This is a genomic window from Achromobacter sp. 413638, assembly GCF_043119405.1.
In the GTDB taxonomy this organism is placed as follows: domain Bacteria; phylum Pseudomonadota; class Gammaproteobacteria; order Burkholderiales; family Burkholderiaceae_B; genus Achromobacter.
Genome location: NZ_JBICCO010000003.1, coordinates 1 through 55741, shown reverse-complemented (window position 1 = coordinate 55741; position 55741 = coordinate 1). Strand labels below are relative to the sequence as shown.

Below are 55741 nucleotides of genomic sequence, written 5' to 3'. Positions count from 1 at the left end.
TATGCCGCCGTCGACGCCGACCTGCCCGCTTTGCTAGACCTGCTGTTCGCCCGCAGCGCCGGCGAAGACTGGCACAAGGCCGGCACCTTCAAACACCATCTGTTGGGCGTCTACCGCACGCTGGCGCTGTGGAACCAGCCGCGCGAAGTGCGGCTGCTGGGCCTGTTCCACAGCGTGTACGGCAATGAGTACGTGGACCTCACCCTGTTCGACCGCGAACGCGAGCGCAACACGCTGCGCGCGGCGCTGGGCGAGGAAGCCGAGGAATGGGTCAGTCTGTTCTGCGCCATGCCGCGCACGAAATTCGTGCAGGCCGTGCTGCAGGGCCAGGGCGCCGGTCCCGAGGGACTGGCGCTGGAAGGCGCCGACGGCCAGGTCCACACGCTGACGCCGCGCCAGGTGGCCGCCTTCATCGTGGTATCGGCCGCCGACATCGGCGAGCAATGGCACAGCTGGCAGGACGAGATCTTCGCCGGCTATCCGCAGCAGCAGCGCCGCGACCTGAAGACGCATTGGGCCGCCTCGCTCTGGCCCGGTCCGCTCAAGCCGCCGTCGAACATCCTGTCCATGCTGTCGCACCTGCTGGCGCCGCTGTCGCGGCTGGCGGACGGCACCGGCATCCCGGTGCCGCCGGCCTTCGACCATTGCCGCGCCACGCTGACGCCGCGCGACGAGGCCGCGGCCAGCGCGCTGTACTGGCAGGTGGTGACCCGCATGCAGCCGCTGACCGAGATGGACAGCGCCCGCCACATGCTGGAAGCGGCCGTCGAGCACAATCCCTGGGTCGGCGAGCCGCGCCTGATGCTGGCGCAGCTGGCGCTGACGGCGGGCGATTTCGAGGCGGCCGAACGCCACGCCGCGGCCGGACTGGCGGCGCTGCAGGCCTGGGGCACGGCCTGGGACAAGCGCATCGAATGGGCCGGCTGGATGGCCTGGGCCCGCATCGAACTGCAGAACGCACGCGCGCGCCGCTGGCCGGAGAACCTGGCCGCGCTCAACGGGCTGGGACTGGTGGAATGACCCTACATGCCCGCCCAATGCGGGCCGGGCACGTTGATATCGAACATTTCCAGCACGCGGGCCACGGTGTGGTCCACCATTTCCTCGATGCTGGCCGGCCGGTGATAGAACGCCGGCAAGGGCGGGAACACGATGCCGCCCATCTCGGTGACGGCGGTCATGTTGCGCAGGTGCGCCAGGTTGAACGGCGTCTCGCGCACCATCATCACCAGGCGCCGACGCTCCTTGAGCGTGACGTCGGCGGCGCGCGTGATGAGATTGTCGGACAGGCCGTGGGCCACGGCCGCCAGCGTGCGCATCGAGCAGGGCACGATCACCATGCCGGCGGTCTGGAACGCGCCGCTGGCCAGCGTGGCGCCCACGTCGCGGATGCTGTGTACATGGTCTGCCAGCGCATAGACGTCGTGGCGGCCCACGTCCAGCTCATGCTTGATGTTGAGCACGCCGGACGCCGAGATCACCAGGTGCGACTCGACATCCTCCACGCCGCGCAGCGCCTGCAGCATGCGCACCGCGTACAGGGCGCCCGTGGCGCCCGTGATGCCGACGACGAGACGACGCACGGGATCAGGCCGTGGCGCCGGATTGCTCAAGCAGGGTCTTGAGCTCGCCGGACTCGTTCATCTCGGCCATGATGTCCGAGCCGCCGACGAATTCGCCGGACACGTACAGCTGCGGGATGGTCGGCCAGTTCGAGTATTCCTTGATGCCCTGGCGGACTTCGTCGTCCTCCAGCACGTTGACCGTCACCAGCTTCTTGACGCCACAGCCCTTGAGGATCTGGATGGCCTTGCCAGAGAAGCCGCACTGGGGAAACTGGGCGGTGCCCTTCATGAACAGCACGACGGGATGCTGGGTAACGGTTTCGCGGATGAATTCTTGGACGTCGCTCATGGTGATCTCGCAGACAGGCGCCGCGCGGGCGCCGACAAGGGAATTGCACAATTATAGGTACTGCCGGGAAAACCGGCCGGAACCCCCTGCGCGCCGTCGGGGCTTAGGCGGGCGCCGGCCCATCCCCGCACCGCCGGCCGGGCCGGCGCCCAGTCTCGGATCGGTCCGTTCCCGCCAGTCCGGCCCCTCAAGTCGCCTAAACTTGGCGCTCGATCAGGGGAGATCCCATCCCGCCCCCTGATGCCGCGAAGCAAGATGAGGCCGCCAGATGCGATACCAGACGACCCGGCCGGAACCCCGGCCCACCAAGTCCCCCCGGACCAAGCCGGCCGAAGTCCGCCTGGACGAGCTGATGGCCGCCGCCGAGAAGCTGTTCCTGGCCAAGGGCGTGGAAGCCACGACAATCAGCGAGATCGTCGAGGAGGCGCAGGTCGCCAAGGGCACGTTCTACCACTACTTCGCGTCCAAGAACGAGATGCTGACCGCCCTGGGCAACCGCTACACCGCCCGGTTCCTGGAGCGCTTGCGGAACGCCGTGGACGGCTGCCCCGCCGGCGACTGGCGGGCGCGGCTGCAAACCTGGATCCGCGTCAACGTCGAAGCCTACGTCGAGACCTTTCGCACGCACGACATCGTCTACGCCAACCATCACCACCACGATCGTTCCAACCAGGACAAGAACGCGATTCTTGAGCAGTTGCAGGACATCATCGAGCGCGGCATGGCAGCCGGCGCCTGGACGACCGACCAGCCCAGGATCGTGGCCCTGCTGATCTACGCCGGCGTGCATGGCGCCACCGACGAACTCATCGCGGCTCAGCCCGCCGACTGCGCGGCCTTCGCGCGGGCGGTCGCCGACAGCTGCATGCGCATGCTCGACGCGCCCAGGCCGCGCGGCCAGACCCGCTAGCGCCGGCCCGGCCAGCGGCCGCCGGAAATGCGCTCGATGCCGGCCAGGTCGCGGCGGCTTGCCACGTCCTCGAAGCCGGCCGCCTGGAGCAGGCCGCGCACCGCCTCGGCCTGGTCCCAGCCGTGCTCCATCCACAACGCGCCGCCCGGCTTGAGCCGCGCGCCGGCGCCCTGCGCGATGCGGGCCAGGTCGCCCAGTCCGTCGGCGCCGTCGGTCAGCGCGCCGCGCGGCTCGAAGCGCACGTCGCCCTGTCGCAGGTGCGGATCGTCGCTGGCCACGTAGGGCGGGTTGGAGACGATCAGCTCGAAGCCCTCGCCGGCGGGCACGGCGTCGAACCAGCTGCCTTCGACAAAGCGCACCGAGGCCGCCAGTTCCCAGGCGTTGCCGGCGGCCACGGCCAGCGCGGCCGGACTCAGGTCGCTGGCCATCACGCGCGCGTCGCGCCGGGCCAGCGCGATCGAGATCGCGATCGCGCCGCTGCCGGTGCCCAGGTCCAGCACCGCCGGCGCGGACTGGCCTTCCAGGCATTGCAGCGCGGTTTCGACCAGCACCTCGGTATCCGGACGCGGAATCAGCACGTCGGGCGTGACGCGGAAAAGATGGCCCATGAATTCGCGGCGGCCGACCAGATAGGCCATCGGCTCGCCCGCCAGCCGGCGCCGGGCCAGGTCCTCATAAGCCTGCTGCGCGGCGGCCGGCAGCGGATCGGTGTCATGCGCCAGCAGCCAGGCGCGCGGCTTCTGCAACACGTGCTCCAACAGCATGCGCACTTCCAGGCGCGGCAGCCGGGCATCTGCGAGCAAGGTCTTGACCTGGGTCATCGCGCGCCTCCGTGGCTCAGACGTCGTCGCCCAGCGCCGCCAGCTGCTCGGCCTGGTGTTCGGCGATCAGCGCGCCGGTCAGTTCTTCCAGGTCGCCTTCCATGATCTGCTGCAGCTTGTACAGCGTCAGGTTGATGCGATGGTCGGTCACGCGGCCCTGCGGGAAGTTGTAGGTGCGGATGCGCTCGGAGCGGTCGCCCGAGCCGATCAGGCTCTTGCGCTCGGCCGCTTCCTTGCTCTGGCGCTCGCGGGTTTCCTTGTCCTTCAGGCGCGCGGCCAGCACCTGCATGGCCTTGTCCTTGTTGCGGTGCTGCGAGCGGTCGTCCTGGCATTCCACCACCAGCCCGGTCGGCAGGTGGGTAATGCGCACGGCCGAATCGGTCTTGTTGATGTGCTGCCCGCCGGCGCCGCTGGCGCGGAAGGTGTCGATGCGCAGGTCGCTGGGGTTGATGACGATCTCGGACACCTCGTCGGCCTCGGCCATGATGGCCACCGTGCAGGCCGAGGTGTGGATGCGGCCCTGCGCCTCGGTGGCGGGCACGCGTTGCACGCGGTGCGCGCCGGACTCGAACTTGAGCCGGCCGTAGGCGCCGTCGCCGTCGATGCGCGCGATCACTTCCTTGTAGCCCCCCAGCTCGGACGGGCTTTCCGACATCAGCTCGACGCGCCAGCCGCGCTGCTCGGCATAGCGCGTGTACATGCGCAGCAGGTCGCCCGAGAACAGCGCGCTCTCGTCGCCGCCGGTGCCGGCGCGGATTTCCAGGAACAGGCTGCGGCCGTCATTGGGATCGCGCGGCAACAGCAGCAGCTGCAGCGCGCCTTCCAGTTCCTCGATCTTGCCCCGGCTGGCCTTGATCTCTTCCTCGGCCATGGCCTTCATGTCGGGATCGGACAGCATCTCCTGCGCGGTGGCGAGATCTTCCTCGCTGCGCACGAAGGCATTGAAGGCCTCGACCACGGGCTCCAGCTCGGCGCGCTCGCGCGAGAGCTTGCGGAAGCGGTCCATGTCGGACGCGGTGTCCGGTTCGGCAAGCATGGCGTCGACCTCGATGAGGCGATGGCACAGATGCTCCAGCCGGCTGCGCATGGATGATTTCATGATGGGCGGTACTCGAATGGGGGAAAGCGGATGGCGGGCGTGCGGCAACGCGGACGCCCGCCGCGAGGCGGGACGCGGGCCAGCGCCGCTAACGGCGGGAGTCGCGGCCGGGGAACAGGCGCGGCATCCAGGCAAGCAGCTGCTTGCGGTCCTCGCCTTCGCTGCGGTTCAGCGCCGCCAGCGGGCCATGCAGGTATTTCTGGGTCAGGCCGTGGGCCAGCTGCTCCAGCACGGCTTCGGGCGATTCGCCGCGCGCCAGCATGCGGCGCGCGCGCTCCAGTTCGGCGGCGCGCACGTCCTCGGCGGCCTGGTGCAGGTCGCGGATGACGGGCACCACTTCGCGGGATTGCATCCAGTGCATGAAGCCCTGGACACGGGTTTCGATGATGGCCTCGGCCTGCACCACGGCGGCGCGGCGCGCGTCGGTGCCGGTCTGCACCAGGCGGCCCAGGTCGTCCACCGAATACAGGTAGACGTCGTCCAGGCGGCCGACTTCGGGTTCGATATCGCGCGGCACGGCCAGGTCGATCATGACCATCGGGCGGTGGCGGCGCAGCCGCGTGGCCCGCTCCACCATCCCCAGCCCGAGGATGGGCAGGGAGCTGGCCGTACAGGACACGATCACATCGAATTCGGACAAGCGGTCGGTCAGGTCCGACAGCTTCATGGTGCTGGCCGAGAAACGATTGGCCAGCAGCTCGGCGCGCTCGGCCGTGCGATTGGCCACGACCATGCTGCGCGGGCGTTGCGCGGCGAAGTGCGTGGCGCAGAGTTCGATCATCTCGCCGGCGCCGATGAACAGCGTGCGGGCCTGGCCCAGGTCGCCGAACACGCGCTCGGCCAGGCGCACGGCGGCCGCGGCCATGGACACGGACTGCGCGCCGATGGCGGTCTGCGACCGCACTTCCTTGGCCACCGAGAAGGTGCGCTGGAACATCTGGTGCAGCAGCGTGCCGAGCGAACCGGCCTCGCCGGCCGCGCGCACGGCGTCCTTCATCTGGCCCACGATCTGGGTCTCGCCCAACACCATGGAATCCAGGCCGCTGGCCACGCGGAAGGCGTGACGCACGGCGTCGTCCTGGTGATGGCGGTAGAGGTGCGGGCGCAGGGTGCCGGCGTCGAGCCGGTTGTAGTCGGCCAGCCAGGCCGGCAGTTGCTCGGCCACATGGCCGTCGGCCGCGCAATAGATCTCGGTGCGGTTACAGGTCGAGAGGATGGCGGCTTCGCGGACCGAGCCGCCGAAGGCCGAGCGCAATCCGTCCAGCGCGGGCCTGACCAGATCGACGGGCATGGACACGCGTTCGCGAACCGAGACCGGCGCGGACGTGTGATTCAGACCGAAGGCAAGGACAGCTACCGACATGTGGGAAGGATGGGCGGGCCGCCCTGTACTTGTGAATATGTAACAGCAGACCGTTAAAGATTATACCTCCGCGGCTTATCCACGGACCACGGCGACGGCCAGGCGCGACGCTGGGTCGCACCTGGAGCGCACACGGGTCGCACGCGGGCCTGCCCTGCTTCCAACAAGCGCGACGTCGGCCGAGGAGATACCGGCGTCGGCACTGCACATCGACATGCAAGCCGGCATCGGCATGCGCCGGGCCGGGTCCGCCAACTTTTTCAAACTTTTTTCGCGCTGACTGGCACAAGTCCAAAAAATTGTGTATAGTTGCGGACTTCGTTGGCCTGGTAGCTCAGTTGGTAGAGCAGCGGATTGAAAATCCGCGTGTCGGTGGTTCGATTCCGCCCCAGGCCACCAAAGAATTCAAGAAGAAGGCCAGCTCCGATGAGCTGGCCTTCTTGCATTGCCGCGCTGATACGCACTCGATACGAGCGCTGCGGCCCGAGCCGCGACCCAACCCGCGACCCAACCCGCGACCCGACAGGCAACCCGATCTCGATCCCGTGGTCTCTGGCCCAGGGCGGGATCGGAGCCGGATCGAACTCAGATCAAAACCGGATGCCAAGACTGGCCTTGACGCCATGATCTCGCGCCGATGATCCGATCATCCCCGAATACGCCAGGCCCAGCGCGGTCCCCCGGCCCAGCGTCACATCCATGCCGGCCTCGATCAACGCAGCATTCCTCGCGATCGGCACGCCGGCCGCCGTGAACGCGTCTCCCCCCGCAAATCGCTGCGCCGATGCCGGCGTCGTATCTCCCAGCGCATGGCGCCAGCCCACCGACGCGCGCGCGGTCGCGGCCGCGCGGCCCAGCGTGAACGCGCCCGATGCGCGCAGGCCCAGGGTGGTGTAGCCCACGCCGGTATCCTGTCCTCGCGCGCGCAGCGCCGCCGCGCCGCCCCGCTCGTCGATCCTTCCGGTTCGCAGATTCACATAGGCCGCGCTGACGAAAGGCTCGACGGCCGCCACCGCCGTGTCGATGCGATAGCCCAGGTCCCCGAAGACCTGGGTCGTGCCCGCGCGGTAGTCCGCCTTCAGCGCATCCGCGTACCCGGCGAACGCCACCGGACGCGACACGCGCAGCGCATGCCAGGTGTGAGCCGCGCCCAGGCGCAGGCCCAGCCGGCCCCATTGCGCGCCGCCATACAGCCCCAGATGGAAGTTGTCGCTGGATCCCGAGGCATTGCCGACATCGAAGCGGGTCCGGCTGTAGCCGGCCAGCGCGCCGGCGCGCCAGTGCTGCGACAGGCGCGCATCGGTCCCGAGCAGGAAGCCGCCGGTCGAATGATTGAGCCTGGCGGCGTTGCCATCGCTGCCTGTCCTGCCCCAGGCGCCGAAGCCGCGACTCCAGACCGCCTTGCCGTCCGGCCCCACCTGCGCCGCCTCTGCCTGCCGCCCGTGCAGGGTCATCGATTCGGTCGACACCCCCGCGCCGCCCCAGGCAGCGCGCAGCCGGTCCGTGACGGCCTCGCGGACATGGCGGCTGTCCTCGATCAGCGCGGTCCTGGCGCTGGCCAGGATCTCGCCGGACAGCTGGTCGAAGGCGCCGCGCGCGGCGACGGCGGTCGGCAGCTGGACCACTGCGTCATAGACAGGATTGGCCGCATTGACCCCGATACGCTCAATGGCACGCGCCACGGCGGCCTGGTTGCGCGTGCGGGCCGCGTCGACAAAGGAAACGTCGTTGCGCGCCAGGTTCAGATAGGCGTTGTTCGCGTCGTAGCTCAGCGTCGGATCCAGGAAGGCGTAGCGCGACGCGACGCCCTCGAACGCGCCCGACAGGCCCTGGTCCGCCGTCAGGATCGTGTAGGTCGAACGCAGCGCATAACTGCCGCCGTTGCCGACCAGCGCCACCGAGCCGCCGTTGAGCGTGGCCTTGCCGGTGACGCGCGTGAGATCCGATGCCTTGCCCGCCGGATCGACCTCGACCTCATAGCGGGCCCCCCGGGCGACGACAAGCTCGCCATTGACCGTGAACGTGCCGATCGAATTGCCGGGCGCAAGCGTGCCGCCCGGCTCGACCGTTACGACCGAACCGGCGCCTGAACCGACCGTGCCATGTCCGCCCAGTCGCGCCCCGTCCTGCACCGACACCGAACCGCCCAGCACGGCAGCGGCGCGCGCCGCGTCCGCGCCCACGATCAACGATCCAGCCGATACCACGGTGCTGCCCGTGAAGGCCACGCTGTTGCCCGCCTGGATCAGCGCGCCCGCGCCGCGCTTGATCAGGCTGCCCCCGCCCGACAGCGCGCCGCCATAGGTGGCATCCACGGTCTGGTCCAGGATGAGCGTCGCGCCCGGGCTGATGGCGGCGTTGCCGCTGAACCGCTCGGCCGCGCTGGACAGCGCGCCGGCCTGCACCGACCAGTCGAGCGCGGACGCGCCGGTCAGCGTCAGCGTGCCACCACCCTGCTTGACCATCCGTCCATTGACGCCACCCAGGCCGCCGATCGCACCGGCGTAACCGCCATCGGCCGCCTGGTTGAACACCACCGTGGCGGCATTGCCGATATCGCCCGAGAGCGAAGCCGTGTTGCCGATCAGCGTGCCGGCCAAGACCCGCGTATTGCCATAGGCGTTGCCGGCGCGGTCGAGCCGCAATGCGCCGGCGCCGGACTTGATCAGGTCGCCCGTCCCGGCCATCGCGCCGATCAGACCAAGCTCGGTGTTGGCCGCCACATCGAACTGCCCGGCGCCCGCCAGCGTTACGGTCCGGCCCGAATCGAAACTGGCCGTCGTCGCCAGCGTGCCGCCGTTCAAGGTCAGGCCGCCGCTGGCCGCGCCAAGATTGGCATCGCGCGACACCTGCAGGATCCCGCCCGTGACCGTGGTGCCGCCGCGATAGGTGTTCGCGCCGCTCAGCCGCAAGGTGCCCGCGCCCGTCTTGACCAGGCCCAGCGCGCCCGCGCCGCCGTCCTGGATGAGTCCCGAGAAGGACGAGTTGGCCAGCAGCGAGGAATCGACCGTCAGCACGCTGTCGGCCGCGCCGTCATTGGTGATGATTCCCGCCCCGGCCGCCTCGCTGTTGATTCGGCCGACCACCGTGCTGTGACCGTTCAGGCGGAGTATGCCGCCGGGCGCGGGTCCGCCGAACAGATCGAAACGCACGTCCACCCGGTTCGTCAGCGCGTTGTCGCTCTGCACATCCAGCACGCTGCTGTTGGAGAAGTACTTCACGCCCGCGCCGACCGCGCCGGCGACCGAGGCATTGAGACGGCTGCTGCCGAAGAAATCCTGGGTGCCGCCGCTGATGGCGCCGGCAACCTGGGCATTGAGCTGGCTCGTGCCGTAAAAGGTCTGGAAGCCTCCGCTGACGGCCCCGGATACGGTGGCATTGAGCACGCTGCTGCCGTTGAAGAACTGCTCCCCTCCGTTCAGGGCCCTGCCCGCCGATGCATTGAGAATGCTATCCGCAGCGAAGTCCTGAGTACCGCCGCTGACCGCGCTGGTGGCTGTCGCGTTCAGCGTGGCGCTGCCATAGAAGTACTGATTTCCCCGACTGATGGCATCGCCCGCCGAGGCATTCAGCATGCTGGTATCGCTGAACGTCTGCTCGCCGCCGCCGATCGCATTGGCGGCCGTCACGTTCAGCGCGCTGCTGTCGTAGAACTCCTGCTCTCCCCCGCTGATGCCGCCGCCAACCGAGGCGTTCAGCACGCTGCTCTCTTGGAACGTCTGCCGGCCTCCGCTGACCGCGTTGGCGGTCGCCGCGTTCAACGCGCTGTTGTCGCGGAAGGACTGATTGCCGCTGGAAAAAGGCCCTCCCGTCGCGTCGTTTCCCGTATAGGTCTGCGCGCGCGCCTGCGGCTCGAAGAATGGGCTTGCCAGCATCGTGATCAGCGCCGCAGCGCTCCCAAGTGAGAATTGACTGCGCCGACGCGGGCAGGCGGCCGTGGCCGCCGAGGCAAGGTTGCGGCTGTTCATGACGCGATTCCTTTATGCCGGCCAAATGGCATGGCGAAGCGCCATGTCCCCCCAATGCGGCGGCCTCGAAAAGGCGTCCCGCCCGGCATGGATATCATGCTTGCAAGGACGGAACCGGCGCGTCAATACAGCCCCGATCCACTGAACATCCTGGACGGACGAACGAACAAGGATTTTTAATTTACACGGGGATGCGCCGCCGCCGGCTGGGTATGCTGTGGCCGTGGCGGGTCGATCCGCTCCTTGAATGGAAATCGAGAGCGGCGATCATGCGCGCTGGCAATGGCTACCGAAGCTGGCTTCCTGGAGAGACCGCGCATGCGCGCGCCGGAGAATGCCTGAGCCGCGCGGGCACGCTGTTGCCGAGCCTGTCCGCCGAGACCGCCATGACGGAACTGATCGCCCATCTGGGCCGGACACTGCGGGCCGACCGCTGCCGGATATTCGAATACGACGGCGATCTGCTCCGTTTCCGCAACAGCCATGAATGGTGCGCGCTCGGCGTCGGTTCGCATCTCGCGGATCTGCAGGACACGCCCGTCGCGATCATCGCCTGGCTGCATCGCGACCTGCTCGCCGGCAGGACAGTGATGATCGACGACGTCGCCGCGCTGCCGGCCCCCGCGCGCGCATTCAAGCGCGAACTGCTGCGCCAACAGGTCAAGAGCGTGCTCAGCGCGCCCATCTTCCAGGCCGGGCGACTGCGGGCCTGCCTGGCGCTGGACGCCGTGCAGGCGCCACGCGCGTGGCGGGACGACGAGGCGGCCCTGCTGGACTTGTGCGCGCGCCTGATCGGCGCCGCGCGCTATCAGAGCCAGGCGCCCGCCCGCGACGTCGCCGATCGCGGCGCGAAAGCGCCGTTGCTGTACCTGGACACGGGGGCGGGCAGGATCCGGGGCGTGCCGCTGCGGGCCATCGTCGCGGTCCGGTCGATGCGCAACGCGACGCGTCTCTGGATCGACGACGGCAGCGTCGAGCTCGACCGGCGTCCGCTGCATGTCTGGCGCACGCTATTGCCGCAGGCATCATTTCCCAGCATTCATCGCACGGCCATCGTCAACCTGTCTCATGTCGCCGCGCTGGACAAGCACGCCGGCGCGGGTTTTCACTGGCAGCTGCGCCTGCGCGGCGTCGCCGAGCCCTGGCCCGTGTCCCGGCCGCATCACAGGACGCTGACCGACCGACTGGGATGGTAAAGACCTACTGTGCTTCAGGCGCGGACAGGGCCTCCCGGACATGCTCGACGAACAAGGACACCACGCGCGGCACATGCGGCGTATAGGGCCTGACCGCGTACAGCCGGTCGGCGAAGTCGCCTTCCACCCGCCAATCGCCCAGCACCTCGACCAATGTCCCGTCGCGCAGCGCCGAGCCGGCGCTGAAATCGGGCAGCAGCGCGATGCCGACGGAACCCAATGCGGCCTCTCGCAATACCTCGCTGTTGTTGGCCGCGAAGCTGCCCCGGACCGGCACCTGCACGCGCTCGTCCGCCCCCGGACGCCGGAACGCCCAGGCCGCCGCGCCCGAGCGCCGCAGGTAATGGATGCAGTCGTGCCGCTCCAGATCCGCCGGCACGGCGGGCGTGCCGTGCTCGGCCAGGTACCGAGGCGTGGCGACCAGCACCGAACGTATCTCGCCGATCAGCGAAGCCACATGCGTGTCGGGCACCTCGGCCACGTGCCGGATCGCCAGGTCGAAACCCTCGGTGGCCAGCGCGGCCAGCCGGTCGCTCAGGTCCAGCTGGATCTGCACGTCCGGGTAGCGCTTGAGGAACGCCGGAATCAGCGGCGCGATGACCTGCCGCCCCAGCGCCACCGGCGCCGTCATGGCCAGCACGCCCCGGGGCCCGGCCGACAGGTCCTTCACGGCCGAGTAGCCCGCCTCGATGCGCTGGAACGCGGCGGCGGTCTGCTCGACCAGGTGCGCGCCCGCCTCTGTCAGGCTGACGCCGCGCGTGGTGCGCCGCACCAGCGGCAGCCCGACGGCCTTTTCCAGCTCGGCGATGCGCTGGCTGACCGAGGCCTTGCTGAGCTGCAGACGCAGGGCGGCCGCCGTGAAGCTGCCGGTCTCGGCCAGGATGCCCAGGCAGTGGATGTGCGACCACAGGTCTTCCAATCGTCTTGCTCGTTCCATGCGCATTCCGTTGTGCAGAATTCCAAACACTGATTCCAGCGTATCGGTCTCGACGGCCGCGACGCGTTCAGCGACATTGCGGGCTGGTCCAGCCATTCCCCAATTCCAGGAGCACAGCATGAACGCAAGCATCGTCGGCCACTACATCGGCGGCCAGACCGTGCCCGGGCAAGGCGCCCGCCAGCCGGTCTACAACCCCGCCACCGGCGCCGTCGCCCGCCACGTCGCCCTGGCCACGCCGGACGAGGTGGCCCGCGCCGTCGCCAGCGCCCAGGCCGCCTTCCCCGCCTGGGCGGACACGCCGCCGATCCGCCGCGCCCGCGTCATGTTCAAGTTCCTGGAGCTGCTGAACCGTCACCGCGACGAACTGGCCCACATGATCACCGCCGAACACGGCAAGGTCTTCACCGACGCGCAGGGCGAAGTGTCGCGCGGCATCGATATCGTCGAGTTCGCCTGCGGCATTCCCCAGCTGCTCAAGGGAGACTACACCGAACAGGTCTCCACCGGCATCGACAATTGGACCATGCGCCAGCCGCTGGGCGTGGTGGCCGGCATCACGCCCTTCAACTTCCCGGTGATGGTGCCGATGTGGATGATCCCCGTCGCCATCGCCGCCGGCAACACCTTCGTGCTCAAGCCCAGCCCCATCGACCCCAGCCCGTCGCTGCGCATCGCCGAACTGCTGAAGGAAGCCGGCCTGCCGGACGGCGTCTTCAACGTGGTGCAGGGCGACAAGACGGCCGTCGACGCGCTGCTGGAGCATCCCGACGTGAAGGCCCTGAGCTTCGTCGGCTCCACCCCGATCGCCAATTACATCTACGAAACCGGCGCCCGCCTCGGCAAGCGCGTGCAGGCCCTGGGCGGCGCCAAGAACCACATGGTGGTGATGCCCGACGCCGACATCGACCAGGCCGTGGACGCGCTGATCGGCGCCGGCTACGGCTCGGCCGGCGAGCGCTGCATGGCCATCAGCGTGGCCGTGCTGGTGGGCGACGCGGCCGAGCGCTGCCTGCCCAAGCTGATCGAGCGCACCAAGGCGCTGAAGGTGCTGGACGGCGAGAACCTGGACGCCGAGATGGGCCCCATCGTCACCCGCGCCGCCCATGAGCGCATCAGCGGCTACATCGCGCTGGGCGAGCAGGAAGGCGCCAGGCTGCTGGTGGACGGCCGCGGCTTTCGCGGCGCGCAGGCCGGCGCGGGCTGCGACGACGGCTTCTGGCTGGGCGGCACGCTGTTCGACCATGTCACGCCCGACATGCGCATCTACAAGGAAGAGATCTTCGGCCCGGTGCTGGGCTGCGTGCGGGTGCCGGACCTGAAGGCGGCCGTCGATCTCATCAACGCGCACGAATTCGGCAACGGCGTGGCCTGCTTCACCCGCGACGGCAACGTGGCGCGCGAATTCGGCCGCCGCATCCAGGTCGGCATGGTGGGCATCAACGTGCCGATCCCGGTGCCCATGGCCTGGCACGGCTTCGGCGGCTGGAAGCGCTCGCTGTTCGGCGACATGCACGCCTATGGCGAGGAAGGCGTGCGCTTCTACACCAAGCAGAAGTCCATCATGCAGCGCTGGCCCGAGAGCATCGCCAAGGGCGCGGAGTTCGCCATGCCGACGGCGAAGTAGGCCTCGTGCGCGGGCGGCGCGATGCCGCCGCCCGTGCCCCAAACCACGGACATGACGGCATGCCGGACGCGGCGACCGCGCCATGCCAGCGCCATCACGCCGGCGACATCCACCCGCGATAGATCGCCCCCGCGCCAGCCACCGCCAGCAGCAGGAAGATGAACCGCTGCAAGCGGGCCGGCGCCACCCGCGTCCTGAGGCGCGATCCGGCGTACAGCCCGGCCAGCGCCACGGGCAGCAGCAAGGCAGCGCTCTTCAGCATGGCCGGCTGCGTATACAGCCCGGCAGCGGCGAAGGCCCCGGCGCGGACGACGCCGCTGGCCAGGATGACGACCGAAATCGTGGCGCGGAACGCGTCCAGCGCGGCGATGCGGCGCGACAGGTAGATGGTGTAGATCGGCCCGCCCGTGCCGAACAGCGCGCTGAACACGCCACCGAACACGCCGAACGGCAGCGCCCAGGGCGTGGGCAGCGGTTCCTGGCTGGCGCCCCGCCCGCCCTTCAGGCCGCGCGCGCAGACCGTCAGCACGAAGCAGCCCAGCACGATCAGCGGCCAGCGCGCGCCGGCATTGCGCAGCAGCGTCACGCCCAGGAAGATGCCCAGCAGCATCCACGGAAACAGCCGCGCCAGTTCCACGCGCGACACCTGCCGCCAGTTCCGGCCGCCGACCAGCGCCGTGCAGGCCAGGTCGAACAGCACAACCAGCGGCACGGCGAAGGACAAGGGCATGAACTGCGCCAGAATGGGCACGGCGACCATGGCGGCGCCGAATCCCGTCATGCCGAATACCACATACGCGATGAAGACGACGGGCGCGGCCAGGGCGATGAGGTCGGCGGGCATGTCGCGATCTGCCTACATGAAAGTGAAAGGGCATGGCGCGCGCGCCAGCCATCAGGACGGCGCGCGGCGTTTCAGTTCGCCGTGATCTGCTTTTTCTGGACCAGCGCCTGCCAGCGAGCCGACTCCTGCACGATCTCCTCCTTGAGCGGGCCGGGCGGCTTCACCGCCGCGGACATGCCCTGCTCCTCGAAGTAACGCTTCATGCCGGGCTGCTCCACGGCCGTCTTGAGATCGGCCAGCAGCCGGTCCACGATGGGCTGGGGCGTGCCCGCCGGCGTCATCAGCGCGAACCAGCCGGTATATTCGAAGCCGGGCACGCCCGCCTCGGCCACGGTGGGCACATCCGGCAGCAGCGGCGAGCGCTCCTTGCCCGTGACGGCCAGCGCGCGCAGACGGTCGCCCTTGAGCAAGGGAGTGATGGCATTGATGTTGGCGACGGCCACTTCCACCACGCCCGCCATCAGGTCCGAATAGGCCGGCCCTTCGCCCTTGTAGGGTACGTGCACCAGCTTGACGCCCGCCGCGTCGCTGAAGGCCTCGCCCGCCATGTGCGTCTGGCTGCCCACGCCGGCGGAAGAGAAGTTGAGCTTGCCCGGCCGCGCCTGGGCATAGGCGATCAGCTCCCGGATGTTCTTCACCGGCAGGCCGGCGTTCACCGTCACGACCATGGGCCCGCTGGCCACCTTGCCGACCAGGCTGAAGTTGTCCAGCGAATACGGCAGTTTGCCGTAGATAAACTGGTTGACGGTGAACATGCTGCCCGATGCCAGCAGCAGGGTATAGCCGTCGGCGGGCGACAGGGCCACCGCCTGCGCACCCACGCTGCCGCCGGCGCCGGCGCGGTTCTCGACGATCACGTTCTGCTTCAGGCGCTTGCCCAGCTCGGACGCCAGCGCCCGCCCCAGGAAGTCCGTCGCGCCGCCGGCCGCGAAGGGCACGACGATGCGGACGACCCGGTCGTCGGGCCATTGCGCGCGCGCCGGCGTCGCGAGCAGCGGCGTCAGCATCAAGGCACAGGCGAGCGTCCTGGCGAAACGCCTGCGGTGTTGGGGGTGAACCATGTGCGGCATGTCAGTCTCCTTGGATTCCCGGACCCGGGAGCCCTCCGGTGCGTGCCGGCGGGCGTTTTTGCAGGCAACAGCGTTTCTTGAGGCGACAGCTCTCCCTCGGGCCGATCGGCCCGACGTATACCGGAGGAAGCTACGTGGAATGCGACGGTTGCCTAGCGCGAGCCGGCCCGTTCTTTTTCTTGGCTGTCGGCGCAAACCGACTTCAGCGCCTCGAGCAGCAGGCGCGAAAGATGAGACCTCGGGTTCTCCTTGGGAACCAGGATGCCCAGCCGTCGGGTCACCGTCGGCGAGCCAAAGGGAATCACGCGGATGGTGGCGGGGAACTCGTTCTTCACGCCCCGGGCCGGCACCACCGAGGCGCCCAGGCCATTGGCGACCATGGCCACCACGCCTTCCAGGTTGTCGATCTCCATGGTCGAGCGCACCACGATCTGGCGCCGCAGGATCTCCTCCTGCACCAGGTGGCCGACGCGCGCCAGGCGATTGAAGCGCACGTAGGGCGTCTGCTCCAGCACCTCCTGGTCGCTCGCGCCCTTGACCGAGCGGTGGGCGATGACGACCAGCTGCTCATCGACGAAGGGCAGGAAATCCAGGTCCGATCGCGGCACCTCGGGCTCGGTCACGATGGCCACGTCCAGCTGCCGGTGGTGCACCGCGCGTTCCAGGTCGTGCGTGAGACCCGTGGTGACGTGAACCTCCAGGCCATGGCCCTGCTTCTGCAGATGGCGCAGCGCCAGCGGCAGTACGCCGGAGGCGCAGGTATGCACGCTGCCCAGCTTGAGCAGGCCCGCGCCGGTGCCCTTCTTCAGCGCCGCGCTCATGCTTTCCCAGTGCGCGATCAGGTCGCGCGCGCGGTGCACCAGCGCCAGCCCGGCGTCGGTCAGGACCGGCGGACGGCGGCTGCGGTCGAAGATCGCGATCTCCAGTTCCTCTTCCAGCGCCCGCACCTGCATGCTGACGGCCGACAACGACAGGCCGATGCGATTGCCGGCCTCGGCGAAGCTGCCGCAGTCGGCGATCGCGATCAGGGTGTAGAGCGTCCGGATATCCATCATGCGGGCCTTGGTTCAGGGCGGGGTGGGCGACACGGGGTGGGCGACAGTCTATGGGTTCCGCGCCGGGATGCCCAGCAGCCTGCACGCATTGCCGCCCATTATCTTCCTCAGGTTCTCTTCCCTGATCGGCAGGCTTTCGAACCACGACTTGTATTCCCGCACCGGACAGAACGGGAAGGAACTGGCATAGAGCATCCGGTCCGACAGGAAGCCATCGGCCGCCTTCACGTATTCCTCCCAGCCCGGCATGCGCGAGAAGTACATATCGGGCGACAGCCACAGGTTCTGGCGTCGGAAGCCCAGGTGCAGGATCTCGTTGACCCAGGGCCAGCCGCCATGCGCGACCACCACGTTCAGGGTCGGGAAATCGGCCAGCACCCGGTCGGTGCGGATCGGGTCCGAATAGCTCAGGTCGGGCCCGGCCGTGCCGCCGACCATCATGATGACGGGCACGCCCACGTCCTCGCAGTGGCCATAGATCGGATACAGCCGCCGGTCGTCGGCGTGCATCGGCACGGGGTAGGAACCCGGCTCGATATTGATCAGCCTGAAGCCGTCCGCCAGCGCCTGGTCGATGGTCCGGCAGGCCCGCCGGCGGTCGGTCGGGTCGATCGAGGCCGCGCCGATGAAGCGGCCCGGATGCGCGGCCACGATCTGGCGCACGTCCTCGTTCGGCACGCTGCCCAGCACGCCGGCCAATCGGCCCACGACCACGCCGGCGTCGACGCCGGCGGCCTCCATTTCCCCCAGCAGCAGGTCCATGGACTGCTGCTGCGCGGCCGGCGAGGGCGTGAAGCCCACGGTGCGCGTGAAGCCGTCGCGCCGCGCGCCGGCCGAGTACATCAGCGTGTCGAGGAAACCGCCGACGGGCGGCCTCAGGCGGAAATCGATGATCATTGCCGTGTCTTCCCTATCCATGTGTTGACGGCCTGGCGCCAGCCGGCGGCCGCTACATCACTTCGTCCTTGCGGTCGTCGGTTTCGCCGTAGCGATGCAGCGCGGGCGGCTTCAGCCCGGCGTAGAGCCGTTCGATGCCCGCGTTGATCGTCTCGGCGTGCTGCGCGAACAGGGAGTTCCCTGCCAGATCGCTTTCCACGATGAAGGGGCCGAAGTTCTCGACATCGAACAGCCACATCGCCTGCGCGATGCCCAGCTCGTCCAGCCAGTGCACCTCGCGCACGCGCTTGATGCCGCGCCCCAGCAGCGCGCCGGTGCCGTAGCCCACCGTCGTCAGGTAGATCGCGCCGCCGGGCGCCAGCACCCGCTTGTAGTCGTCCGCCGGCATGCCGCCCTTGCCGATCAGGATGCGGCAGCCGGTTTCCTCCAGCCAGCGCGGAATCCATTTGGAAAAGCGGAACGAGGCCGTGGCCGTGACGGCGCCGACCCGGTAGCCGCCCTGCCCGTCCGGCGCGGCGGCCGGCGAGCAGTGGAAGTTCACGTTGCTGAGCGCGCGCAGGTCCACCGGCGGCGCCAGCCCTTCGTCCAGCACCTTCTTGTAGACGCCCTCGCGCGCCGTGTAGACCAGGCCGTTCAGGTACACGGCCGAGCCCAGCTCCAGCCGGGCGATGTCCTCGGTCCGGGCCGGCAGGTCCAGGTGGAAGACCTTGATGTCATCGTCCTTGCTTACCATTCGACCGTCTCCCGGCGCAGATAGGGGGTGAACCATTGCGGATCGGTTCGATATTCGATGCGACCGTCGGCGTGGATGCGCGCGGTGGCGCGGCGCGACGACAGGCAGAACGTATGCAGGCTGATCGGCATGCCGCCGGTATGCGTGTAGCCGCATTCGATATGGCAATCGACCACCATGCCCGAGCCGACGAAACCCATCGCGCCCATGCCGATGGCGTTGCCCAGCTTCATCAATTCCAGTTCCAGCTCGGCGACCCTGGGATCCGGATTACGGTCGCCCACGGTGCGCAGGCAGGCGGCCTGCTTGCCCAGCTGCATGCAGGTGTCCTTGGAGCCGCCCAGGCCGATGCCGACGATGGCCGGCTGACAGGCCAGGCCGCGCTTGCCGAAGGCGATCAGCGTATCCAGCACGAAGCGCTTGATGCCGTCGATGCCGTCGCCCGGAAACAGCATGCGGTAGTCGGTGCCGAACAGTCCGCCCTTGTGCACGGTGGTGATGTCGATCCAGTCGGCGTCGGGTTCGAAGGACCATTCCACCTCCGGCGCGTTCAGGCCCACGTTGTTGTTGTGATCGGTGCGCCAGAGCGGATGGACGCGGTTGGGCCGCAGCGGGATCGACACCGTGCCTTCGGCGGTGGCGTGGCGCAGCGCGCGCTCGAGGGCGACGAAACCCGACTCGACCGAGGCATGGTTGCCGACCTTCACGTAGTAGCGCGGCAGGCCCGTGTCCGCGCACATGGGGCGGCGGTCCTGGTCCGCCGCCTCCCAGTTCTCGACCATGGCGTGAATCACGAAGCGCGGCAGCTTGCCGGTCTCGGTCTTGCGCAGCTCCAGGATGCCCTGTTTGTAATCAGCCGGGATCTCGATCGCCGCGCGGCGCATGATCTCCAGCGCGGCCTCCTCGATCTTGTTTATCGGTATCTGCATGGTGCGCGCCTTATGCCTGGGGAGTGCCGGCTTCGCCGTCGATCAGCGACTGGCCGGGTTGAACGATGTCGAAGGAAACCGGAACCATGTCCAGCCGCAGATCGCCGTCCGGCGCGCTGACGCGCGTGTAGCGGCTGGCGTGCAGATCGCCCGGTTCCGGGAAGTCCTCGCGGAAGTGCGCGCCGCGGCTGTTCTCGCGCGCCAGCGCCGACACGGTGATGACCCTGGAGATATCGACCAGGCTTTCCAGGTTGAGCCAGTCGTGCCAGGTCAGGTTATAGCGGCGGTCGCCATCGGCCACGCCGATGCCGCGCAGCGCGGCACGGTGGGCCTCCACGGCGTCCAGGCCGCGCTCCATCGCGGCGCGCTGGCGCAGCACGCCGACGTCGTCCCACATGGTCCGCGCCAGCTGGTCGCGCAATTCATGGATGCGGCCGGCCGGCTTCGAAAAAGGGTATTCCGCGCGCTCGAAGCCGCGCGCGATGGCGCGCGGATCCGGATCGCGCCAGCGGCCGTTCGCGGCCACGTGCGCGGCCATCGAATCGCCGGCGATGCCGCCGAACACGGTGGAGTTCGCCACGCCATTGCCGCCGAGCCGGTTGGCGCCATGCACGCCGCCGCAGTCCTCGCCCGCCGCGTACAGCCCCGGCGACGCGGTCGAGCCGTCGACGTTGAACTCCACGCCACCCATCAGATAGTGCGCGGTCGGCACCACCTCGACCTTGCCGCCCGCCAGGTCGAAGCCGCAGTCCTTGCAGCGGTTGACCATGCCGGGGAAGGTCCTGGCGACTTTCTCCGGACCCAGGTGGCTCATCTGGATGTACACGCCGCCCATGGGACCGGTGCGTCCGGCGCGCATTTCCGCGTAGATGCCCCGGCTGACCACGTCGCGCGTGGCGCGTTCGCCGCGCTTGTCGTAGTTGGCCATGAAGCGCTCGCCGTCGCCATTGAGCAGATAGCCGCCGGCGCCGCGCAGTCCTTCTTCCAGCACCGTGCCCGTCATGCGGGTGTCGGGGCCGCCCAGCAGGCCCGTCGGATGGAACTGCACCATCTCCATGTCGCGCAGCGACAGGCCGTAGCGCAGCGCCATGGCCAGGCCGTCGCAGGTCTTGTCGCCGGACGGCGTGTGATAGCGATACATCGTCGGCCCGGCGCCGGTGGCCAGCAGCACGGCCTTGGCCTGGATCAGCCGGTAGCCGCCCGTGCGCATGTCGATGAACAGCACGCCGGCGATGCCCGAGCCATCGGCGGCGGGAATCAGCTCGATGGCTCGGTGCTCCTCCAGCTCTTCGACGTCCACCGCACGCACCTGCTCCATCAGCCGGTTGATGATCTCGATGCCGGTCAGGTCGGCCTTGTGCACGGTGCGGTCGAAGCTCTGGCCGGCGAAGGCCTTGGAATGCAGCGAGCCGTCGGGATTGCGATCGAAGAAGCAGCCGATCTCGTTTTCCAGCTCGCGCACGCGTTCGACCGCGCCCTCGACCAGGCGCCAGGCCAGGTCCTGCCGTGGCAGCCACTTGCCGCCTTCGATGGTGTCCATGAAATGCCGCTCCACCGAATCGCCGGCGGACAGCGCGACGTTGTAGCCGCCCTGCACCATGCGGGTACAGCCGCACTTGCCCAGCAGCCCCTTCACCGTCACGGTCACGCGCAGGTCCGGGTTCGCCTTCTTCGCGTGCAGCGCCGCGAACAGGCCGGCGCCGCCGGTGCCCAGTATCAGGATGTCGGTCTTGTGTTGTTCGATCTGCATCTCAGATGACTCCAGCGATGAACACCAGGCCGATCGCCATCGACACGGCGAAGCCCCAGCCTATCCAGCCGTTGCGGGCATTGCGCGTCGAACGCCAGGGCAACAGTTCCAGCGCCAGCAGGCGCAGGCCGAAACACAGGTGCAACGCCAGCAGCAGGACCAGCCCCCATTCGCCGACCTTCATCGCCGGCATGTCGGACAGCTTCAGGAAGCGGTCGAAACGGGCCTCGTCCAGCGCCATGCCCAGCACGTAGAAATGCACCGGCAGGAACAGCGCCAGCGCCAGGCCGGACAGGCGATGGCCCAGGAAGGCCCAGTACGCCTGATGATTGCGGGCGGACTTCATTGCAGCAGCCCTCCCACGGCGGCCACCGCGCGCATGCCCAGGAACAGGATCGTCACGCCGAAGGCCAGCCCGATACAGGAGGCCGCGCGCCGGCCCAGCCGCAGCCATTCGACCAGGATGTTGCGCAGGCCGATGGGCACGTGGATGGCGACGCAGGCCACGAACAGCCCGTAGAACAGGATCCAGGCCCAGCTGCCCTGCGTGCGCGACAGCACGGCACCGGCGCTCAGGCCGCTGCGCACGGCGTAGATGATGAGTCCCAGGTGCACGAGAACGAAAGGCGCCATGGCCATCGCCGTCAGGCGCTGGAGCGCGAACAGGCGGGCCTCCATGTCAGCCCCCCTTGAGCAGGTTGATCAGCGAGCTGCGCTTCAGGCCGGCGATGCTGCCGGTTGGGCTGAGGTCGACCGGACAGTGCTTCATGCAGCTGCCCTGCGTGTGACAGGAATTGCAGCCGCTGCCCGAGGTCGCCTGGCGCAGCACGTCCTTGGGATCGGCATGGCGTTCGTCGTTGAACAGCGTCCAGGCGCGGTTCAGCGCCGCCGGACCGAGATACTCCGGGTCCCAGGACACCACGTCGCAGGCCGCGTAGCACACGCCGCAGTTGATGCATTCGATGGCGGCGTCGGCCTGCTTGCGCTTCTTGCTCTGCGGCGACACCATCGCCGGCGGATCGTTGCGCGTGGCCGTGCCGATGAAGGTATTGCCGGCGCGCTTCCATTTCTGGAAGAACTCACGCATGTCGACCACCAGGTCCTTGATGCGCGGCATGTTGCGCAGCGGCTCGATGACGATCACGCCGTCTTCCTCGACCCGGCTCACGTGCGTGCGACAGGTCCAGCGCGGCTTGCCATTGACGGTCATCGCACAGGAACCGCACACGCCCACGCGACAGGCGTAGCGATAGGAAAGGCTCGGCTCCTGCGTGCGCTGGACTTCGGTGACCACGTCCAGCACGGTCTGGTTGTCGCGCCACGGCACCGAATAGACCGTGAATTCGCCGTCACCGGTGCCGCGTGAAATGCGGACGGTTAGCTGTCGCGGCGTCGTGTTTTTTTCGCTGTCCATGTCTGCCCCAAGGCGGCGGTGAGCCATGGAAAGATTCTAGGAATCGCGAATTGATGAATCAATATTAATTAGGTTGATATTTTTTGAATATAAAGCGCGCCCGCCAGAGACGGGAACGCCGGGCGGCCGCCCCCTATCGCGGCGAATCGCTCAAGCAAGTGCAGTCGAAAACACCCACGTCCGCCATCGCGCGCCGCCTGTCCGGGCGCGCGGCGCCTCAGATATCCATCGGCACCGCCAGGCCGTGCTTGACGCGGTTCATCACCACCAGCGTCGAGAAGCGCTTCACATTAGGATCGCCCCAGAAGTGCTTCTGCGCGAAGGACTCATACTCCAGCATGTCGCGCATGGTCAGCGTCAGCACGAAGTCCACCTCGCCCGTGACCGACATGCACTGCATGACTTCCGGCGCCTCGGTCATGGCGCGCTTGAACTTGCCAAGCTTGTCGGCGCGCTCGCTCTCCAGCGACACCAGCACCACCATCATGATGCCGCGCCCCACGGCGGCCGGATCGACCACCGACACGTCGGCGGCGACCACGCCGGCGTCGCGCAGCCGCTTCATGCGGCGCAGGCAGGACACGGGCGACAGGTTCACGCGTTCGGCCACTTCCTGGCTGGTGCGCTGGTTGTCTTCCTGCATGCTTTGCAGGATGAGGCGGTCGAAATCGTCGAGTTCCATGGCGGCGTGAGGCGGAGCGTATGCGGTCGCGGATGCAGGCCGGCGGGCCCGTGCGACGATTCTAAACGCGCCCAGCGCCTCTGCTGCGTCCAGCACCCCTGCTTTCGACGGAAAACTCCATTTCTGCCCCGTGTAGCGCAGAAAAAAATCAGCCGCCTTGCTTACACTGTGATTCTTGCCGCCCGCGCGCCGCGGGCCTGCCGCGCCAGAATCCCATGCCTTCGCTCCAGTTGTTCCTGTTGTTCCTCGCCGCCGACGCGGCGCTCAAGCTCACGCCCGGGCCCGACATGGCGCTGACCCTGTCCCGTGGCATGACCCAGGGCTTTCGCCCGGCCTTTCTCAGCGTGCTGGGCAACGTGGCGGCCGGTTTCGTTCAAGTACCGGCAGTGGTGTTGGGCCTGGCCTCGGTGCTGCAAGCCTCGCCCCGGCTGTTCCTGGGCGTGAAGGCGGCTGGCGGCCTGTACCTGGCCTACCTGGGCATCAAGGCCATCCTGCGCTGCGCGCGCGACGCCGAGGTCTCGCTCGCGGCCCGGCCCGGCGATGCGCGTGACGCCTTCTGGCAGGGCTTCGTGACCAACCTGCTCAATCCCAAGGTGCTGCTGTTCATGATCGCCTTCCTGCCGCAGTTCACCTCGCCCGAGCAGGGGCCGGTCTGGTCGCAGATGCTGGTGCTGGGCGTCACCATGAAGATCCTGAGCCTGCCCTACGGCAGCTGCTTCGCCTACGGCGCCTCGCGCATCCGCGGCTGGGTGGGGCGCAACGCCTGGTTCCTGCGCGCGCAGCAGGGACTGCTGGGCGCCATCATGCTGGGCCTGGCGGCATATGTGCTTTACTCCACGACCGCGCCCTGAGTCCTTGATTCCCTGTCTTCCGCGCCCGGCCCCTACCTGCTACACGCAACCATGAGCACCGCTACCCTGAACACCGGAGGCGATACCTCCTCCTCCACGCTGGTTCCCGTCCTGTCGCTGATGGCGGCGATGGCGTCCCTGTGCATCGGCACCTCGTTCGCCAAATCGCTGTTCCCGATGGTGGGCGCGCAGGGCACTACCGCCTATCGCATCGTGATCGGCGCGCTGATCCTGCTGGCCATCTGGCGTCCGTGGCGCTTTCCGCTGAGCCGCGCCAACGCGCTGAAGATCGCGCTGTACGGCGTCACGCTGGCCTGCCTGAACCTTATGTTTTACATGGCGCTGCGCACGCTGCCGCTGGGGATCGCCATCGCCATCGAGTTCACCGGGCCGCTGGCGCTGGCGGTGTTCTCGTCGCGCCGCGCCATCGACTTCCTCTGGATCGCCTGCGCGGCGGCCGGGCTGCTGTTGCTGATCCCGACCGGCCAATCGGTGCACGACCTGGATCCCGTCGGACTGGCCTATGCGCTGGGCGCGGCGGTGCTGTGGGCGCTGTACATCATCTTCGGCAAGCGCGCCGGCCATATCCACGGCGGTCAGGCGACCTCGCTGGGCCTGACCGCGGCGGCCCTGGTGGCGCTGCCGGTGGGCGCCGCCCATGCCGGCACGGCGTTGCTGGATCCGTCGCTGATCCTGGCCGGCATCGCGGTGGGCGTGCTGTCCAGCGCGCTGCCGTATTCGCTGGAGATGGTGGCGCTCAAGCGCCTGCCGAACAAGACCTTCGGCGTGCTGCTCAGCATGGAGCCGGCCATGGGCGCGCTGGCCGGCGTGGTGGTGCTGAACGAGCAGCTGTCGGGCAACCAGTGGCTGGCCATCGGCGGCATCGTGATCGCGTCGGCGGGCTGCGCCGCCACCGCCAGACGCCGCGCGCCGCCCGCCCCCGCGCCGGACTGAGACGCGGACGGCGCAGGCGTATCAATCGGCGGTGATGCCCTTGCTCCGGATCACCGCGCCCCAGCGCTCGTGCTCCTGCCGCGCATAGGCGCTGAACGCTTCCGGCGTGCTGCCGGTCGGTTCCATGCCTTGCAGCTTCAGCTGCTTGACCACCTCGGGCGCGCGCAGCGCCTGTTCGATCGCCTGGCTCAGCTTCCTGATCACCGGCTCGGGCGTGCCGGCCGGCGCCACCACGCCCTGCCAGGCGGCGGCCTCGAAAGCCGGACCGCCGGCCTGCGCGAAGGTCGGCACGTCAGGCAACTGGTCCGAGCGCCGCGCCGCCGGCACGGCGATGGGGCGCAGCTTGCCGCCCTGGATCAGCGGCCGCGCGGCGGCCAGATCGGCCATCATCAGGGGCACCACGCCCGAGGCCACGTCCTGCAAGGCCGGCGGCGTGCCCTTGTAGGGGATGGCGGTGGCCTTGCCCTTCACCGTTTCCAGGAACAGCTCCATCGCCAGATGGTGCGGGCTGCCCACGCCCAGCGAGGCGTAGCTGGGCGCCTTGTCGCTCTTCAGGTAAGCGATGACGTCGGCCAGCGTATGCAGGTTCGAGTCCGGCGACACCACCAGCACGATGGGCAGGTCCACCAGCGTGGACACCGGCGCCAGATTCTTCTGCGGGTCGTATGGCAGCTTGCGGTAGAGCCAGGGATTCAGGGCCAGCGTGCTCATGCCGGCCGTCATCAGCGTGTAGCCGTCGGGCGCGGCGCGCGCGGTTTCCTGGGCGGCGACGATGGTGGCCGCGCCGGGACGGTTCTCGACCACCACCGGCTGGCCCAGCGCGTCGGCCACGTGCCGGGCCACGATGCGCGTGGCGATGTCGCTGCCGCCGCCGGCGCTGAAGGGCACCAGCCAGCGGATCGGATGATCGGGGAATTCGGCCGCCGACGCGGGCCGGACGGCGGCCACGGATGCCGCCAGGGCAGCGGCCAGCAAGGCCGCGCGCGGCAGGCGGCGGAAAATGCCTGTGAACATGGGGACTGTCTCCTTATCCCGTTTTACGGCCTGCTTGGACCGCATTTAATTAACATATTAATTATGTTGGCACGCCAGGGCCGGGCAACGCAAGCGTGCGCCAACCGTCTCGCGATCACGCACGGGTTCGAATGTCCGTGGTTCCGATCCGGCGCGCTCACGCGCGGGCGGCGGCCAGCCAGCCCAGGCCATCCGACGTGGCGCCGGCCGGCCGGTATTCGCAGCCGATCCAGCCGCGATAGTCCAGCTCGCGCAGCAGCGCATAGATCCAGGAATAGTTCAGTTCGCCCTGGTCGGGCTCGTGCCGCAGCGGCACGCCGGCGATCTGCAGATGCCCGACGCGGCCGGTGGGCAGGTAGCGCCGCAGCTTGGCGCTGACGTCGCCCTCGACGATCTGGCAGTGGTACAGATCCATCTGCACCTTGAGGTTGGGCGCGTTGACCGACTCGACCACGGCATGGGCCTCGTCCTGACGGTTGAGGATGTAGCCGGGAATGTCACGGGTATTGATGGGCTCGATCAGCAGCGTGACATTACACGCACGCGCCTGCGACGCGGCCCAGGCCAGGTTCTCGCGGTAGCAGTCCAGCAGCGCGGCGCGCGGCGCGCCGTCGGGCGCCAGCCCGGCCATCACATGCACCTGCGGGCAGGCCAGCGCGTCGGCATAGGCCAGCGCCTGCTCCAGGCCAGCGCGAAACTCGTCTTGCCGGCCGGGCAGCGCGGCCAGGCCTCGATCGCAGCGCGCCGCGGCGCCGACCGGCGTGTTGATCAGCACCTGGCGCAGCCCCGCCGCGTCCAGGCGCTCGCGCACGAAGGCCGCCGGCGCTTCATACGGCGACATGCATTCCACGCCAGCAAAACCATCGGCGGCGGCCGCCGCATAGCGGTCCAGGAACGCATGTTCCGTGTACATCATGGACAGGTTGGCGGCGAACTTCAGCATGGCGGGCTCCTGCGCTGCGTGGCGCCGCCCGGTGGCGGCACCCCGCGAACATAGCACAGGGCCGCCGCCCCGCCCTCCTGCCGCGACTAGTACGTCAGGCGCATGCCCAGCAGCACGCTGCGGCCAGGCAGCGGCGCCACCGAGGAGATGAACGAGGCATGGTTGTAGGCCAGCCTGTTCAGCAGGTTGGTGCCGCGCAGGTAGACCTCGTAGCCGGTCGAGCCGTAATTGCCGCGATAGGCCACGACGGCGTTGACCAGGTTGTAGCCGGGCGTGCTGTTCTCGTAGGCGGCGATGTCCTTCTGCGAGAACACGCGCGCGTACTCGACGCCGGCCGACCACTGCTGCCACTTGAAGTTGCCGCGCAGGCCGGCGCGCGCCGCCGGGATGCGCGGCAGGTTGCCGTCGCCGCCGGTCAGCTTGCCGCGCACGTAGTCGCCGAAGACGGCGGCCGAGAACACGGGCGTGAACTGATGCCGCAGCTCGCCTTCCACGCCGGTGAACTCGGCGTCGCGCTGGGTGTACTCGATCAGGCGGAAGTCCTCGTAGCGGTCCAGCGTGTTGGCGTAGATGTAGTTCTTCACGCGGTTGTGGAACACGCTGGCGCTGAAAGTGGTTGCGCCCGAGTGCTTGCGCAGCGTCAGGTCGATGTTGTGCGAGGTCTCCCGGCCCAGGCCGGCGTTGCCGATCTCATAGGTGTTGGTGGCCAGGTGCACGCCCTTGGCGTAAAGCTCCTGCGCGGTCGGCAGGCGCTGCGAGCGCGACAGCGACAATGCCGCCGAATACTCCGGCGCGAAGTTCCAGATGGCTGCCGCCGACAGCGAGGTGCCCGACAGGCTGCTGCGCGGCGCGCCGCCCTGGGGCGAGACCGTCTGCCAGTCCTGGCGCGCGCCCAGCTCGAAGCGCCAGTCGGCCAGCTTGTATTCCTCCAGCAGGAAGATGCCGTTGGCGCGCGTCTTGCTGCGCGGCAGGAAGGCTTCCTCGCCGTCCGCGCGGAAATCGCTGTAGGACGTCTGCATGCCCACCACGCCGCGCCAGCCGGCGACGGGCTTGTGCTGCGCCTCCAGGCGCAGGTCGTAGCCACGGTTCTTGAAGGTGGTGCCGACCTCGCCGCCCTCGATCTCCTGGTGCTGGTAGTCGGTCAAGCCGCCGCGCAGGCGGATCTTCTCGATGCCGGCGAAGGGATCCAGGTATTCGGCTCGCAGGTCCGTGCGATTGCTGCGCAGCTTCACGTAGGGCACGCCGCCGCCCTCGGCGCCGTGGTCATGGTCGTGGCCGTCCTCGTCGCCATGATCGTGGCCGCCGCAATGCAGATGCGTGCCATGCGGATGGCAGCCTTCGTATTCATGATTGTGCCCAGGCAGGCCGTACTTGCTTTCCAGGTGCGTGAAGGCCAGGCCGATGTAGCCGCGCGGCGTGATCCAGGACATGCCCACCGTGCCTTGCGTGGATTCGCTGTACGAGCCGTCCAGCTTGCTGCTGGACCAGTCTGGCACGCGATAGTCGCCGCTGCGGCGCTTCATGCCTTCCACGCGCACGGCGAAATTGCCTTCGCCGGCGGTGATGCCGATGGCGCCCGCGCGTTCCTTGGTGCCGGTCGCGCCACGGATCTCGGCCTCGGCGGCGATGCCTTTCTCGGGGACTTCGGTGGGGATTTTCTTGTCGATCACATTGACCACCCCGCCGATGGCGCCGCCGCCGTACAGCAGCGCCGCCGGGCCGCGCAACACCTCGATGCGCTCGGCCAGCAGCGGCTCGGTGGTCACGGCATGGTCGGGCGAGATGGCCGAGGCGTCCATCAGCTCGGAGCCGTCGGACAGCGCCTTCACGCGCGGCGCGGTCTGGCCGCGGATCACCGGACGGCTGGCGCCGCCGCCGAAGGTATCGCTATGCACGCCCGGCAGGCCATCGAGCGTGTCGCCCAACGTGCCGCCGCGCTTCTCGACCAGTGCATCGCCTTCCAGCACGGAGGCCGGCTGCGTGGTGCTGTTCAGGTCCAGCCCCAGCGGATTGGCCGAGACCGTGACCGGCGCCAGCGTGGCGGCGGCGTCCGCCTGGCCGGCCGCTTGCTGGGCCTGCGCGGTGGCGCCGGAGGCGGCGAGCAACGCCCACGCCAGCGGCCGCAATCCCTTCCCGGCCGCGCCGGCGCGGCGGGCGAAGCGCCGCGATCCCTCTTTCTTTCCCTGCATCTCGATTCCTATGGATGTTATATCATTACGAACAAAAGTTAGATGATATAACATTACATAAACAACAAGCGGCAAGGCAAAAAAAAATGCGCGGCCCCGTCGCCGGCGCCGCGCCCTTCCGGATCCGATGCGGACTCTCAGTCGTCTTGCAGGCCGCACAACGCCTGCAGCACCGCCACCCGGCTCTGTCCCAGCACCATGCCGTGCCAATCGGCGTCGCCGCAATAGAAGGCATCCAACGTGGCCTTCAGAATGGCCCGGCGCGCGTCCTCGCTGGCTTCCGGATGCGCGCGCAGCCAGTTGCGGCCCCGCAGCGCCTGCACCACGTCGGCAAAGGGCTGGGTGCCGAATTCCAGCGCCATCAGCGTCGGCGTGGACGTCGGGCAGGCATCGTAGATGACGCTGGCCAGCTGGCCCGTGATGTCCACCGAGGCCGAGCTGCCCTGGTACGGCACCGCGATGTCCGCGCCGTACCAGTGCCGCGCCCGCGCCACTTCGGCCTCGTCGCGCCGGCCGGCGTAGATCTTCTCGCCGTGGCCGCGCGGCCCCAGCCCCGTATGCACGTCGATCCAGCCGATGCTGGAAAAACCGGCGGCATGTTCCTTCAGGATGCGCCGCATGTTCAACAGCGAGGCCGCCGGGCGATCGCCGCCATAGAACAGGCCGTCGGCATGCGTGTACTGCCCGCGCGAGACGGCCTGGGCGTAGGCGGCCAGGCCATGCTCGGCGATGTAGCGCTCCTGCTCGCGCCGGTTGGCTTCGGTCGGCGGCCAGGACTCGGGCAGCAGCAACGGATGCAGCGCGCCGTAGCCGGGGTTCTCGGGCAAGGGACGGCCATCGAAGGGCTGGGCATTGCGGTTCAGGTCGACGTTGCCCTCGTCGGTGCGCGCAATCCACGAAAAGCCATAAGGATTGACCGCGTGCACCAGCAGCAGGGCCACGCCGGAATCGCGCGCGCGCGCCAGCATCGGCGCATCGTCCAGCAGGGCCAGCTGGCAGCCGGAGCCACAGAAGCCTTCGGCGCCGTGCGTGGCGGACGTCATGATCAGCAGCCGTTCGGCCTTGGCGTCGCCGATCAGCGCCACGTCGGTGGACAGAGCCTCGTCCCGGGCGCCGCGCGCCTCGATCGGATACGAGGCCATGCGCGCGGCCACGGCCTTGGCGGCGTCAAGAAAGCGCTCGCGCGCCTGGGCGTAGCTGTCGGAAAAATAGCGGGACTGCATCATGCCTCCTGATTGTCGATGTCATGCCCGGTGCGGTCCTGGATCCAGAACAGCACCACGGTGGAAAGCGTCACGGTGACCATCAAGTACCAGGCCGGCGCCATCGGATTGCGGGTGACGTGCAGCAGCCAGGTGACGAAGAACTGCGCGAAACCGCCGAACACCGAGATGCCCAGCCCGTACACCACCGACATGCCGGTGGTGCGCACCGCCTTGGGAAAGAGTTCGGGCAGCATGGTGATGACCGGCGCGGTCTGCAGCGCCAACAATATCGCAAGCAAGGCGATCACGGTCATCAGCCGCGCGCTGCTCGGCGCCGACACCAGCCATTGGAAGCACGGCAACAGCGCGGCCACGGTGGCGGCGCGCGACCAGAAAATCACGCGCTTGCGTCCCACGCGGTCGGCCAGCAGGCCGACGAAGGGCGCGGCCACGAAACCGATGGCGCCCAGCACCACGCTGGCCGACAGCGTGGACGTGGCCGGCAGGCCCAGTTCCTTGTTGGCGTAGGCCGGCATATAGAAGCCAATGATCTGGGCGCAGACCATGCCGCCGATGACCAGCAGGATGCCCTTGGCCACCGCGCCCTTGTGCCCGGCCAGCACCCGCCGCAGCGGCTGGTGATCGGAGCGGGCGCGCGCCGCGCCGGGCGCGGGCTGGGGCTCCAGCGTCTCTTCCAGGTTGCGGCGGATATAAGCGCCCACCGGCACGGTCAGGATGCCGATCACGAAGGGCACGCGCCAGCCCCAGTCCTTCATCTGCTCGGGCGTGAGCGCGGCGGTCAGCAGCGCCACCACCAGCGCGCCCAGCATCACGCCCAGCGACTGGCTGCCGAATTGCCAGCTGGAATAGAAGCCGCGCCGCGACGGCGGCGCGTGCTCGACCAGCAGCGTGGTGGACGCTCCGACCTCGCCGCCGGCCGCAAAGCCCTGGATCAGGCGCGCAAGCACCATGATCACCGGCCCGGCGATGCCCATCTGCGCATAGGTGGGCGCCAGCGCGATCAGGCCACAGCCCAGGCCCATCAGCCACAGCGTCAGCGTCATGGCGGCGCGCCGGCCGTGACGGTCGGCATAGGAACCGATCAGCATGCCGCCGACCGGCCGCATCAGGAAGCCCACGCCGAAGGTGGCCGTGGTGAGCAGCAACTGCCCGTAGCCCGAGGCGGCAGGGAAGAACAGCGGCCCGATCACCAGCATCAGGAAGGTGAAGACGGTGAAGTCGAAGAACTCCAGCGCGTTGCCGATGGTGGTGCCGGCAATGACGCGCCGGCGCATGGAAGGCGTGTACAGCCCCGACTGGCCGGAAACGGCCGCGACGGCGATAGACATGATTTCCCCTTGATGTCCGTTAGGCTCGCGGCGCCCGGCCGGTGATCCCGGTTCCGTATCCGCTGCGATGGCCATGAATATACGGATGGCTGACGATAAGGAAAAGATAGTATTTTCGTTCCAGTGAAAGCTTTTCCTGATACCCCGCGCCTTCCGGAAGTCCGCCCATGAACCTGCGCCAGCTGCGCACCTTCGTCCTCATCGCCGAACACGGCAGCATCCGCGCCGCCGCCCGCGCCCTGCACCTGACCCAGCCGGCGGCCACGCGCAACCTGCGCGAGCTGGAGCAAAGCCTGGACGCCGAGCTGGTGCGCCGCAGCCCCAAGGGCGTGGAGCTGACCGCCTACGGCCAGGCGCTGTACAAGCGCGCCGTGCTGATCCTGCAGGAAACGCGCCGCGCCCAGGAAGAGATCGGCCAGATGAAGGACGGCGCCGGCGGTTCGCTGCACCTGGCGGTCAGCTCGTCGGCGCTGACCGTGCTGCCGGGCGCGCTCAGGGACTTCCGCCAGCGCATGCCGCGCGTGTCCGTTTCCTTCAACGAAGTCGCGCCGCCGCACAGCCACGAACTGCTCGAATCCGGCCATTACGACCTGCTGGTCCAGACCGAATACGGCGGCCAGATCGACGACGGTTTCACCCGCGCCACGCTCTACGACCTGCCGCTGGCGGTAGGCGCGCGCGTCGGCCATCCGCTGCGCCGCGCGCGCAGCCTGGCCGAGCTGCACGAGGCGCTCTGGCTGGTGCCGGGCAATATCGAGTCGCCGTCCAACCTGCTGCGCCTGGCCTATGCCGCCCACGGCCTGCCGCCGCCCCGCGATGTGATCCCCTGCCAGTCCATCGCCGTGGGCCTGGCCCTGATCGCCGAAAGCGACGCGCTGGGCATCTTCGTGCGCGACCTGTTCGAGCATCAACTGCTGCCGCGCCCCTTGCGCATGGTGCCGCTGGACCACGCGCTGCCCGCCGCGCGCGTATGCATCGTGACGCGCGCCGATTCACCGCCCACGCCGGCGGCCCAGTGCTTCATGGACTGCCTGCATGCGGCGCGGCGCGACATGAAAATGTCCACCATCGCGCCTGTCGTCAACGCCTCTTCATCCACAATACCGGCGAAGCCACCCGAAGCCACCAGGAGTAAACGCCTTCGATGAAGAATCCGGTCACATTGCCCACTTGGGGAGGGCAGCGCACGGAGCCGGAAGTTCGAGCGTCTACACCGAATGGCCACGGCTCGATACAAAGCAAGGGGCGTAGCCCGCGAGGCCGACCGCGAGCGACCACCACACGGCTAGCCATCTGGCAAATATTCGCTGCGCAGCGAATATAGTAGTTATACCGAATATTCGATATATTGCTGTTGTTCGCTGAACAAAAAAACACGGCCCTCATGACCGGATCAACTTTCGTGGCACACGCGCTAATCGACCAGCTCTTGGCTTCGCTCCGGGAGTTGCCGGACGTGCACGTCGAGTTAGCCCAGGCGGAGCCTGCCGCTCAAGCCGTCGGTCGCGCCGACGCGACGATTGAGCTGCAGGTCGCCGGTAAATCGATTGCCTTGCTGGTCGAGGCAAAGAAATCCGTCTATCCCCGAGATGTGCGACAGGCGCTGTGGCAATTGAAGTCGCCACAGCACGATCACTACACCAATGGGCAACGCCTGCTGATCGCCGAATCGATCTCACCAGGAGCGAAGGAGCTGCTCAGAGCCGAGCGCATCGGCTACTTCGATAGCGGCGGCAGCTTGTTTCTGCCGGCGGCGGGTGCCTACGTTTACATCGACAAGCCGGCTCCAAAGGCCTTGGAAAAATCGGTGCGCTCACTCTTCTCCGGAAGACGCACCCAAGTTTTGCATGCGCTCCTGGTCAATCACGAGCAATGGTTTGGCGTTACCGACGTGGCAGAACGGGCGCAAGTGGCTCCATCCACGGCCTCGGACGTACTACATGAGCTGGAACGGTTCGACTGGTTGACATCGCGAGGCCAGGGACCAAGCAAGGAACGGCATCTGCGCGAGCCCGGCGCGTTGCTCGATGCCTGGGCACAACAGCTCGCCACGCAACGCGCGCCATTGCTGCGCCGGTATTTCGTGCCCGGCTTGAAGTCCGATGCACTGATCGAACGGCTTGGTCAACTGTTCGCTACGCATGAGATCACTTACGCAGTGAGCCAGGAAGCCGCTGCGCAACGCTATGCCCCTTTCCTGTCCAGCATTTCACAGACGAGAGTTCGACTGCTGCCCAGCCCCCGCGCCGATGCCGCAATGGCCGAGCTGGGTGCACGCGTCGTCAATGAAGGGGCGAACTTCGCGATCATCGAAACCAAGTCAACGGGAGAACTGCTGTTTCGGCGACAGGTCGGCGGCATTTGGTTGGCAAGCCCGATCCAGGTCTATCTCGACCTCTTGCACGGCGAGGGCCGCGCCAGGGAATCGGCCGAGCATTTGCGCAAGGAAAGGATCGGATTCTGACGGTGAAACCGGCAACGTTCGATGGCTACAGCGACCCGTACACGGAGGACTGCGAACGCGTTCTCGTAACACTGCTGCGCGGACTCGGACCATGGAAAGAGTCGGTCTACCTGATCGGGGGACTTACGCCCCGGTATCTCGTCACCGCCCGGCCTCCAGAAGTGCCAGCGCACGCAGGCACTCTGGATGTGGACATCGTGATCGACCTGCAAATCCTGGCTGATACCGCGGCGTATCACACGCTCGAAGAGAACCTCAGGAAAATGGGGTTTGAGCGGGCCGAGAACAGCGCCGGCATGAAGCTCTCTTGGCGCTGGCAGACCCGCACCGAACAGGGTGCGTTGATGGTGCTGGAACTGCTGGCGGATGCACCGGACATCGCCGGCGGCAAGGTACAGCCATTGCCGACCGTAGGCACGATCTCCGCGCTGAACATCCCTTATTCGTCCATCGTTTTTGACCTGCACCAAGTCGCCGAGATTCAGGCTGAGATCCTCGGCGGCAACGGCATCGCAACGGAACGGATCCGGCATGCCAACGTGGTCAGCTTTACCTGCCTGAAGTCCTTTGCATACGATCAGCGTTTCGAACGCAAAGACGCGCACGATCTGATCTACTGCCTTGAACATGCAGCCGAAGGGCTGGACGCCGTGGCCATGGCGTTTCAAAGGGAGCGCAGCGGCAAGCACGGCGCCGTCGTCAAGGCCTCTCTGGCGATTCTGCGCAGTCGCTTCGCAAGCGACGACAAGACAGAGGGTTATCGCAAGGACGGTCCGGTGTCGGTCGCCAGGTTCGAACTGGGTGAAGGCGATGAGCCTGAGCAGCGGGAGGCAAGGATATTGCGGCAACGACAGGCCTGCGACGTGATTGAACAACTCCTCGCTAGAATCGGCATGGTGAATTGAAAAAAACCGGCGGCGCTCGCGCGCCGCCGGCCTGAAAAACCGAAGGCTGTCCGGCAACAGCCCCGGCACTGCAATCGTCCGATGCCGGAGCCCCGCCCTGTTCAGCCGGCGCGGCCGGCGATCTCGCCCACCACCCGCACCCGCGCCCGGACAGCGTTGCCCGGCAGGTAGGCCAGCGGAATGTCCTCCTGCTCGATCACGGTGACGGTATCCGCGTCGGCGCCAGCGGCCACCGCGCGGCCCACGGCGATCTTGCGCGCCTGTTCCAGCAGCTCCTCGCGGCCGAGGTTGGTGAAGATCTGGTCGACCTCGCCCGACACCTGCGCAATGGCCGCGCCCACGGCGTTAGCCACCGCGTGATTGGCCACCCGCGCGACTTCCGAGAAGCCCGCCACGCGATCGGGAATCAGCACCGAGCCGCCGCCGACCGCGATCAGCGGCACGTCGCGCGCATCGCTCTTCATGCGGTCGCTGGCCTCGGCGATAGCTTCATGGATGCGCGCCAGCGCGCCTTGCACCGTGGCCGCGCTCAGGTGCGCCACGCGCGAGCGGTCGCCGATGTCGGCCAGGCCCGCCGCCACCGCGATGTCGGTGCAGGTCAGCTGATTGCCGCCGAACACCAGCGCCTCCTGCAGCAGCCGGTGGCCCACGCTGACCGGCCCGATCTGCAGGGTATCCGGGTTCACCAGCGTACCGCCGCCCACGCCGATGGACAGCAGATCCGGCATGCGGAAGGCCGTGCGCACGCCGCCCACCTCGACCATGTTGTTGGCCTGCCGGGGGAAGCCGTTCTGCACGCAGCCCACGTCGGCGGTGGTGCCGCCCACGTCGCAGACCACCGCGTCATTGATCTTGGCCAGGAACACCGCGCCGCGCATGGAGTTGGTCGGCCCCGACGCGAAGGAATGCACCGGGAAGTCGCGCGCGTTCTCGGCCAGCGTCACGGTGCCGTCGTTCTGCGTCAGGAACAGCGGCGCGTCGATGCCGCTGTCGGCCAGCGCCTGCACGAAGGCGTCGGTGGTCTTGTGCGCCAGGTCGATCAGCGTGGCGTTCAGCAGCGCGACGTTCTCGCGGCCCAGAAGGCCAATGCGGCCAAGCTGGTGCGAATAGGTGATGCGGCAGTCCGGATGCTCCTGCTTCAGGATCTCGCCGGCACGCAACTCGGCGTCGCCGATCAGCGGCGAGAACACGCCGCTGATCGCCACGGTGGAAACGCCCGAGGCGCGGATGGCGCGGGCGGCGTCGCGCACCGCGCGTTCGTCCAGCGGCATCAGCTCGCGGCCGTCGAACTCATGGCCGCCCTGCACCAGATAGGTGCCGCCGTTGACCTTCTGCGCCAGGTCCTCGGGCCAGTCGCAGAACGGCAGCAGCGAGGCCGCGGCCGGCAGGCACACGCGCAGCGCGGCGGCGGGCTCCAGGTCGCGCCGCTGCACCACCGCGTTGGTGAAATGGGTGGTGCCGATCATCACCGCCTCGGGCGCCGCGGCCTGCGGGCAGGCCTGGATCAGCGCCGCCAGCGCGCGCCGCACGCCGGTGGTCACGTCGGAAGTGGTGGGCGACTTGACCGCCCCGAGGACCTGGTTGTCCTGCACGAATACGGCGTCCGTGTTGGTGCCGCCTACGTCGATGCCAATGTGTTTCATAGCGATTGCTTCACGCGAAGACGGTGCGATAGTCGATGTCGAATCCAAACGCGCGCGGGCCGACCAGTTCGAGGCCGCGTTCGCTGGTGAATACCTGGGGCGCGGGCAAGGCCAGCACGCTGACACGCTGGCCGAAGCGCAGCACGTCGGTGCCGATGCCGTCGCCGCTGACCGAGTCCAGCACGCAGATCAGGTCCGGCGTCATGACCTCGGGCACGCCGTCGCGCTCGCCCACCGAGAACTCGTTCTGGAAATGCAGCGTGTAGCGCGAACCGCGATCCTCGCCCAACCCTTCGAGCACGGCGCGGCCGCGCAGGAAGCCCGCCGTGGTGCGGCGTTCCACGTCCACGACCTTGCCGCTGAACATGCGCTTGCCGCCGGACTCCTGCAGCACCGCGTCGATCACGTCGTCGTGCTGGCGCCGCGCGCGCAGCACCACCTCGCCCAGCCGGATGGCCTTGCTGACGGTGTAGAGGATGCCGTGTTCCTTGACCTCGGCGCCGCTGCGCGGGGTCTTGCAGGTGGCGGCGGTGGAGCCCATCTCGACCACCACCTTGCGGCTCAGGCGCTCGACCCAGGTGGCCGACGCGGCGCGCGTGACGATGACCTCGTTGTCGCGGATGTCGGCCACGGCCAGCGGATACATGGGCAGGCCGCGCACGGCGAAGCTGGTCATCTGGGCCTCGGGATAGGCGCGGCCCATGCTGTCGGCGTCCACCACCGGCAGGCCCATCAGCGCGGCCACCATGAAGGGTTGCAGGCCGTTGCCGCCGCCGATTTCCAGCGCCATGATGGCGCGGAAGCGCTGGCCGCAGTATTCCTCCATCATGCGCACCGGCTTGACCGCGAAATGCGGATCGGCCAGCCGTTCCTGGCCGACCAGCGGCGCGCCCATGCCCGAGACCACCGCCACGCGGTCGTCCTCGTTCAGGTACATGGGATCCAGCAGCGAGGCGCGATAGCCCTTCTTGTAGAGCTGGCGCATGTTGAGCAGTTTCTGGTACGGATCGCCGCCGCCGCCGGTGCCCAGTATCCAGGCGCCCACGGCCAGGGCTTCCATCTCTTCGGCGGACACGACGCGCGTTCCGGTTTGCGTGCTTGCGGCTACAGATAGCATGGTTCGATGAAGTCTCTGGTGAACCGGGAAGGTGGCCAAACATTACTGCGCGCTTCCAAGCCCGGGCAAATTGAATCTGTGCATGCCTCGCATAAACCCAAATCATGCGGCGGCATGCGCTGCGCCTATGCGCCGCATTCTTCGTATTTATTTGCCGCCGCCGGGTCCATCTGCAAATATCGGCGTACAGACTCCGGCAGCGTCCGGCACGCGACATACAAGGGGAAACACCAATGCGGCATCGTCTGAGCAACTTCCTGCTGGCGGCGGCCATCGCCTGCGCGCCGCTCTCCTCGCATGCGTTCGAGACCGCCAACGGCAAGCGCATCCTGGTCATCGGCGGCCAGCAGGCCGTGTCGGTGATGGACCCTGCGCAGAAGTACGACTTCTCGATCCGCACCATCCAGCAGGCCACCTACGACGCGCTGCTCAAGTACGAGGGCGACCCCGTCGAGCTCAAGCCCTGGCTGGCCACGTCCTGGACCGTCAACGACGACGCCACCGTCTGGACCTTCAAGCTGGACCCGCGCGCGAAATTCCAGAACGGCGATCCGGTGGACGCCGCCGCGATCAAGGCCTCGTTCGAGCGCACGCTCAAGCTGAACAAGGGCCCGGCCTGGATGTACACCGATTTCCTCAAGCCCGAGAACATCAGCGTCGAAGACCCGCAGACGCTGCGCTTCACGCTCAGCCGTCCCTACGCGGCCTTCCTCAGCCTGCTGCCCTGGTGGTACGTGGTCAACGTCAAGCAGGCCATGGCCAACGAGCACAATGGCGACTATGGTCAGCAATGGCTGACCGATCACACCGCCGGCTCCGGCCCTTACCGCGTCAAGCGCGTCGAACCCAATTCCCTGTACGAGCTGGAAGCCTGGGACGGCTACTGGAAGGGCTGGCCGCAGCCCGAGAAGGCGCGCCTGGGCGGCATCATCTACCGCGTCATCACCGAGAACTCCAGCCGCCGCGCGGCGCTGGCGCGCGGCGAGATCGACATCGCCGGCAGCCTGTCGCCCGAGGACCTGGACCAGCTCGAATCGGTCAAGGGCGTGAAGATCGGCCGCAAGGCCGGCACCGGCATGGGCGGATTCGGTCTGAAATTCAATACACAGGGCAAGTACATGTCAGACCTGAACCTGCGCCGCGCCCTGGCCTACGCCTTCGATTACGACTCCTTGCTGAAGATCTACAACGGCCGCGCGCGGCTGATGGACAGTCCCTTCCCGCCATCGGTCAAGGGCCATGTGGCCGTGCCCGACATGCCGCGCCGCGACATGGACAAGGCCCGCGCCTACCTGGCCAAGTCCAAGTGGCCGCAAGGCGGCATCGAGCTGGAATACGTCTACGTGCAGGGGCTGGAGGAAGAGCGCCAGATGGGCCTGTTGCTGATCGACAATCTCAAGCCGCTGAACATCACGATCCGCATGGTGCCGCTGACCTGGCCCAACATGGTGGCGCGCGGCGCCAAGGCCGAGACCTCGCCCGACATATTCGCGTCCTTCAGCACCACCATGTCGATCGATCCGGACCCGGTGGCCTACATGTATCACAAGGGTTCCTGGGGCCAGTACTACGCCACGCATTTCCTGGACGACCCGGAACTGTTCTCGCTGATCGACCGCGCACGCACGCTGCCGGCCTGGTCCGACCGCCAGCCGCTGTATGAAGAGATCCAGCGCCGCATCGTGGCGGACCAGCCCGAGATCTTCGGCATGATCCGCGACCGCAACACGGCCACGCGCGACTACGTGCAGGGCTTGGTGGACTCGCCCATCCGCATGGCCAGCGAGTTCGACCTGTACCCGCTGTACATCGGCCGCTAGGACCGTCACGCCCCATGCTGCGCTTCATCGTCAAACGCTCGGCCTTCATGCTGCTGATGGTGGCGGGCCTGCTGGCCATCACCTTCACCATCTCGCACGTGGCGCCGGGCGATCCGGCCCGGCTGGCCGCCGGCCCGAACGCCACCGAGGCCATGGTCCAGACGTTGCGCGCCGAGTACGGCATGGACAAGCCGGTGGTGGCGCAGTTCGGCGGCTATCTCGCCGGCGTCGTGCAGGGCGACCTGGGACGCTCCATCACCACCACCCGGCCGGTGTTCCAGGACCTGCTGCGCTATTTCCCCGCGACGCTGGAGCTGGTGTGCTTCGCCATCCTGCTTTCCATCGTCGGCGGCGTGGCGCTGGGCACGCTGGCCGCCGCCACGCAGAACCGCTGGCCCGATCACCTGATCCGCCTGCTGTCCACGTCCGGCGTGGCCTTCCCGATGTTCTCGCTGGGCCTGCTGCTGAAATACGCCTTCGCCCAGCACCTGGAATGGCTGCCGCTGGGCGGCCGGCTCGACATGCTGGCCTTTCCGCCGGACACCATCACCGGCTTCTACACCATCGACAGCCTGCTGCACGGCGACGTCGACACCTTCCTGTCGGCGCTGTCCTACATGCTGCTGCCGGCGCTGGCGCTGTCGTTTCCGGCGCTGGCCTCCATCATCCGCGTCAACCGCGCCGAGATGCTGGAAGTGCTGCGCCAGGACTACATCGTCGCGGCGCGCGCGCACGGCGTGGCGCCCTGGCGCGTGATCGCCAAGTACGCGCTGCGCAACGCCATGCTGCCCACGCTGGCCATGATCGGCCTGCGCTTCGGCTGGATGCTGGGCGGCACGGTGCTGATCGAATCGGTGTTCGACTGGCCCGGCATCGGCCTGTACGCGGTGCAGGCCACCATGAATTCCGACTTCCAGCCCATCATGGGCGTGACGCTGGTGCTGGGCGTGAGCTTCATGCTCATCAACTTCGTCATCGACATCATCTACGGCCTGCTGGACCCGCGCGTCCGGCAGCAGGGTTGAGCACCATGTCCACCACCGCCCTACCCACCTCCCAGGATGCGCGGCACGGCCTGGGCCGCCAGCTGCGGCTGTATGCCAGCACCTTCGCGCGCAACAAGTCCGCCATGCTGGGCCTGGTCATCGTCGTCGGCTTCCTGCTGGTGGCGCTGTTCGCGCCCTGGCTGGCGCCCTATCCCGAAGACGCCGCCGGCAGCGTCAAGCTGGCGCAGAAGCTGCTTCCGCCCAGTTCGGCGCACTGGTTCGGCACCGACGAGATGGGCAACGATGTGTTCTCGCGCGTGATCCTGGGCGCGCGCACCTCGTTGCAAATCGGCCTGACCATCACCGTGATCGCCGCGCTGATCGGCGTGCCGCTGGGCGTGATCGCCGGCTACTTCGGCGGCCGCGTGCAGGAATGCATCATGCGCGTCACCGACATCTTCCTGTCGGTGCCCGGACTGGTGCTGGCCATCGCCATCGTCGGCGCGCTGGGGCCCGGCATCCTCAACGCCATGATCGCGCTGTCGCTGGTCTGGTGGCCGGGCTACGTGCGGCTGGTGCAGGCCAAGACGCTGTCGCTCAAGGGCGAGGTCTATATCGACGCGGCCCGCATGATGGGCGCCGGCCCGCTGCGTATCGTGTTCGTCCACATCCTGCCCAACTGCGTCTCGCCCATCGTCATCAAGGCCTCGATGGACATGGGCATGGCCATCCTCAGCGCCGCCAGCCTGGGCTTCCTGGGCCTGGGCGCGCAGCCGCCCGCGCCGGAATGGGGCGCGATGATCTCCGTGGGCCGCAACTACCTGCCGCAATGGTGGTGGTACTCGGCCTTTCCCGGCCTGGCCATCTACCTGACGGTGCTGGGATTCAACCTGATCGGCGACGGGCTGCGCGACGTGCTCGACCCCAAACAACGAGGCTGAGGCTTCCCCCGAAGCGCCGGAAGCGCGGCGGAACGACTGACATGAACGCACCTTTGCTCGAATTCGACGACTTCAAGCTGCACTTCGATACCTTCGACGGTTGCTACCAGGCGCTGGACGGCGTCACGCTCAGCGTGGCGCCGGGCGAAGCCCTGGGAATCGTGGGCGAGACCGGCTGCGGCAAGTCGGTCACGGCCAAGAGCGTGCTCGGGCTGGTGCCCAGCCCGCCGGCGCGCGTGGCGGGCGGCGACCTGCGCTATCGCGGCCGCAGCCTGCTGGGCCTGGATGAAGCCGCCATGCGCCGCATCCGTGGCGTGGAGATCGCGATGATCTTCCAGGATCCCATGACCTACCTGAATCCGCTGTTCACCATCGGCGACCAGATGTCGGCGGTGATCGCCGCGCACGACGCCGGCAAGCCGCGCGGACAACGCCGCGACGCGCGCCAGCGCCGCGCCCATGCCACCGAGATGCTGGCCCGCGTGCACCTGCCCAATCCCGACACGCAATTGACGCGCTATCCGCACCAGCTATCCGGCGGCCAGCGCCAGCGCGTGCTGATCGCCATGGCGCTGTCCGGCTCGCCGTCGCTGCTGATCGCCGACGAGCCGACCACGGCGCTGGACGTCACCATCCAGGCGCAGATCCTGGACCTGCTCGACGAGCTGCGCCGCGACCTGGGCCTGGCCATCCTGTTGATTTCGCACGACCTGGGCGTGATCTCGCGCGTCTGCGACCGCGTCGCCGTGATGTACGCCGGCACGGTGGTCGAGACCGCGCCGGTGCAGGCGCTGTTCGACGCGCCGCGCCATCCCTACACGCGCGGCCTGCTGGCCTCGGTGCCGCACCCGCGCCGGCCCGCGCAGATGCCGGTGGGCATCCCCGGATCCGTGCCCAACCTGCTGCATCCGCCCGCCGGCTGCCGCTTCCAGGCGCGCTGTCCGTCCGCCGCCGCGGCCTGTGCCGTCAAGCGCCCGCCCACCGTGGAACTGGCGCCGGGCCACGGCGCCGCCTGTCTGCTGCTGACGCCGGCCTCGGCCACCGCCGGAGGCCGCGTCCATGCTGCTTGAGCTGCAATCCGTATCGCGCGAGTTCGCGATGAACGACGGCCGCAAGCTGCACGCGGTCAACGAGGTCGACCTGGCCATCGCGCCCGGCGAGGCGCTGGGCCTGGTGGGCGAGTCCGGCTGCGGCAAGTCCACGCTGGGCCGGCTGTGCGCGCGGGCGCTGGACCCGACGCGCGGCAAGGTCATGTTCGAAGGCCGCGACATCACCCGGCTGCCGCCCGCCGAGCTGCGCGCGCTGCGCCGCTCGATCCAGTTCATCTACCAGGATCCGCATTCGGCGCTGAACCCGCGCATGACCATCCTGCGCAGCGTGTCCGAGCCGCTGATCCTGCATACCGATCTGCGCGGCGCCAGGCTGCGCGCGCACGCGGCCGAGCTGATGGAGATGGTGGGCCTGCCGGCGCAATTCCTCAGCCGCTATCCGCACGAACTGTCCGGGGGCCAGAAGCAGCGCGTGTGCATCGCCCGCGCCATCGCGCTCAAGCCCAGGCTGCTGGTGCTGGACGAACCCACCTCGGCGCTGGATGTATCGGTGCAGGCGCAGATCCTGGGCTTTCTCAAGGATTTGCAGGAGCGCTTCCAGCTGTCCTATCTGTTCATCTCGCACAACCTGGCGGTGATCCGCGCGCTGTGCCCGCGCGTGGCGGTGATGTACCTGGGCCGCATCGTCGAGCAAGGCCCCACCGAGGCGGTCTTCGCCCAGCCCCGCCACCCTTATGCGCAGGCGCTGATCGACGCGATCCCGGTGCCCGAGGCGCGCCAGCCGGAGCGCCGCATCGTGCTGCAGGGCGACATCCCCTCGCCCATCGACCTGCCGCGCGGCTGTGCCTTCGCCTCGCGCTGCCCGCAGGCCATCGCCGGCCGCTGCGACGCGACGCAGCCGGGGCTGTACCGCGACGGCGCGGCGCGCGAGGTGCGCTGCCATCTGTACGCGACGGCCTGAGCGGGCCGCGCTGACACGCTCCTGACGGCCGGCAAGATGGTAAAACAGCACACTGATATGAGTCGCCCGGCATGACCGCTCTCGTGGACAAGTTCGCCAACCAGCTCGACTGGAACCTGCTGCGCACCTTCATGGTGATCGTGCAGGAACGCAGCATCACGCTGGCCGCCCACCGGCTGTCGGTGACGCAGCCCTCGGTCAGCGCGGCCCTGCGCCGCCTGGAAGAGCGGCTGGACCGCCGGCTGATCGAACGCGGCGGCGCGGCGTCCTTCCAGCCCACCGCCGCCGGCGAGGTGCTGTACCGGCACTGCGCCGACATCTACCGCCTGGTCACCGCGCTGCCCGACGCGCTGGACGCGGCCCATAGCGCCGTGCAAGGCATCGTCACCCTGCACCTGAGCGGCCATGTGCACTGGCCCGAACTGCCGGCCCTGATCGCCGCCTACCGTCAGGAGTATCCGCTGGTCCGCTTCCGCATCAAGCGCGGCACCTGCGGCGACATCCTCAGCCTGCTGGCGCAGAAGAACGCCGCGCTGGGCGTCGTGTCCGCGTCCGACGCGCGCCCGACCCTCAGCCGTGCGCCGCTGTTCGAGCAGGACATGCTGCACTACGCCGCCGCCGGCGCGCCGTCCGGCGAACTGCGCGGCGCGCCCGTGATCGGCTACGAAGACGAACAGACCGGCGCGCCGCTGGCCGCGCTGGCCGTGCACCGGATCCGCTGCGGACTGGAAGGCGCCACCGTGGCCGAGGGCCTGGACTGCGACGCCGTCGCCGCGCTGGTGCGCGCCGGCGCCGGCATCGGCGCCCTCCCGCGCCGCTACGCCGAGGCCGATCCCGCCCTGGCGGCGTTGCCGCTGGAACCCGTGACGCTGCCGGTCTACCTGGTGCGCCACGAACAGGCCGGCGCCAGCCGCGCGGACCAGAGCTTCCTGCAATTCCTGGCGTCGCGTCTGCCGGCCGCCAGCACGCCCCGCGCCGCCTCGGACTGAGCCGCCCCGCGCCGGGCAAGCGCACGCGCCCCTGCGGTTATCATTGCGCGTAGCCCGGACGCCCCCGCCTGCCAGACGGACGGCGCGGATCCGCCCACCCCTGCCGCCGCGACCCATGTCGTTCCCCAAACTCTCCTCTCCGCCCACCCTGACCGACACGGTCGCCAAGCGCCTGCTCGCCGAAATCCAGGAAGGCCGCGCGCAGCCCGGCGACAAGCTGCCCACCGAAACCGCGCTGGCCGAACAGTTCGGCGTCAGTCGCACCGTGATCCGCGAAGCGGTGTCGCGGCTGCGCCAGGACGGCATCGTCGAGGCGCGCCAGGGCAGCGGCGTATTCGTCACCGGCGCCACCGGCAACCGCGCGCTGCGCATCGACGCCGCCGAGCTGCGCTCGCTGGATGCCGTGCTGCATATCGTGGAATTGCGCCGCGCGCTGGAGACGGAGATCGCCGCGCAGGCCGCGGCGCGGCGCAAGAAGCGCGACATGGCCGCCATCGACGCGGCGCTGGCCGCGATCTCCGAGGCCGTGGCCGCCGGCGGCGACGGCGTCCAGGAAGACGTGGCCTTTCACCGCAGCATCGCGCACGCCACGGGCAACCCGTACTTCCTCACCACGCTCACCTTCGTCAGCCAGTTCCTGGTCGCCGCCACCCGCATCACACGCGGCAACGAGGCGCGCCACGCCGACCAGATGCGCGCCGTGCTGCAGGAACACGCCGCCATCGTCGAGGCCATACGCGGCCAGGACGTGGAAGGCGCGCGCGAAGCGGCCCGCGTGCACATGGTCAACGCCGCCAAGCGACTGAGCCTGGCGCACCGCTGAACCACACGGCGGCCGTTGGCGCGCAGGGCGGTTTCACTCGCTCACGGTCCAACGCAGGGGCGCGCTGCCGCCCGCGGCGCCGGCCTCAGTCTTGCGCGAACGCCTTCAGGAAGAAATCCGCGGCGCCGAAATTGCCGGACTTCAGCGCGATGCTGATGTCGGCATCGACCGCCGCCGCGCGGCCCGAACACCAGGGCACGCCCGGATCGATCTGCTCGCCGATGGCGATCTGCTCCAGCCCCAGCGCCTGCACCACCGCGCCCGAGGTCTCGCCGCCGGCCACGATGAGCTGGCGCACGCCGAGTTCGATCAGACCGCGCGCGATGCGGGCGATCTCGGCCTCGATCAGCGCGCCGGCCCGTTCCGCGCCCAGCGCGCCCTGCGTCTGCCGGACGCTGTCCGGCGCGGCCGTGGAATAGAGCAACACCGGTCCCGAGGCCAGCAAGGGCCGCGCCCACGCCAGCGCCTCGCCCGCCACGTCCTCGCCAGCGGCGATGCGCAGGGGATCCAGCGCCAGCGCCGGACGGCCGCTGGCGATGAACGCGGCAACCTGCCCATTGGTGGCGGCCGAGCAGCTGCCCGCCACCACGGCCTGCGCGCCGGCCGCGCGCACCGGCGCCGTGGCCGCGCCCGGCGTCAGGGCCCAGTTCGCCGGCAGGCCAATCGCCACGCCCGAACCCGCCGTCACCAGGGGCATGCCCTTCAGCGCCGGTCCCAGAGCCAGCAGGTCGTCGTTGGACACGGCATCGACGATGGCGATCTCCACGCCCTCGGCGCGCAGCGCGGCGATGCGCTCGCGGATGGCGGCGCTGCCGCGCGCCACCACGGCATGGTCGATCAGGCCGACCTTGCGCCGCGTCTGCGCCGCCAGCACGCGCAGCAGGTTCGGATCCGTCATGGGCGTGAGCGGATGATGCTGCATGCCCGACTCGTTCAGCAGCACGTCGCCCACGAACAGATAGCCCTTGAACACCGTGCGCTTGTTGTCCGGAAAGGCCGGCGTGGCGATGGTGAAGTCCGTGCCCAGCCGGGCCATCAGCGCATCCGTCACCGGGCCGATATTGCCCTGCGGCGTGCTGTCGAAGGTGGAGCAGTACTTGAAGTAGATCTGCTCCGCGCCCTGCGCCCGCAGCCATGCCAGCGCCTCCAGCGATTGCGCGACCGCCTCGTCGGCGGGCAGGCTGCGCGTCTTGAGCGCGACCACCACCGCGTCGGCATCCGCGCGCAGCGGGCCGCCCGGCACGCCGATGGTCTGCACGGCGCGCATGCCGGCGCGCACTAGGTTGTTGGCCAGATCGGTGGCGCCGGTGAAGTCGTCGGCGATGCAGCCCAGCTTGATGCTCATTTCGCCTCCGGCAGGCGGATGCCCGGGAAGATCTTGATGACCGCGCTGTCGTCCTCGCGGCCATGGCCGGCGGTGGACGCTTGCATGAACATCTGGTGCGCGGTGGACGCCAGCGGCAGCGGGAATTTGCTATGGCGGGCCGTGTCCAGCACCAGCCCCAGATCCTTGACGAAGATGTCCACCGCCGACAGCGGCGCATAGTCGCCGGCCAGCACGTGCGCCATGCGGTTCTCGAACATCCAGCTGTTGCCGGCGCTGTGCGTGATCACTTCGTACAGTGCATCGGCGTCCACGCCCTCGCGCAGGCCCAGCGCCATGGCCTCGGCGGCCGCGGCGATGTGCACGCCGGCCAGCAGCTGGTTGATGATCTTGACCTTGCTGCCCGCGCCGGCGCGGTCGCCCAGCCGGTAGACCTTGCCGGCCATCGCTTCCAGCACGCCTTCACAAGCCGCGTAGGCGGCGGCGCTGCCGGCCGTCATCATGGTCATCTGGCCGGCGGCGGCCTTGGCCGCGCCGCCTGAGATCGGCGCGTCCAGATAGTGCAGGCCCAGCGCCTGCAGCCGGGCCTCCAGCGCCACGGACCAGTTCGGATCCACGGTGGAGCACATGACGAACACCGAGCCGGGTTGCAATTCGCCGGCCAGCCCGCCGTCGCCGAACAATACGGCCTCGGTCTGCTGCGCGTTGACCACCACGCTGACGATCACATCGCAGGCCCGCGCCATCTCGGCCAGCGTGGCGCAGGCCACGCCGCCCTCGGCCGCGAAGGCGGCGGCGGCCTCGGCGCGCACGTCGTACACGTGCACGGTCAGGCCGGCGCGGCGCAGGCTGCGGGCGATGCCCGAGCCCATCGCGCCCAGGCCGACCACGCCGACGCGGCGGCCGGTCGAGTTGGAAGAAGAAGTTGTGCTGTTCATGGTGTGAAGAGAGTGACGGCGATGAGTTGCGATGATGGGCGGCCGGGCGCGCTCAGCGCGGCAGGTCGTCGTCGATGTAGGCCCGGATGATGTCGGCGAAGCTGCCGTCGCCTGACAGCCCCAGCCGTTCGGCCCGGGACGTGTCCCAGCGGCCCGGCCAGCTGCCGACGATGCGCTCGACGCGCGCGTCCGGCTCCCAGTGGATGCGGTCCGCGACCGTGTCGCCCGCCACCTCGCGCAGCGCCCGCGCCATGTCTTGGGCCGTCACGCAGACGCCGGGCAGGTTGATGGGCGCGCGGCTGTCCAGCCGCGCCGCGTCCAGCTCGCAGCCCGCCACCAGCGCCGCGATCGCGCCGCGTGGCGACAGCAGCCACAGCCGCGTGCCGGGATGCACCGGGCACACGGCATCCTCTCCGTTCAGCGGCTCGCGGATCATGCCGCTGGCGAAGGACGAGGCGGCGGCGTTGGGCTTGCCCGGCCGCACGCTGATCGTGGGCAGGCGCAGCACCCGGCCGTCGACGAAACCGCGCCGCGTGTAGTCGGCCAGCAGCAGCTCGGCGATGGCCTTCTGCGTGCCGTAGGACGATTGCGGATTCAGCGCGGTATCGTCGCGCACGATCTCGGGCAGGTCTCCGCCGTACACCGCGACGGAGCTGGTGAAGATCACGCGCGGCCGGTGTCCCAGCGCGCGGCAGGTTTCGAGCAGCGCGCGCGAGGCATCCAGGTTGATGCGCATGCCCAGGTCGAAGTCGGCCTCGGCCTGGCCGCTGACGATGGCGGCCAGATGGAACACGACGCGCGTGTCGGCGTCCATCGCCTGACGCAGCACGGCCGGGTCGGAAATATCGCCCACCTGCGCATGCGCGCGCGGATCGCCGTGCGTATCGGCGGCGACCACGTCCAGCAGGTCGATGCGCGAGATCGGCTCGGCCGCGCCGTCCAGCGTCAGCAGGCCTTGCGCCAGCAGCTTGCGCGCCAGCCGCTGGCCCAGGAAACCGGCGCCGCCGGTGATGAGTATCTTCATGGCTGTGTGCCTCGTAGCGGATTCAGGGGTGCATGGCGCGCCGGATCAGGCGCCCCGGTTCAGATAGGGCCGCGCCCAGCCCAGGCCGGCCGATGTGCCCGCGCGGGGCCGGTACTCGCAGCCGATCCAGCCGTCGTAGCCCAGCGCGTCGATCTGCTCGAACAGGTAGGGATAGTTCAGCTCGCCCAGGTCGGGTTCGTGCCGGTCCGGCACGCCCGCGATCTGGATATGGCCGATGCCGGCCATGTCGCGGCGCAGTTTCATCGTCAGATCGCCTTCGACGATCTGGCAGTGATAGCAGTCGAACTGCACCTTCAGGTTGGCCGCGTCCAGCACGGCACGCACGGCCTGGGCCTCGTCCTGGCGCGTCAGGAAGAAACCGGGCATGTCGCGTGGATTGATGGGTTCGATGACGATGGTGATGCCGGCGCCGGCCGCGAGACGCGCGGCGTAATCCAGGTTTTCCAGGTACGCGGCGCGATGCGCGGCCCGGTCCTGGCCGGGCGCGATCATCCCCGCCATCACGTGCAGGCTGCGGTTGCCCAGCCTCGCGGCATATTCCAGCGCCTGGTCCAGCCCGCGCCGGAACTCGTCCTGCCGACCGGGCAGCGAGGCGATACCGCGCTCGCCGGCCTGCCAGTCGCCGGGCGGCGCGTTGAACAGCGCCTGCGCGAGGCCATGCGCGTCCAGCCGCGCACGGATCTCGGCGGCGGGATGCTCGTAGGGGAACAGGAACTCCACCGCCCGGAAGCCATCGCGAGCGGCCGCGGCGAAGCGTTCCAGGAAGGGATGTTCGGTGTACATCATGCTGAGGTTTGCAGCCAGGCGCGGCACGGCGATTCCTTTTCTGTATAAAGCTAACGGTTCACCATCCGGGCCGGCGTCAGCCACACGGCGACGGCGCCCAGCACCAGCAGCGCGGCCAGCACGTACATGCCGGACTGCGTCGACTGGGTCAGGTCCTTCAGGTAGCCGACCATGTAGGGGCTGACGAAACCCGCGAGGTTGCCCACGGAGTTGACGATGGCGATGCCGGCGGCGGCGGCCGTGCCCGACAGGAAGGCGGTGGGCAGCGACCAGAACAGCGGCGCGCAGGTCAGCACGCCAGCCGCGGCCAGCGACAGGAACAGCAGCGACATCGCGGTGTTGTCGGCGAACGAGGCCGTGGCGGCGAAACCGATGGCGCCCGCCAGGGCCGGCACGATCAGGTGCCAGCGGCGCTCGCGGCGGCGGTCGGCGCTGTGGCCCAGCAGGTTCATGACCACGATGGCGCACAGGAAGGGGATGGCGCTGAGCAGCCCGATCTTGAACGCGCCGCTCACGCCGGTGGACTTGACCAGCGTGGGCATCCAGAAGGTCAGCCCGTACTGGCCGGCCACGAAAGTGAAGTAGATCAGGCACATCCACCAGACGCGCTTGTCGGCGAAGACTTCGCGCAGCGAATGGCGCTGCGCGCCGGCCTGCTTCTGGTCGGCCTCGATCTCGCGCGTCAGCAGCCGCTTTTCCTCGTCGCTGAGCCACTTGGCGCGGTCGATGCCGTTATCCAGGTACATGACGGTGACGATGCCGATGAGGATGGCCGGCAGCGCCTCGATCAGGAACATCCACTGCCAGCCCTGCAGGCCGTGCGCGCCGTGGAAGGCTTCCATGATCCAGCCCGACAGCGGATTGCCGAAGATGCCGGCCACGGGAATCGCGGACATGAACAGCGCGATGATCTTGGCGCGGCGCTGCGCCGGATACCAGTAGGTCAGGTACAGGATCACGCCCGGATAGAAGCCCGCCTCGGCCAGCCCCAACAGGAAGCGCAGCACGTAGAAGCCGGTGGGCGTCTCCACGAACATGAACAGGGCGGACAGGATGCCCCAGGTGATCATGATGCGCGCGATCCAGATGCGCGCGCCGATACGGTGCATGAGCAGATTGCTGGGCACCTCGAACAGGAAATAGCCCAGGAAGAACACGCCCGCCCCCAGGCCAAACACCGCTTCGCTGAAGCCCAGGTCCTGCGACATCTGCAGCTTGGCGAAGCCGACGTTGACGCGGTCCAGGTAGGCGATCACGTAGCAGAGCATCAGGAAAGGCACCAGGCGCCAGAACACCTTGGCGTAGGCGCGCGCGGTGGCGCGGGCATCGGGATCCTGCGGGGTGCTGCCGGCGGCCGTCTCCACGGCCATGTCCATCCGGGTCATCGTTGTCTCCAGGGTCTTGCGCCGCGCCGGTCCGCTTGCTCACGGCCGGCGGGCTTGGTGGTCGGGAAAAATCACCAGCGGGCGCCGAACGCGGCGCGCAGTTCCTCCAGCGCGGCGGCGTCCAGCGGCTCGGGACGCGGCTGGCTCATCAGCCACAGGCGCGCGGTTTCCTCGAGTTCTTCGAGCGCGTAGGCGGCATGCGCCACGGAGCGCTCCCAGACCACCGGCCCCAGCCGCTCGAACAGCGCGCCACGCACCTGGGCAGCCAGCGCCGCCACCTCGGCGGCGACCTGGGGATCACCGGGACGGCGATAAGCGATCAGCGGAATGCGCCCGACCTTCATGACCTGGTAGGGCGTGATCGGCGGCAGGACTTCGTCCGGACGCCAGACGCCAGCCAGCGTCAGCGCCACCAGATGGGTGGAATGCGTGTGCACGATGCCGCGCGCCTCGGGATTGGCGCGGTAGATGCCCTGGTGCAGCGCCAGGGTCTTGGAGGGCTTGGCGCCGGACACCCAGTTGCCGGCGGCATCGACCTTGGACAGCGCGGCGGGATCGAGCCGGCCCAGGCAGGCGTCGGTGGGCGTGATCAGCCAGCCGTCGTCCAGGCGCGCGCTGATGTTGCCGGCCGCGCCCACGGTATAGCCACGGTTGTACAGGCTGGCGCCGACGGTGCAGATTTCTTCGCGAATGCGGGATTCGGGGCGGGTGTCTTCGGTCATGGCCTTGCGCCGGGCAGACACCCGGCCGGCCGCCAACGCGGCCCGGACGAGGCGCCGCGACAGCGTGTCTCTTTGGGTTTAAGTTATCGGGTCATCATACAAATTTGAGAAAATGGGAGGAACCGGGAAAACCCGGATCCGGAAGGTTTGAATATCAAATCGAAGGCGGCATCGCGCTCGCGGCAACCGCCGGGCCGCTCGCCAACGCGCGCCGCCGGCCTGGCGCCGGCAGCCGGTTCAACCCGCCACGAAACCACGCCGCCGCGCCGCCGCCCGCACCAGCTCCGCCGGCATCATCGGCCCGGTCAGCGCGCGCGCCTGCGCCAGCGTGGCGGCGTCGGCCAGTTCGGGGCGGCCGCAGGCGTTGGGCGGCTCGGGCGCGTATTCCAGCACCAGCTCGATCAGCTTCGATGTCTCTTCGCCGCGCCAGTGCCGGATCATCGACAGGCCGAAGTCGATGCCGGCGGTGACGCCGCCGCCGCTGGCTCGGTTGCGATCGATGACGACGCGGGCCGCGTCGGGTATCGCGCCGAACTGGTCCAGGTAGTGACGCGCGGTCCAATGGCTGGCCGAACGGTAGCCACGCAGCAGTCCCGCCGCGCCCAGCAGCAGCGCGCCGGTGCAGACGCTGGTCACCCAGGCCGCGCCCTCGCCCGCCCGCGCGATGGCGTCCAGCAAGGCGTCGTCCTGCAGCGCCTCGAACGTCGGCAGCGCGCCGCCCGGCACCAGCAGCACGTCGGGCGCGGTGGAAAAGTCGGTAAAGTCATGCGTGGCGCGCAGCGTCAGCCCGGAATCGGTGAGCACGTCGCCCTTGGCGGACGCCACGAACTCGAACGCGACGTCCGGCATGGCGCCCCAGGCGGTGACAGGTCCCACCAGGTCCAGCGCCGTGAAACCCGGGTACATGAAACATACGATCTTCATTACAGCCTCGATAAAGTGTCTATGCGTTTTCGCCCTGTTTTTATAGTGTCGGCGCCCGCCGGCGACAACGCCGCGGCACAGGCAGATCCGGCCAAACGCAAGCCCGTTCGCGCCACCGCCTGGAGCGCGGCCTGATGCTCGCGCCGCGCAGCGTCGCCCTCGCCTTCGGCCCGGACGCGGCGGCGCTGGACCTGGCCGGCCCCATGGATGTGTTTTCGGCTGCCACCGCGATGCTCGGCGAAGGCGCTGGCTACCGCCTGCTGCTGGTGTCCCCGCAGGACGGGCCGGTGCGCCTGTCCAACGGATCACGCATGCTGCCCGACCTGCGCTGCGCGGACGCCAACGAACGCTACGACGTGGTGCTGGCGGCGGGTGGCCCCACGCCCGCGCACGACTCCGCCTTGAGCGGCTGGCTGCGGCGGGCCTGCCCACGCGCACGCGTGCATGGATCGATCTGCACCGGCGCCTTCGCGCTCGGCCACGCCGGGCTGCTGGACGGTCATACCGTCACCACGCATTGGGAATTCGCCGATGAGCTGGCGACCCGCTTTCCCGCCGCGCGGGTCGAGCCGGACCGCATCCATGTGCGCAGCGGCGCGCTGATCACCTCGGCCGGCGTAACCGCCGGCATCGACCTGGCCCTGGCGCTGGTGGCCGAGGACCATGGCGCGGAACTGGCGCTGCGCATCGCGCAGAAGCTGGTGGTGGTGGCCCAGCGGCAAGGCGGGCAATCGCAGTTCAGCCCCTACCTGAGCGCGCCACAGGATCCGGGCACGCCGATCGCGCGGGTACAGGCCCATGTGATGGAACACGCCGGCGACGACTACAGCGTGGCCAGGCTGGCCGCCATCGCCGGCATGAGCGCGCGCAGCTTCGCGCGCCATTTCACGCAGGCCGCCGGCATCACGCCGCGCGAATTCATCGAGCGCGCGCGCGTCGATGCCGCGCGCCGCCTGCTCGAAGGCAGCCGCCAGCCGCTCAAGGCCATCGCCTACGACTGCGGATTCGGCAACGCGGACAATATGCGGCGCGTGTTCCAGCGGCGGCTGCGCGTCTCGCCCGCCGACTACCGGGCGCGCTTCAACCGCAACGCCTGAAACGCGACAGCAGCGGGCATCAGGCGGACCTGACGCCCGCCTGCGCGTCGCTCCAGCCCGGCGCGGCCGCGCTGCTCTCCAGCAAGCGGTCGACGATGGCCAGGATCTGCGCCGCGGCCTGCTCGATATGCCGCTCCAGCGCCGCGCCGGCATCGTCCGCCCGCCCCTCGCGGCACAGCGCGATCAGCGCCATATGCTCATCGTGGGCCTGCTGACGAATGGGCGCGTTGACGATCTGGAAGCGGAAATAGCGTTCGGACTTTTCATGCAGCGCGCGGATCATGCCCAGCGCCGCCGGCCGCCGCGCCGCGCGGTACAGGTGTTCATGCAGCTGCCAGTTCAGCTGGCCCCACTGCCTGGGTTCGGCCGCGTCCATGCGCGCCACCACGTCCGAGGCCTGCGACAGATCGGTTTCTTCCAGCAGCGGAATCGCCTCGCGCAGGATCCAGGGTTCCAGCCGCAGCCGCAGCTCGAAGAACTCCTGCACTTCCGCGCGCGACAGCATCGTCACGAACGCGCCCCGGTGGGCGATGGTGTCGACCAGTCCCTCCGCGCTCAACAGGCGCAGCGCCTCGCGCACCGGGATGCGGCTGACGCCCAGCTCCTCGGCGAACAGTTCCTGGCGCAGCGGTTCGCCCGGCGGGATGTCGCCCGACAGGATGCGGTCCCGCAATACGTCGGCCACCAGTTCCGTCGTGGTCTTGCGCACGATGCGCTGAGGGTTGGCGTCGGACGGGGAAGAATGTCTGCTCACTGCGATAGCCTCTGCTGCAAGGGGCGGGCCAGCATGCCCTGGCCAGGCGACTTCGAACCGCAAGCCGCTTGCGGCGGACCTCGGCGGCACCCCAGGGTGGCGGCACGCCCGGAATGCGGACACTAGGGGAACCCCGCAGAGACAAGAACGCGCGGATCCCGCAAGCTAGTCGCAGAATTATATTGGATCCAAAATCCCTGTCCGTTTCCGATAACGGTTCCAGATGATCCCGTGGCAGCATTTGGCGGGGTGGCACAGGAGATTTCATCGAGTGCAGGCATGCCTCGCCTAATTGGATCCAATATAAAGTAACCACGATCCGTACCGAATTTCCGCCTGCTTTCTTCCCCATCGCCCAGGAGCGCACACATGGCCATCCAATGGAAAGGCGTTTTCCCCGCCGTCACCACCAAGCTGAAACCGGATTTCTCGCTGGACACCGACGCCATCCGCGCGGGGCTGGAACGCCTGATCGCCAATGGCGTCAGCGGCGTCGTGATGATGGGCATGGTGGGCGAGAACGCCCAGCTCGCGCCCGAGGAAAAGCTGACCGTGCTGCGCACCGCGCTGGAAACGGTGCGCGGCCGCGTGCCGGTCATCTCCGGGCTGGCGGAAACCAGCACGGCGCGCGCCGCCGCCTACGCCCGCGAAGCCGAGAAACTGGGCGTGGATGGCCTGATGGTGTTTCCCGGCCTGACCTATAAGTCCGACGCACGCGAGACGATCGCCTTCTACCGCAGCGTGGCGCAGGCCTCGCGCCTCGAGATCCTGCTCTACAACAACCCGCGCGGCTATGGCGTGGACCTGACGCCGGACGTGGTGGCCGAACTGCTGGAATCGCCCACCATCACCGCCATCAAGGAGGAGTCCTACGACACCACCCGCGTCACCGACCTGGTGTCGCGCTTCGGCGACCGCCTGGCCGTGGTCTGCGGCGTCGACGACCTGATCGTCGAAAGCGCGGCGCTGGGCGCGCGGGCCTGGGTGTCGGGCATGGCCAATGCCCTGCCCAGGGAATCAGTGCGACTCCTGGAACTGGCCGTGGCCGGCGACTTCGCGCAGGCGCGCAAGCTCTACGCCGCGCTGACGCCGCTCTTTCACCTGGATACCGTGGTCAAGCTGGTGCAGCACATCAAGCTGGCCGAGCACCTGATCACCGGCTCGGCCGAGACCGTGAAGCCGCCGCGCCTGGATCTGGCCGGCGAGGAGCGCGAGCGCACCATCGCCATCGTCAAGCGCACGCTGGAGGACCTGAAGGCGCTGGGCTGCTGAGGCCCGGCGCACCTACCCGAAGCCCCCGCCGGCGCAAGCCGGCCCGGGGGGGGGGGGGGGGGGGGGGGGGGGGGGGGGGGGG

51 protein-coding genes and 1 tRNA gene (1 of these 52 cut by a window edge) are annotated in these 55741 nt (G+C 68.7%); 19 read left to right on the top strand and 33 right to left on the bottom strand.

The annotated features are described in order from the left end of the window. Positions 1–1020, top strand: the 3' portion of a protein-coding gene (locus ACEU5R_RS02105) for a DUF6817 domain-containing protein (protein WP_392409002.1). Its footprint begins 54 nt before the window's first position; the window shows 1020 of its 1074 coding nt (coding positions 55–1074); its start codon lies off the left edge, out of view; it ends in the stop codon at positions 1018–1020. A gap of 2 nt (positions 1021–1022) precedes the next feature. Here ACEU5R_RS02105 and ACEU5R_RS02100 read toward each other — a convergent pair whose 3' ends face one another. Together ACEU5R_RS02100 and grxD are read right to left on the bottom strand one after the other, a co-directional pair. Next, positions 1023–1583 (bottom strand): UbiX family flavin prenyltransferase, encoded by a 561-nt coding sequence (locus ACEU5R_RS02100; RefSeq protein ID WP_103271363.1) that lies wholly within the window; start codon positions 1581–1583, stop codon positions 1023–1025. Between the two features lie 4 nt (positions 1584–1587). Then, positions 1588–1914, bottom strand: a complete 327-nt coding sequence (gene grxD, locus ACEU5R_RS02095) for a Grx4 family monothiol glutaredoxin (protein WP_103271364.1) — start codon at positions 1912–1914, stop codon at positions 1588–1590. 268 nt (positions 1915–2182) lie between these two features. On the opposite strand from grxD, the gene ACEU5R_RS02090 reads away from it, so the two are divergent. Continuing rightward, positions 2183–2824, top strand: a complete 642-nt coding sequence (locus ACEU5R_RS02090) for a TetR/AcrR family transcriptional regulator (protein ID WP_392408963.1) — start codon at positions 2183–2185, stop codon at positions 2822–2824. Here ACEU5R_RS02090 and prmC read toward each other — a convergent pair. From prmC to hemA, 3 genes are all read right to left on the bottom strand, one after another. Then, the gene (prmC, locus tag ACEU5R_RS02085; protein WP_103271366.1) at positions 2821–3645 is read right to left on the bottom strand and encodes a peptide chain release factor N(5)-glutamine methyltransferase; all 825 of its coding nucleotides are present in this window, start codon (positions 3643–3645) and stop codon (positions 2821–2823) included. The two genes, ACEU5R_RS02090 and prmC, sit on opposite strands and share 4 nt — an antisense overlap. A gap of 16 nt (positions 3646–3661) precedes the next feature. Next, positions 3662–4744, bottom strand: coding sequence for a peptide chain release factor 1 (prfA, locus tag ACEU5R_RS02080; RefSeq protein ID WP_103271367.1), 1083 nt, complete (start codon positions 4742–4744; stop codon positions 3662–3664). 88 nt (positions 4745–4832) lie between these two features. Then, complete coding sequence (gene hemA, locus ACEU5R_RS02075) at positions 4833–6107, bottom strand: glutamyl-tRNA reductase (protein ID WP_103271368.1); 1275 nt, start codon at positions 6105–6107, stop codon at positions 4833–4835. Between the two features lie 323 nt (positions 6108–6430). On the opposite strand from hemA, the gene ACEU5R_RS02070 reads away from it, so the two are divergent. Continuing rightward, positions 6431–6506, top strand: a tRNA-Phe gene (locus ACEU5R_RS02070). 191 nt (positions 6507–6697) lie between these two features. Here ACEU5R_RS02070 and ACEU5R_RS02065 read toward each other — a convergent pair. Beyond that, the gene (locus ACEU5R_RS02065; protein ID WP_392408962.1) at positions 6698–10075 is read right to left on the bottom strand and encodes an autotransporter domain-containing protein; all 3378 of its coding nucleotides are present in this window, start codon (positions 10073–10075) and stop codon (positions 6698–6700) included. A 212-nt stretch (positions 10076–10287) separates the two neighbouring features. Here ACEU5R_RS02065 and ACEU5R_RS02060 point away from each other — a divergent pair, with 212 nt between their 5' ends. Then, positions 10288–11271, top strand: coding sequence for a GAF domain-containing protein (locus ACEU5R_RS02060; RefSeq protein ID WP_392408961.1), 984 nt, complete (start codon positions 10288–10290; stop codon positions 11269–11271). 4 nt (positions 11272–11275) lie between these two features. Here the strand turns inward: ACEU5R_RS02060 and ACEU5R_RS02055 are convergent, their stop codons facing one another. After that, positions 11276–12208: a LysR family transcriptional regulator gene (locus tag ACEU5R_RS02055; RefSeq protein WP_392409001.1), complete on the bottom strand. Its 933-nt coding sequence runs from the start codon at positions 12206–12208 to the stop codon at positions 11276–11278. A 118-nt stretch (positions 12209–12326) separates the two neighbouring features. On the opposite strand from ACEU5R_RS02055, the gene ACEU5R_RS02050 reads away from it, so the two are divergent. After that, entirely contained in the window at positions 12327–13835 is a 1509-nt protein-coding gene (locus ACEU5R_RS02050) for a CoA-acylating methylmalonate-semialdehyde dehydrogenase (RefSeq protein WP_392408960.1), read from the top strand. Positions 13836–13929: 94 nt separating this feature from the next. On the opposite strand, the gene ACEU5R_RS02045 is transcribed toward ACEU5R_RS02050, so the two are convergent. The 11 genes from ACEU5R_RS02045 to ACEU5R_RS01995 form a co-directional block, all read right to left on the bottom strand. After that, positions 13930–14679 carry a sulfite exporter TauE/SafE family protein gene (locus ACEU5R_RS02045; RefSeq protein ID WP_103271372.1) on the bottom strand — a complete coding sequence of 250 codons (750 nt, stop codon included), beginning with the start codon at positions 14677–14679 and terminating at the stop codon, positions 13930–13932. Between the two features lie 71 nt (positions 14680–14750). Continuing rightward, entirely contained in the window at positions 14751–15749 is a 999-nt protein-coding gene (locus ACEU5R_RS02040) for a tripartite tricarboxylate transporter substrate binding protein (protein ID WP_103271373.1), read from the bottom strand. Between the two features lie 152 nt (positions 15750–15901). Next, entirely contained in the window at positions 15902–16804 is a 903-nt protein-coding gene (locus tag ACEU5R_RS02035; RefSeq protein WP_233772613.1) for a LysR family transcriptional regulator, read from the bottom strand. A gap of 48 nt (positions 16805–16852) precedes the next feature. Next, a complete protein-coding gene (locus ACEU5R_RS02030) occupies positions 16853–17701 on the bottom strand; it encodes an amidohydrolase family protein (RefSeq protein WP_392408959.1) in 849 nt (282 codons plus the stop codon). Positions 17702–17753: 52 nt separating this feature from the next. Beyond that, complete coding sequence (locus ACEU5R_RS02025; protein ID WP_103271375.1) at positions 17754–18434, bottom strand: fumarate hydratase C-terminal domain-containing protein; 681 nt, start codon at positions 18432–18434, stop codon at positions 17754–17756. Next, positions 18428–19363: a fumarate hydratase gene (locus tag ACEU5R_RS02020; RefSeq protein WP_392408958.1), complete on the bottom strand. Its 936-nt coding sequence runs from the start codon at positions 19361–19363 to the stop codon at positions 18428–18430. The genes ACEU5R_RS02025 and ACEU5R_RS02020 overlap by 7 nt, the downstream gene beginning before the upstream one ends. A gap of 10 nt (positions 19364–19373) precedes the next feature. Further along, entirely contained in the window at positions 19374–21113 is a 1740-nt protein-coding gene (locus ACEU5R_RS02015; protein WP_392408957.1) for an L-aspartate oxidase, read from the bottom strand. Position 21114: 1 nt separating this feature from the next. Then, the gene (locus tag ACEU5R_RS02010) at positions 21115–21459 is read right to left on the bottom strand and encodes a succinate dehydrogenase (protein WP_103271378.1); all 345 of its coding nucleotides are present in this window, start codon (positions 21457–21459) and stop codon (positions 21115–21117) included. Next, entirely contained in the window at positions 21456–21791 is a 336-nt protein-coding gene (locus tag ACEU5R_RS02005) for a succinate dehydrogenase (protein WP_212319999.1), read from the bottom strand. The genes ACEU5R_RS02010 and ACEU5R_RS02005 overlap by 4 nt, the downstream gene beginning before the upstream one ends. Before the next feature lies 1 nt (position 21792). Continuing rightward, positions 21793–22527 (bottom strand): succinate dehydrogenase/fumarate reductase iron-sulfur subunit, encoded by a 735-nt coding sequence (locus ACEU5R_RS02000; protein WP_392408956.1) that lies wholly within the window; start codon positions 22525–22527, stop codon positions 21793–21795. 217 nt (positions 22528–22744) lie between these two features. Then, entirely contained in the window at positions 22745–23209 is a 465-nt protein-coding gene (locus ACEU5R_RS01995; RefSeq protein ID WP_392408955.1) for an Lrp/AsnC family transcriptional regulator, read from the bottom strand. A gap of 215 nt (positions 23210–23424) precedes the next feature. Here ACEU5R_RS01995 and ACEU5R_RS01990 point away from each other — a divergent pair, with 215 nt between their 5' ends. Beyond that, positions 23425–24060 carry a LysE family translocator gene (locus ACEU5R_RS01990; RefSeq protein ID WP_392408954.1) on the top strand — a complete coding sequence of 212 codons (636 nt, stop codon included), beginning with the start codon at positions 23425–23427 and terminating at the stop codon, positions 24058–24060. A gap of 51 nt (positions 24061–24111) precedes the next feature. Next, positions 24112–25014: an EamA family transporter gene (locus ACEU5R_RS01985; RefSeq protein ID WP_103271383.1), complete on the top strand. Its 903-nt coding sequence runs from the start codon at positions 24112–24114 to the stop codon at positions 25012–25014. A 21-nt stretch (positions 25015–25035) separates the two neighbouring features. Here ACEU5R_RS01985 and ACEU5R_RS01980 read toward each other — a convergent pair whose 3' ends face one another. From ACEU5R_RS01980 to ACEU5R_RS01960, 5 genes are all read right to left on the bottom strand, one after another. Continuing rightward, positions 25036–26028, bottom strand: coding sequence for a tripartite tricarboxylate transporter substrate binding protein (locus tag ACEU5R_RS01980; protein ID WP_103271384.1), 993 nt, complete (start codon positions 26026–26028; stop codon positions 25036–25038). Between the two features lie 157 nt (positions 26029–26185). Then, positions 26186–26971: a 2-oxo-tetronate isomerase gene (gene otnI / locus ACEU5R_RS01975; RefSeq protein WP_392408953.1), complete on the bottom strand. Its 786-nt coding sequence runs from the start codon at positions 26969–26971 to the stop codon at positions 26186–26188. An 86-nt stretch (positions 26972–27057) separates the two neighbouring features. Beyond that, entirely contained in the window at positions 27058–29160 is a 2103-nt protein-coding gene (locus tag ACEU5R_RS01970; RefSeq protein WP_392408952.1) for a TonB-dependent receptor domain-containing protein, read from the bottom strand. Positions 29161–29297: 137 nt separating this feature from the next. Continuing rightward, positions 29298–30386 (bottom strand): M14 family metallopeptidase, encoded by a 1089-nt coding sequence (locus tag ACEU5R_RS01965; protein WP_392408951.1) that lies wholly within the window; start codon positions 30384–30386, stop codon positions 29298–29300. Further along, entirely contained in the window at positions 30383–31714 is a 1332-nt protein-coding gene (locus tag ACEU5R_RS01960; protein WP_392408950.1) for an MFS transporter, read from the bottom strand. Before ACEU5R_RS01960 ends, ACEU5R_RS01965 begins: the two co-directional genes overlap by 4 nt. Before the next feature lie 167 nt (positions 31715–31881). Between ACEU5R_RS01960 and ACEU5R_RS01955 the strand changes: the two genes are divergently transcribed. The 3 genes from ACEU5R_RS01955 (at position 31882) to ACEU5R_RS01945 (ending at position 35083) form a co-directional block, all read left to right on the top strand. Then, a complete protein-coding gene (locus tag ACEU5R_RS01955; RefSeq protein WP_392408949.1) occupies positions 31882–32862 on the top strand; it encodes a LysR substrate-binding domain-containing protein in 981 nt (326 codons plus the stop codon). Between the two features lie 206 nt (positions 32863–33068). Continuing rightward, a complete protein-coding gene (locus ACEU5R_RS01950) occupies positions 33069–34178 on the top strand; it encodes a hypothetical protein (RefSeq protein ID WP_392408948.1) in 1110 nt (369 codons plus the stop codon). A 2-nt stretch (positions 34179–34180) separates the two neighbouring features. After that, positions 34181–35083 (top strand): antitoxin, encoded by a 903-nt coding sequence (locus ACEU5R_RS01945; protein WP_392408947.1) that lies wholly within the window; start codon positions 34181–34183, stop codon positions 35081–35083. A 101-nt stretch (positions 35084–35184) separates the two neighbouring features. Here ACEU5R_RS01945 and ACEU5R_RS01940 read toward each other — a convergent pair whose 3' ends face one another. Next, positions 35185–36726 carry a hydantoinase/oxoprolinase N-terminal domain-containing protein gene (locus tag ACEU5R_RS01940; protein WP_392408946.1) on the bottom strand — a complete coding sequence of 514 codons (1542 nt, stop codon included), beginning with the start codon at positions 36724–36726 and terminating at the stop codon, positions 35185–35187. Between the two features lie 10 nt (positions 36727–36736). After that, positions 36737–37801 (bottom strand): DUF917 domain-containing protein, encoded by a 1065-nt coding sequence (locus ACEU5R_RS01935; RefSeq protein WP_392408945.1) that lies wholly within the window; start codon positions 37799–37801, stop codon positions 36737–36739. A 275-nt stretch (positions 37802–38076) separates the two neighbouring features. On the opposite strand from ACEU5R_RS01935, the gene ACEU5R_RS01930 reads away from it, so the two are divergent. The 7 genes from ACEU5R_RS01930 (at position 38077) to ACEU5R_RS01900 (ending at position 45412) form a co-directional block, all read left to right on the top strand. Further along, complete coding sequence (locus ACEU5R_RS01930) at positions 38077–39663, top strand: ABC transporter substrate-binding protein (RefSeq protein WP_392408944.1); 1587 nt, start codon at positions 38077–38079, stop codon at positions 39661–39663. A 14-nt stretch (positions 39664–39677) separates the two neighbouring features. Then, a complete protein-coding gene (locus tag ACEU5R_RS01925; protein ID WP_392408943.1) occupies positions 39678–40688 on the top strand; it encodes an ABC transporter permease in 1011 nt (336 codons plus the stop codon). Between the two features lie 5 nt (positions 40689–40693). Further along, positions 40694–41590 (top strand): nickel transporter permease, encoded by an 897-nt coding sequence (gene nikC, locus ACEU5R_RS01920; RefSeq protein WP_103271394.1) that lies wholly within the window; start codon positions 40694–40696, stop codon positions 41588–41590. Between the two features lie 41 nt (positions 41591–41631). Next, on the top strand, positions 41632–42660 hold the full coding sequence (locus ACEU5R_RS01915; protein ID WP_392408942.1) for an ABC transporter ATP-binding protein: 1029 nt from the start codon (positions 41632–41634) through the stop codon (positions 42658–42660). Next, positions 42650–43600 carry an ABC transporter ATP-binding protein gene (locus ACEU5R_RS01910; RefSeq protein ID WP_392408941.1) on the top strand — a complete coding sequence of 317 codons (951 nt, stop codon included), beginning with the start codon at positions 42650–42652 and terminating at the stop codon, positions 43598–43600. The genes ACEU5R_RS01915 and ACEU5R_RS01910 overlap by 11 nt, the downstream gene beginning before the upstream one ends. A gap of 71 nt (positions 43601–43671) precedes the next feature. Further along, complete coding sequence (locus ACEU5R_RS01905) at positions 43672–44589, top strand: LysR family transcriptional regulator (RefSeq protein ID WP_392408940.1); 918 nt, start codon at positions 43672–43674, stop codon at positions 44587–44589. 115 nt (positions 44590–44704) lie between these two features. Next, positions 44705–45412: a FadR/GntR family transcriptional regulator gene (locus ACEU5R_RS01900; RefSeq protein ID WP_392408939.1), complete on the top strand. Its 708-nt coding sequence runs from the start codon at positions 44705–44707 to the stop codon at positions 45410–45412. Between the two features lie 85 nt (positions 45413–45497). Here ACEU5R_RS01900 and otnK read toward each other — a convergent pair whose 3' ends face one another. From otnK to ACEU5R_RS01865, 7 genes are all read right to left on the bottom strand, one after another. Continuing rightward, the gene (gene otnK / locus ACEU5R_RS01895; RefSeq protein WP_392408938.1) at positions 45498–46757 is read right to left on the bottom strand and encodes a 3-oxo-tetronate kinase; all 1260 of its coding nucleotides are present in this window, start codon (positions 46755–46757) and stop codon (positions 45498–45500) included. Then, on the bottom strand, positions 46754–47674 hold the full coding sequence (ltnD, locus tag ACEU5R_RS01890) for an L-threonate dehydrogenase (protein ID WP_392408937.1): 921 nt from the start codon (positions 47672–47674) through the stop codon (positions 46754–46756). Before ltnD ends, otnK begins: the two co-directional genes overlap by 4 nt. A 52-nt stretch (positions 47675–47726) precedes the next feature. Further along, positions 47727–48698 carry a D-erythronate dehydrogenase gene (gene denD, locus ACEU5R_RS01885; protein WP_392408936.1) on the bottom strand — a complete coding sequence of 324 codons (972 nt, stop codon included), beginning with the start codon at positions 48696–48698 and terminating at the stop codon, positions 47727–47729. Positions 48699–48743: 45 nt separating this feature from the next. Continuing rightward, positions 48744–49532, bottom strand: a complete 789-nt coding sequence (gene otnI, locus ACEU5R_RS01880; protein ID WP_392408935.1) for a 2-oxo-tetronate isomerase — start codon at positions 49530–49532, stop codon at positions 48744–48746. 23 nt (positions 49533–49555) lie between these two features. Next, the gene (locus ACEU5R_RS01875) at positions 49556–50875 is read right to left on the bottom strand and encodes an MFS transporter (RefSeq protein ID WP_233772801.1); all 1320 of its coding nucleotides are present in this window, start codon (positions 50873–50875) and stop codon (positions 49556–49558) included. Between the two features lie 86 nt (positions 50876–50961). Beyond that, positions 50962–51612 (bottom strand): aldolase, encoded by a 651-nt coding sequence (locus ACEU5R_RS01870; RefSeq protein WP_392408934.1) that lies wholly within the window; start codon positions 51610–51612, stop codon positions 50962–50964. A 237-nt stretch (positions 51613–51849) separates the two neighbouring features. Further along, positions 51850–52536: a DJ-1/PfpI family protein gene (locus ACEU5R_RS01865; protein ID WP_103271405.1), complete on the bottom strand. Its 687-nt coding sequence runs from the start codon at positions 52534–52536 to the stop codon at positions 51850–51852. A gap of 134 nt (positions 52537–52670) precedes the next feature. On the opposite strand from ACEU5R_RS01865, the gene ACEU5R_RS01860 reads away from it, so the two are divergent. Further along, positions 52671–53633, top strand: coding sequence for a GlxA family transcriptional regulator (locus tag ACEU5R_RS01860; protein WP_392408933.1), 963 nt, complete (start codon positions 52671–52673; stop codon positions 53631–53633). Positions 53634–53652: 19 nt separating this feature from the next. Here ACEU5R_RS01860 and ACEU5R_RS01855 read toward each other — a convergent pair whose 3' ends face one another. Then, positions 53653–54387 (bottom strand): GntR family transcriptional regulator, encoded by a 735-nt coding sequence (locus ACEU5R_RS01855; RefSeq protein ID WP_233772618.1) that lies wholly within the window; start codon positions 54385–54387, stop codon positions 53653–53655. 369 nt (positions 54388–54756) lie between these two features. Between ACEU5R_RS01855 and ACEU5R_RS01850 the strand changes: the two genes are divergently transcribed. After that, a complete protein-coding gene (locus ACEU5R_RS01850; RefSeq protein WP_392408932.1) occupies positions 54757–55659 on the top strand; it encodes a dihydrodipicolinate synthase family protein in 903 nt (300 codons plus the stop codon). Positions 55660–55741 lie beyond the last annotated feature (82 nt).

Bases quoted from the DNA above. Each gene is read 5' to 3' on its own strand.
- grxD (WP_103271364.1), bottom strand. From the start codon at position 1,914: ATGAGCGACGTCCAAGAATTCATCCGCGAAACCGTTACCCAGCATCCC.
- ACEU5R_RS02090 (WP_392408963.1), top strand. From the start codon at position 2,183: ATGCGATACCAGACGACCCGGCCGGAACCCCGGCCCACCAAGTCCCCC.
- prmC (WP_103271366.1), bottom strand. From the start codon at position 3,645: ATGACCCAGGTCAAGACCTTGCTCGCAGATGCCCGGCTGCCGCGCCTG.
- prfA (WP_103271367.1), bottom strand. From the start codon at position 4,744: ATGAAATCATCCATGCGCAGCCGGCTGGAGCATCTGTGCCATCGCCTC.
- hemA (WP_103271368.1), bottom strand. From the start codon at position 6,107: ATGTCGGTAGCTGTCCTTGCCTTCGGTCTGAATCACACGTCCGCGCCG.
- ACEU5R_RS02065 (WP_392408962.1), bottom strand. From the start codon at position 10,075: ATGAACAGCCGCAACCTTGCCTCGGCGGCCACGGCCGCCTGCCCGCGT.
- ACEU5R_RS02060 (WP_392408961.1), top strand. From the start codon at position 10,288: ATGCTGTGGCCGTGGCGGGTCGATCCGCTCCTTGAATGGAAATCGAGA.
- ACEU5R_RS02055 (WP_392409001.1), bottom strand. From the start codon at position 12,208: ATGGAACGAGCAAGACGATTGGAAGACCTGTGGTCGCACATCCACTGC.
- ACEU5R_RS02050 (WP_392408960.1), top strand. From the start codon at position 12,327: ATGAACGCAAGCATCGTCGGCCACTACATCGGCGGCCAGACCGTGCCC.
- ACEU5R_RS02045 (WP_103271372.1), bottom strand. From the start codon at position 14,679: ATGCCCGCCGACCTCATCGCCCTGGCCGCGCCCGTCGTCTTCATCGCG.
- ACEU5R_RS02040 (WP_103271373.1), bottom strand. From the start codon at position 15,749: ATGCCGCACATGGTTCACCCCCAACACCGCAGGCGTTTCGCCAGGACG.
- ACEU5R_RS02035 (WP_233772613.1), bottom strand. From the start codon at position 16,804: ATGATGGATATCCGGACGCTCTACACCCTGATCGCGATCGCCGACTGC.
- ACEU5R_RS02030 (WP_392408959.1), bottom strand. From the start codon at position 17,701: ATGATCATCGATTTCCGCCTGAGGCCGCCCGTCGGCGGTTTCCTCGAC.
- ACEU5R_RS02025 (WP_103271375.1), bottom strand. From the start codon at position 18,434: ATGGTAAGCAAGGACGATGACATCAAGGTCTTCCACCTGGACCTGCCG.
- ACEU5R_RS02020 (WP_392408958.1), bottom strand. From the start codon at position 19,363: ATGCAGATACCGATAAACAAGATCGAGGAGGCCGCGCTGGAGATCATG.
- ACEU5R_RS02015 (WP_392408957.1), bottom strand. From the start codon at position 21,113: ATGCAGATCGAACAACACAAGACCGACATCCTGATACTGGGCACCGGC.
- ACEU5R_RS02010 (WP_103271378.1), bottom strand. From the start codon at position 21,459: ATGAAGTCCGCCCGCAATCATCAGGCGTACTGGGCCTTCCTGGGCCAT.
- ACEU5R_RS02005 (WP_212319999.1), bottom strand. From the start codon at position 21,791: ATGGAGGCCCGCCTGTTCGCGCTCCAGCGCCTGACGGCGATGGCCATG.
- ACEU5R_RS02000 (WP_392408956.1), bottom strand. From the start codon at position 22,527: ATGGACAGCGAAAAAAACACGACGCCGCGACAGCTAACCGTCCGCATT.
- ACEU5R_RS01995 (WP_392408955.1), bottom strand. From the start codon at position 23,209: ATGGAACTCGACGATTTCGACCGCCTCATCCTGCAAAGCATGCAGGAA.
- ACEU5R_RS01990 (WP_392408954.1), top strand. From the start codon at position 23,425: ATGCCTTCGCTCCAGTTGTTCCTGTTGTTCCTCGCCGCCGACGCGGCG.
- ACEU5R_RS01985 (WP_103271383.1), top strand. From the start codon at position 24,112: ATGAGCACCGCTACCCTGAACACCGGAGGCGATACCTCCTCCTCCACG.
- ACEU5R_RS01980 (WP_103271384.1), bottom strand. From the start codon at position 26,028: ATGTTCACAGGCATTTTCCGCCGCCTGCCGCGCGCGGCCTTGCTGGCC.
- otnI (WP_392408953.1), bottom strand. From the start codon at position 26,971: ATGCTGAAGTTCGCCGCCAACCTGTCCATGATGTACACGGAACATGCG.
- ACEU5R_RS01970 (WP_392408952.1), bottom strand. From the start codon at position 29,160: ATGCAGGGAAAGAAAGAGGGATCGCGGCGCTTCGCCCGCCGCGCCGGC.
- ACEU5R_RS01965 (WP_392408951.1), bottom strand. From the start codon at position 30,386: ATGATGCAGTCCCGCTATTTTTCCGACAGCTACGCCCAGGCGCGCGAG.
- ACEU5R_RS01960 (WP_392408950.1), bottom strand. From the start codon at position 31,714: ATGTCTATCGCCGTCGCGGCCGTTTCCGGCCAGTCGGGGCTGTACACG.
- ACEU5R_RS01955 (WP_392408949.1), top strand. From the start codon at position 31,882: ATGAACCTGCGCCAGCTGCGCACCTTCGTCCTCATCGCCGAACACGGC.
- ACEU5R_RS01940 (WP_392408946.1), bottom strand. From the start codon at position 36,726: ATGAAACACATTGGCATCGACGTAGGCGGCACCAACACGGACGCCGTA.
- ACEU5R_RS01930 (WP_392408944.1), top strand. From the start codon at position 38,077: ATGCGGCATCGTCTGAGCAACTTCCTGCTGGCGGCGGCCATCGCCTGC.
- ACEU5R_RS01925 (WP_392408943.1), top strand. From the start codon at position 39,678: ATGCTGCGCTTCATCGTCAAACGCTCGGCCTTCATGCTGCTGATGGTG.
- nikC (WP_103271394.1), top strand. From the start codon at position 40,694: ATGTCCACCACCGCCCTACCCACCTCCCAGGATGCGCGGCACGGCCTG.
- ACEU5R_RS01915 (WP_392408942.1), top strand. From the start codon at position 41,632: ATGAACGCACCTTTGCTCGAATTCGACGACTTCAAGCTGCACTTCGAT.
- ACEU5R_RS01910 (WP_392408941.1), top strand. From the start codon at position 42,650: ATGCTGCTTGAGCTGCAATCCGTATCGCGCGAGTTCGCGATGAACGAC.
- ACEU5R_RS01905 (WP_392408940.1), top strand. From the start codon at position 43,672: ATGACCGCTCTCGTGGACAAGTTCGCCAACCAGCTCGACTGGAACCTG.
- ACEU5R_RS01900 (WP_392408939.1), top strand. From the start codon at position 44,705: ATGTCGTTCCCCAAACTCTCCTCTCCGCCCACCCTGACCGACACGGTC.
- otnK (WP_392408938.1), bottom strand. From the start codon at position 46,757: ATGAGCATCAAGCTGGGCTGCATCGCCGACGACTTCACCGGCGCCACC.
- ltnD (WP_392408937.1), bottom strand. From the start codon at position 47,674: ATGAACAGCACAACTTCTTCTTCCAACTCGACCGGCCGCCGCGTCGGC.
- denD (WP_392408936.1), bottom strand. From the start codon at position 48,698: ATGAAGATACTCATCACCGGCGGCGCCGGTTTCCTGGGCCAGCGGCTG.
- ACEU5R_RS01875 (WP_233772801.1), bottom strand. From the start codon at position 50,875: ATGGCCGTGGAGACGGCCGCCGGCAGCACCCCGCAGGATCCCGATGCC.
- ACEU5R_RS01870 (WP_392408934.1), bottom strand. From the start codon at position 51,612: ATGACCGAAGACACCCGCCCCGAATCCCGCATTCGCGAAGAAATCTGC.
- ACEU5R_RS01865 (WP_103271405.1), bottom strand. From the start codon at position 52,536: ATGAAGATCGTATGTTTCATGTACCCGGGTTTCACGGCGCTGGACCTG.
- ACEU5R_RS01860 (WP_392408933.1), top strand. From the start codon at position 52,671: ATGCTCGCGCCGCGCAGCGTCGCCCTCGCCTTCGGCCCGGACGCGGCG.
- ACEU5R_RS01850 (WP_392408932.1), top strand. From the start codon at position 54,757: ATGGCCATCCAATGGAAAGGCGTTTTCCCCGCCGTCACCACCAAGCTG.